Genomic DNA, 56,644 nt, shown 5'->3' with positions numbered 1-56,644 from the left:
AGGAAATCCTCGACGAGATGGCCACCGGCTGGGGCCGGGCCGCCGTTGACCTCGTCCCGCGCCTGAACCGGCTGATCTTCGAGCGGGGCTTCGACAAACTTATCGACGTCGATCCGGGTGAGTTGCGGCGACTGCGCGAGACGACCAGCACCAAGCCGGTCATCTTTTTGTGGTCGCACCGATCCAACCTCGACAGCGGCGTGTTCCTCGTGACGCTGCACGAGAACGGCTTCCCGCTGCCGCACCTTTTTGCCGGCATCAATATGTCGTTCGGACCGATGGGACTGATCCTGCGCCGGGCTGGCTTCATCTTCATCCGGCGCTCGTTCGGCGATGACCCGCTCTACAAGTACGTTCTCCGGGAGTTCATCGGCTACCTCTCCGAGAAGCGGTTCAACTTGAGCTGGTCGATCGAGGGGACGCGCTCGCGGACCGGCAAGATGTTGCCGCCGAAGCTCGGTCTGCTCAGCTACTCCGCCGATGCCTACCTTCAGGGCCGTACGGATGACGTTGCGCTGCAGCCGGTTTCGATCAGCTTCGATCAGCTTCACGAGATCACCGAGTATGCCGACTACGCCCGCGGCGGCAAGAAGGCCGCCGAGGGCATGTCCTGGCTCTACAACTTCGTCAAGGCTCAGGGCGAGCGGCACTACGGCAAGGCGTATGTCCGTTTCCCCGAGCCGGTCTCGATGCGCGAACTGCTCGGGCCGCCCGACGGGCACCTCGCCAACGACTCGGCCGAGCACCGGCTGGCCCTGCAGAAGATGGCCTTTGAAGTCGCCTGGCGGATCAACGAGGCCATGCCCGTGACCCCAACCGCCGTGGTCACCACGATCCTGCTTGCGGCGCAAGGTGTGGGCTTGACCAGCGAGCAGATTGGTCGCGGGATCCAGGACGTCCTCGACTACTGCCACCGGATGGGGGTGCCCCAGGCTGCGAGCCTGGCCAGCCTGAACAAGGTCTCGGGGGTGGAGGCGACCCTGAAGTCCCTCGCCAGCGGCGACGGTCCAGTGACCCGCGTGGATGGCGCCCGGGATGTCGTCTGGCTCATCGAAACCAAGGACCAATTGCGGGCGACCTTCTATCGCAACTCGCTCGTCCACGTCATCTTGCTGAGCGCCATCTGCGAGATCGCTCTGGTGTTGGCGGCGCAGCGCAGTCCCGCCGGGCCGGAGCGGATCGACACGTTCTGGCAGTCCGTCGATCGACTGCGTGACCTGCTGAAGTTCGAGTTCTACTTCAAGGAAAAGGCCGTCTATCGGCAGCGGATCGAGGCCGAGATGGACCGCACCGGCGCCGATTGGCGCGAGCGGCTTCAGGCCGCCGAGGTGGACATCTCGGGACTGCTGCGTGATCGGCGGCCGGTGTCCGCGCCATACGCCCTAGCTCCCTTCTTCGAGGCCTATGAGATCGTCGCCGACGTCCTGGCACACCAGGAGATCGCCGGTCCGATCGACCGGGCCGCGGTCAAGAAGGAGGCTCTCGCCCTCGGTGACCAGTGGCTGGCACAGCACCGCATCTCCTCGGCGGAACCGGTGTCGGCGCTGCTATTCGAGACCGCCCTGCAACTAGCCGACAATCAGGGCGTTCTGGCCGAGGGTGACGATCGGGCCGAGCGCGCGAAGGCCTTCCGGGCGGAATTGCACAACATCCACGGCGCCATCGACGTGATCGATGGGGTCGCGCGGCAGATCTTCATCGAGCAGGCGTGGCCGGAGCGGGCGGCGTCGCGCGCCAAGGCCGTCATCGACGGCTGATCACCCCGCCAAGTCACCCCGCCAGGCCCGCCAGCAAGTTGATCGACGCGGCGATGATGACGGTGCCGAAAAGGTAGGACAGGCCGGCCTGGCGGATGGCGATGCGGCGGATCTCGCTGGTCTTGAGGTCGGTGTCGGAGATGGCGTACGTCATCGCGACGGTGAAGGCGAGATAGACGAAGTCGCTGTAACTCGGCGGCTCGTCCTGGTGGAGGTCGACGCTGTCGGGTTGTGCGTTGAACCAGTGCCGGGCATAGCGCATCGCGAAACTCGTCGGGATGAGCAGCCAGGCCGCGCCGACGGTGGCGAGGGACAGGATGGCCTCGGCGAAGCGTTGGTCGGCGGGGGTGCTGCCGGTCAGGAGCATCATGCCGACGCCAGCCAGGCTCGCCAGCGAAGCGACGACGACGATTAGGTCGACGAAGGATCGACCGGCGTCGAGGCCGTGCACTAGGTCGCGAGTCCGGTCGGCGTCGGCGCGCATCATGACGCTGAGCAGCGGGATGGCGAACACCAGCGACGTGACACAGAAGGCAAGCAGGAGCTTGCCGATGATGCCGGCGTCGGGCGGGGTCGGCACGAGCCACGCGACGATCGCGCCGACGGCGGCACCGATCCCGAGGCGACTGATCTTGTTGGGGGCGTGGTGTTTGCGCGGTTGCGAACTCTGCGACCTCGAGGGCATGAAGCTCACCCGACCGCTGCGCGCAGGCCGGCCTGAAACGCCAGGATTCGCGGCAACGCGGCCCGGACCGCGTCCGGGCCGGCCGCCAGCGAAAGACGAATGTGCTCGTGTCCGTGCACCGGGTCGAAGTCGACGCCCGGCGTGAGCGCCACGTCCTGCTCCGCCAAAAGAGCACGGCACCACGCCACGCTGTCGGGGTAGGGGCCAAGCAAGGGGGCGATGCCAGCATACACATAGAACGCGCCGTCCGCGGGGGCGACGTCCACCCAGCCGAGGTCGGGGAGGGCGGCAAGAACGAGTTCCCGGGCCTCGGCGAAACCGTCGACGGCGGCCTCGCATTCGGCATACGCCTCGGGGGTGAAGGCGGGGATGGCGGCATGCTGGGCCGGGACGGGCGCGCAGAGGGCGAGGTTGCCGGCGAGGGCATCGATGGGGCCGGCGAGGTCGTCCGGCATGAGCATCCAGCCGAGGCGCCAGCCGGTCATACCCCAGTACTTGCTGAACGACGAGATCACGATGCTGTCGCGCGACGTGCTCCACGCGCAGGTGCCAGGGGAGCCAGTGAACGTCACCCCGTGGTAGATCTCGTCACTCACCACGCGGACGTCATGTTCGGCGGCCCAGGCGAGGATCGCGGCGAGTTCGTCGTCGCGGATCATCGTGCCGGTGGGGTTGGCGGGGCTCGCGATGACCAGACCGGCCAGGGGGGCTTCGGCGTGTGCCCTCGCGAGCAGCGGGACGGTGGGCTGGAAGCGCGTGCTCGCGCCGGTGTCCAGGGAGACCACCTCGACGCCGAGCGAAGTGAGGATATTGACGTATGCCGGGTAGCCCGGCCGCGCGACGGCGACCCGATCGCCGGGCTCGAAGGCGGCGAGGAAGGCGAGCAGGAAGGCTCCCGAACTCCCGGTGGTGACGCAGATCTGGTCCGGGTCGAGGTCGAGGTCGTACCAACGGCGGTAGTGCCCGGCGAGTTGTTCGCGGAGTGGCCGGATGCCGCGGGTTTCGCTGTAGCCCAAGGGGATTCCGTCAGTCAGGATGCGGGCGCCGGCGGCCCGGACCGCGCTGGGCGCACCTTGCCCGGGCTCGCCGGCGCACAGGCTGATCACGTCACGACCTTGTGCGCGGGCCTCGGCCACCGCCTGCAAGACCGTCATCACGGTGAATGGCGGAACGAGGGCGCGGCGCGCGGGCTGCATAGGCATAAGGACAGGCAACCACACGCCGTGATCTCGGACGGGCGTGGACCAGCGTGACGCTGGGTGGACGCGTGCTGCGGGGGTTAACCAGTCAGCGCGCGGGGGTCAACCAGTCAGGGCGGGGGTCAACCAGTCAGGGCGGGGTCAACCAGTCAGCGGTGGGGCTGGCGAGAGGTAGGTGTGGCCCGTAGGCGTTTGCAGCACTGTCACATGCGTGCTGGGGCCGGCTTGGCGTGCCAGGTGCGTGTTGGGATCGTCCTCCGGCCCGGCGGCGTAGCCCGCGACCTCCCGCCTCGACAACACCCTGGACGTGAATCCGGGGAGGTCCTTGGTGTGATTGCAGCGCGCCGACAAGCCCTGGCCGTTGGCTAGTGCCGTCGGGCCTTCTTCGCTTGCGGGCTGGACGTGATCGGCGTGGCGGATCAGTGCATCGCAGTAGGGGCGACGACACCGATCGTCGCGCAGGATCAACGCCTCCCGAAGCCAGGGTGGGAAGAGCCGCCGGACAGAGTCGACGGCTGCGAGGTCTCGACCGTCTGGCGTGGTGAAGATCCGTCTGAGCCATACCGTCGCCGGGGCGCCATCGCCGGGATCGAGACCTCGCAGCAGGTGAGCCCGGGCCAGCGGAGCGGGGAGCGGTCCGTGGCCCACGATGCGGGCGGGCACGTTGGCGGACGTGGCGAGCTCGGCTGGCGCTGCGCTCTCCGGCGACGCGCTGCTATCCCGTGGCGCACGGCCGTTCGATGGCGCGGCCCCCCTCAGTGACACGCTGCGGTTGGATGGCTCGGCTTCGTCTGGTGAGTCGTTGGCCCAGGTTGCCTCGTGCGCGTCGTTTTGCGGTGACACGTCCTCGGCGCTGTCCGCCGACGAGGGGACGTTCATGAGCGAGGTGGCCGGCATCACGAGGTTGAGGGCGACGGGCTGCGCTTCGCCCGGGCTCAGCCCCCGGAGCCACCGCAAGGCCGTGTCGGCCATGACCTGGGCGTGGGTACGGTCGGCGAGCGGGTCAGACTCCTCGTGGTGACCCGCGACAACTGCCGTCGCATGCCGATGCACGGAGGCGAGCGAGCCGACGATGTCGGTCAACGGCCCGAACACGGTCAAGTAGGCCATCCCATCCGGAGCCGGTCGAGTCCAAACGCCGCGATCCGTGAGCGCGCGGGCGTGCTTGGCGACGACGCTCTCCGGGTCCAGTTCGGCGGCAAATCGAGCCACGATCGAGCCAAGGCGTCGAGGTGTGCTCCCGACGAGCCGTGGGCCGATCATGCCGTCGACCTGGCCACGGTGTTCTTCGCTCAACACGGCTGTCTCGCGCACCACCGCCTGGGCGTGCCGCTGGTCGATCCATCCGGCGGTCAAGGCGGCGCGAGTCTGGGGCAGGCCAGGCAGCGCTCGGGCCACCGTCAGGTGATGATCGGCGGTGGCGGGGGAGCAGCGCCGGGCTAGAGCCACCTGGCCCGGGACTCCCTGACGGGCTGCCCGCAGTGACCGACCCTCGGCCAGCGCGTCACGAATTGTGTTGCGCGAGAATGCCAATGTCGCGCGGGCCTGAGCGGCGTCGATGCAGCCCTTGAGCCGTTCGAGGCCGGAAATCACATCGATGAGCTCCGCGGTCGCATGGCGCTCCGAGCCGCTGTCTGCGCCACCCACCTCGGCTGGGCCGCCGTCCCTCGCGCTGCCGTCGGGGGAGTCAGCCTCGATGCCAGCGAACCAATCCACGAGCGAACGCAGCCGCTGCGTGACTGAGGGGGCGGGCGCGGCATACGCCTCGTGCCCTGTCGCCGACATCTCGTCCGTGACCCAGGTGCCCTCATCCGGCGGGGGCCAGTCGGACGAATAGTCGACGTCCTCCTCGCTGCAGTCCTCGAGCAGGTAAGCGACGATCTCGCCGAACTCATCGACCGCCGGGACCAAGACTGGCGGCTCCCAACCCGGCGCGCCCACCGGGAGTGATGGCCGCAGCCGAGCCGCATCCTCCTCCGCCCGATTGGCCTCGCCGTCCCACCAGCGCCCGCCGAATGACCGGGACGAGGTCCCGGCCCGGTCATTCGGCAGATAGGCGATGGTCATGGGATAAATAATACACCTGTTTCGAACACAAGTGCAATACCCACCCAACATCTCAGTTTCAGCTACGCCGGTGCGACGCTGAACAGCTCCCCGACGTCGCAACCCAGCACGTCGCAGATCGCCGTCAGCGTGCTGTAGCGAATGGCCTTGGCGCGATTGTTCTTGAGCACCGACAGGTTCACGACCGTGACGCCAACGGCATCCGCCAGGGCGGCGAGCGTCATACCTCGTTCGTCGAGCAGGCGATCGAGATGACAGACGACTCGGTGGGGTTCGTCGACCGGCATGTCAGACCAAGCCCTCGACGTCGTCACTCAGGCGCGAGCCCACCTTGAACGCCTCGGCGAGTAGGGCGGCGACCAGGCCCAGAGTCATCGGCAGCCACGGCAGCGACAGGGTGAAGCCGGGTTCGAGCCCGCCGAGGTCCATCGAGCCGATCAGCGATCCGTCGATCGCCTCGCGCGCCAGGGCGGCCACCGGCAGTCCGAGCATCAGCGCGAAACCAATGGCCCGCAGGCGTGTCACCTGGGCCGGGGCAAACGGTTGCCCCGCCCCGACCGGCACCATGAAGCGCAGGAACAGAATGATGCAGCCGATCACGACCGCGGAGGTGAGCACGCCGGGGAGCAGGTCGAGCACGCGCGCCCCGATGCCGGCATCCGAAAAGTCGATCGCGTAGTCGCCGGTCCCATAGTGCACGCCGGCGCGGTCGAGTTCGGGGACTGTGATGGTGGTGCTGAGGGGCAGCGGGATCGGGTCGCCGGCGATCCAGCGCTGCACGCTGGCGCCCACGGTGCTCAGGAGTGTGCCGGCGCCGACGGCGCCGAGCAGGATGGTGAGACCGATCCGGTCGGTGCGATCGAAGGCGAGCCAGTCCCTCTTGGTCCTGCTGCCGGTGCTGTGTGCGTTCATGCGATCCCCTCCAATATCGATTGTCGATGTTATCGAGAATCATTATGCATATCGACAAACGATGTCAAGTTCTGCGGCTCCAGGCGGGTCGGGCGAGGCGTCCGAGGATGCCGATGGCGAACACGGCCACCCCCGCAAGGACGGCCTCGCGGGGGAGTGTGACCACGAGGATGAGGCAGCCCGCCAAACCAAGAAGGTTCACGCCGCGCGGAACCCGCCGATCGGAGGCGGGCTGACGCAAGGCCGACAGATTGGTGATCGCGTAATAGACCAGCACGCCCACTGACGAGAACCCGATCGCGCCGCGCAGATCGAGGAGCAGAACCAACCCCACCACGAGTATGCCGAGCCCCGCCTGCGCGCGATCCGGCACCTGATGACGCGGGTCGACGGAGGCGAGCCAGGCGGGCAGGTCACGTTCCCGCGCCATCGCCAAGGTGGTGCGTCCGACCCCCGCCATCAGCGCCAGCAGTGCGCCGAGGCTCGCGGTCGCGGCACCGATCCGAATGACGGGGCCGTACCACGGCGCGCCGACCGCTGTCGCCGCATCGGCGAGGGCGGTCGACGAGTCCGCCAGCCGCCCACCCAGGGTGGTGGACAGCGCGAGGCCCACCGCGGCATACAGGGCAATGGCGGTGGTCAAGGCAATGACGATCGCGCGGGTGAGCACCTCGGGACGCCGCACTTCCTCGGCGAGGGTGGCGATCCGGGCATACCCGGCGAAGGCGAAGAACAGCAGTCCGGCCCCTTGAAGCACGCCGGCCGCGCCGCTCGCCGGCGTCGGGAGGGGATCGGGCGGCGACATCGGCTCCCGGGTCCACGTAAGCACGAGGAAGCCGAGGAGAACGGCGCCGGTGAGCAGGAGGAGGAGGCGCGCGGCATGCGCCGTGCGGGTAACTCCGTGCAGGTTGAGGCCGGTGAGGACCACGACGGCGAGCGCTGCTGTCGTCCGCCTGAGCCAGCCCTCGGTGGGGACGGCGTAGGCGGCGAACGTCATCGCCATCGCGGCGCAGGAGGCGGTCTTGCCGATGACGAATCCCCAGCCGGCGAGGAAGCCCCACCACGGCCCGAGCACCTCGCGCCCGAAGAGGTAGGTCCCGCCGGAGCTGGGATAGCGCTGGGCGAGTTGGGCGGAGGCGAGGGCGTTGCACCAGGCGACGCCGGCCGCGACCGCCAAGGCGAGCATCAGGTGGGACCCGGCCGCGTGGGCTGCCGCCGGGAATGCGGCAAAGACGCCCGCGCCGATCATCGCGGACAGGCCGACCGTGACGGCGTCGCCCGTACCGAGCCGGCGGGCAAGTTCCCTCGAGCCGCGTTCGCTCATGACGTCGACGCTAGGGCACGTACGGCGCCGTGTGCCTGATCAGCGGGTTTGATCGAGGAGAGACTCGGGATCAGCGACCGAAGAGCCGGCTCAGTAAGCCGCCCGACTTGGGTTCGCCCTCATGTCCGGCGCACCACTGGCCGGCGGGGACATTCGCCTTCACCTGGGCGACGTGCTGGCCGCAGCCGGCCCAGGTGGTCTTGCCGCAGGTCTTGCAGGCAACGGGTCGGCACATGGTGAACTCCTTCGGGTTGTTGTCGGCATGATACCCGGTGGGGTATACCTTCGCACTGCTCAGGTCGACTCGACCGTCGTAACGACAGTGGTCACGGACGGGGCACGCGGCGTCGAGGAGAATCCGAAGCGGCACGGCGGATCGACGGGACCCAACTCCCCGAGGTCGGCGCCGTCCAGGCGGGCGGTGAGGGACGTAACCGCGCGGAGGTCGGTCGCGGCATACCACTCCCGTCGCCCGGGGCGAGCGATCCCGCGCGTCCGCACCCCTCGGAAGGCCACCCGGGCAATGGGGTCGACGGCGCTCGCCCAGGCCGGGCTCGTCGCGACGACGTGAGGTATGCCGCGCAGCGCCCACCCCAGCGGCCGTCGCCTCCCGAGCGCGAGACTCAGGCTGAGCGAGGGGGCGCTCAGATGCCACTGGGAAGCGCTGCGCTGCAACGCAATCGGCTCGATGCGAGTCTCATCGAAGGTGTAGGTCTCGGCTACGAAGTCGCGGACCTCGGGGGTCGGCGCGAGGAGGATGCGGTGGCCATCCGGGCGCTCGATCATCACATCGGCGAAGCGGCCGTATGGGGAGTGGTCCCACACGCCGATCACCAGGCGCGTTCCGCTCGTGGTTCCGACCCCGGCGATGGCTCCGTGGAAGCGGTGCCTCACCGGTGCTCCACCGTGAGGTTCGCGCTGTTGCCGCGTCGGTCGAGGCGCCATGCCTGGGTGGTGCCCAAGGCGTCCAGCATGGTCCGGTCGTGCGTCACGACGAGCATTGTGCCGTCGAAGGCGACGAGTGCGGCCTCCAACTGCTGGATTCCGTCGACGTCGAGGTGATTGGTCGGCTCGTCGAGGATCAGGGTGTTGACTGCGCGTCCTTGGAGGATCGCGAGGCCCGCGCGCGTGCGCTCACCGAGAGATAAGGAGGAGCAGGGGCGGCCGATGGCGTCCGCGCCGAGGCCGAACTTCGCCAGGAGCGTGCGGACCTCGGCCATGTCTGTCGTGCGGAGCGCGCGGGCCATGGCATCGAGCAGGTCATCGTCGCCGTTGAGAAGGTCGCGGCTCTGGTCGAGGGTGCCAATCTGCACTCGGCCGCCCCAGGAGAGTCGCCCCGCGTCGATCGGCGTCTGGCCCAGGATGGCTTGCAGCAGCGTGGATTTTCCGCTCCCGTTTGGCCCGAGTAGCGCGACGCGCTCGCCCCGCGCGAGGTGGGTGGAGACTGGGCCGAGGCGGAAGTCGCCGCGCTTCACCTCGACCTGGTCGAGGGTCAGGACGACATCCGCGGATGGTGGCGCCTGCGCGATCGTGTAGCGCAGTTCCCATTCCTTGCGCGGCTGCTCGACGGTCTCCAGTCGCTCCGCCGCCGCCCGAACCCGGGCGGCGCGCTGGTCCATGCGCTTGGCCTGGTCCTCGGCATACTTCTTGGCGATGCCGCCGTGCGGGCCGAGATCGGCCTTTTGGGCGCGCCCCTTTGCGGCCCATTCGCCCTGGCGGCGGGCGCGCGCGATGAGGGTGCCGCGTTCGGCGGTATAGGTCTCGTAGGCAGCCACCGCCTGCGACCGCGCCAGCGCCTTGGCGGCGCGATATTCCGACCAGCCGCCGGTGTAGTGATTGACGGCCTGCTGGTGCAGGTCCAGTTCAAGGACCGCGGTGGCTACGTCGTCGAGAAAGCGCCGGTCGTGGGAGGCGACGACTACGGGGCCACTCACCACTCGGAGGTATGCCGCGAGCACCCCCAACCCGGCCTGGTCCAGATTGTTGGTGGGCTCGTCCAGAAGCAGGATGTCGTGGCGGCTGAGCAGGATCGAGGCGAGGGAGGCGCGCGCGGCCTGCCCGCCCGACAACTCGCCGAGTGGTTTGTCGGGGGCGACGTCGAGGCCGACGCGGGCCAGGGTCTCGCCGAGCCGCGCGTCCAGGTCCCCGCCGCCGAGCGCGAGCCAGCGCTCGAGGGCCACGGCATACCGATCGTCCGCGCCGTACTCGCCGGCGGTGAGTGCCGCTGTGGCGCAGTCGAACTCGGCCTGGGCGGCGGCGACGCCGGTGCGGCGCGCGGCATACTCCAGGATTGTTTCGTCGCCGCGCGGCGGCGACTGAGGGAGGTAGCCGACGGTCGCGTCGGCGGGGGAGGTGCGAACCGCGCCGCTGTCGGGCACGTGCTCGCCGGCGACGATGCGCAGCAGCGTCGACTTACCGGCGCCGTTCGGGCCGACCGCCGCTATGACGTCGCCGGGACCGACGACCAGGTCGAGATCGGCGATCAGCGGGCGCGCGCCGAAGCCGGCCGCGAGGGCAGAAATGTGCAGGGAAGGGGGCATGGGAGACCTCGAAATCGCTCGACGGATGGGGGCGAGAGGTCAGTTCCACATGCCTCCAGGCTCCGCCACCGCCCCGCCGCGCGTCAAATCGATTCGGCAAGCACGCGATGGCGGACCATCGCCTCAACGAGACCTCAGGCGTATGCCGCACAATCAGCAGCACCATGGACACGCTGCTGAGCAAGATCCTGCACCAGCCCAGCTGGCTGATCTACACGATCGTCGGACTCGTCGTCTTCGTCGAGGACGCCTTCTTTGTTGGTTTCGTCGTGCCGGGAGAGACGGTGGCCGTGCTCGGCGGCGTCGCGGCGAGCCTGGGCGAGGTCAATGTGTGGCTGCTGGGGCTCATCGTTGTGCTCGCCGCAATCGTCGGGGACAGCGTCGGATACGAGATCGGGCGCATCTGGGGGAGTCGGATCATCGCGCACTCCTTCTTCGACAAGCGACGCAGGCAACTCGACAACGCGCAGGCGTTCCTGCGTCGACGCGGGGGCTGGGCCGTCTTCCTCGGTCGGTGGACAGCCTTCTTCCGGGCCGTGATGCCGGCCTTGGCCGGGACCGCGCACATGCCCTATCGCACCTTCTTGCCGTGGAACGCGATCGGCGGAATCTGTTGGGGCGCAGCGGTCGTGGCACTCGGATTCTTCGCCGGTCACTCGTATCAGCGGGTTGTGACGCGGTTCGGCCAGGGGTCGGCGCTCGTCGTCCTGGCGATCGTCATACTCGCGGTGCTCTGGCACTGGACCAAGCGCAGGCATACCCTCGCCGAGGAGGGCATCGAGTAGGAATTCGGGTTTCCTGCACGTCGATTGGCCGTCGGCTCACGTCGCCCGCTCGGCCACCCGGATGCCGATGGTGACAACATCGCCAAGGCCGACGTCCTCCGCCCACTGAACCACGACCTTCACCGGAACGAGATAGGTCCCACCGCGCGGCATCAGCGAGGTCTCGAAATCGGTCTCACCGATGCGCGCGTGCGCCGCGATGCACCCCCAGCCGTAGCTGAGTTCCGGCCGCTCCCGCAGTTCCGCTGAGACCTCTGCCGGGGTCGGAACGAAGAGGTATGGCGCGGGCCCTCGCCACTCGATTACCTCGCCGACAAACTCAAACTCCATGGATTCACGGTAGGGCATGTGCCTTCGCAGCGTGCAAAAAGGGGCAGTCACTAGCCGAAAAAACGGATAGTCACTATCCTTTAATGTATGCCGATGGCGACTGGCCAGTACCTACCCCGACACGTCGACCAGGCACTTGCTCGGGCGCTCGAGTCCTCGCCCATCGTGATCCTTGATGGGCCGCGAGCGGTGGGTAAGACCACTACCGCGTCACGCGTGGCCGCCACGTCGGTGCTGTTGCCGCGGGACCTGCCAACCCTGATGGTGGACCCGGAAGCCTTCCTCCGCGCGCTTGCCCCGCCGGTCCTGGTTGACGAGTGGCAGCTGGTGGGGACGGATCTGCTTTGGACAATCAAGGGCATCGTCGACGCAGACCCGATGCCGGGTCGCTTCCTCCTCGTGGGCAGCGTGGAACCGGCGGCGTATGGTCCGACCTACCCCTTGACCGGGCGCGCCGCACGACTGGTCATGCGGCCGATGACGAAGGCTGAGTTGGCCGGTCGCGGTGGCGAGCCAACCTTCGTGGAACGCGTTCTCGCCCAAGACCACCCGCCACTTGGCCGTTCGTCGGAAGCAGGCTTCGAACTGGAGGCGCTGGCCAGGCCGGGCTTCCCCGGCGCTCGCGACCTGCCCGATGCGCAGCTCTTTCTCGACGCCTACGCCACCATCGTTGCCCAGCGTGCGGGAGATGAAGGGCGAGACGCGTCGCGGTTGCTCCGGTCACTTCGAGTTCTGGCGACTCTCACGGGGCAAACGGTCCCCGATCAACGCATCTGGGAAGCTGCGGATATCACCAAAGTGACGTGGAAGAACTATGACGATCTGCTGTCGCGAGTGCACCTCTCGGCGGGGGTGGCGGCATACGAAAGCAATCGTCTCAAGCGACTGACGTCGTATCCCAAGCGCTTTCTGGCCGACACGGCGATGGCGCTGGTTCTGTCGAATCTGCGTATTGAGGACCTCCGGGCCGATCCCACGCTGGCCGGGCGTTTCCTGGAGAGCTACGTCGTCCAGCAACTGCGGCCCCAGGCAGACCTCGTGCACAGGGGCTTGATGCACGTCCGGACCGGGGCTGGCGAGCACGAGGTCGATGCGCTCCTCGAGACCCCCAGCGGCGTGCTTGCGTTCGAAGTCAAGCTGGGGACGCGGCCAAGCGCCGCCGAAGCCAAACAGTTGGATTGGCTTCGCGACGGCTTAGGTGGGCGCTTCGGTCACGGGTATGTGGTCTATACGGGCCGCGATTGTTACTCCCTGTCCGAGCGGGTGACCGCTCTGCCGGTGGGCCTTCTCTGACGGTCCCGATTGCCTACGCCGGCTCGTTCTCGATCGTGGGTTACGTCGTTGCTCGCCACCGGTGACTCGCCATGCCTCAGGGGTAACCATGAGGCATGGGAGGTCAAAACAGGCGCTCGCCCCTGATTGGCGCGGGGTGGGGTGTCCTTCTCGCCGCCGTCACGCTGACGGGTTGCTCGGGCGCTGTCGATGGGAAGATCGTTCGGGCACACGGGTCGAGCGACTCGGCCACCCTGTCGTTGACAGTCTCTGCGTGCGAACTGAAATACAACGTCGATGTGGCGCAGGACTCGGAGCAGGTTCGGGTCCGCGTCACAGGGCACCGATCCGGCAACGGCTCGCCCGACTGCGCTATGGGGTGCTCGTTCTACTGCGTGACCCGCTCGGCTCGCGCACGGTCATCGACGAGACGACCGGTAAGGCGGTCACGGTGGACGCGCCCGTGCCCCTGCCGTAACTCGGCGGGAAGCCGTTTGACGCAGGTGGATGGCCGGTCATGGGCCAGCGCGAATGCGCAGCGTCAACGCTCTCAGGTCGCACATTGTTCGCCGAGCCGCCCCAGCCCTTCTCTGGACAAGTGGGCAAGGGGCTGTCGGCGCCCGCGCCTATCGTGAGATGGTCTTAGCGAGGAGGTGAACGGGATGACCGAGGGCTTGAGGCTGACTGTCGGTGGTGATCACGCCGCCGTCGCGGCAAAGGCCGTCCACGAGGCTTTGGGTGCCGCGCTTGCTCTCCTCACTGATGCCGCAGCCGAACTCGATGTCGCCGGCGGGGCGTGGACCCTTGACGAATTGACCTTGGGGTCGGCCTCGATGGTTTTGTCGAACCCCGCCGCGGATGGGGCAGTGGTTCTCGTCAGTCAAGGCTTAGAAGAGTTGCGACGCGCGCCTCGCATTCCTGCGCGTTGGAGCCCACAGATGGTCCGCCAGGCCCGCGACCTTGGGCAGTTGGTCGGGCGTCGGGGTGTCACGTATGTCAGTTTGGGGCGCGCGACCGGACCGTTGCAGGCCGTTGACGGGGAGGTGACCGCACATGCCGGGGCAGCCCTGGCGCCCAAGGAAACTGCTATCGGGACTGTCGTGGGAACTGTTGACATGTGGCAATCCAGAAAGGGCCGGACCGTCGGTCTCACCCTCGATTCTGGAGAGACCGTTCGAGCCACATATCCAGCCGACCTCACCGAAAAGATCCTTCATGAAGCGGTTGGACATCGCGTCACTATCTCGGGAGAGATACAGCGGAACGGGGCTGGACAGCGAGTCTTGATCAGCATCTTGGACGTGGAGCAAGCAGCGCGACCTCTGCCTATGGACATCGCAGCTTTGGCTGGACTTTACGCGGATGTTGCAGCGGCAGGCGTCAGCGTCTCCGACGTCCTGGAGCACCGCGAGTGAAGGCGAGCGTTCCCCGGGCCTATTTCGACACGAGCGTTTTCGTCGCGGTACTCCTCGGACCTGAAGCGGAGAGTCATGAGGCCGCCCTGACCGCTGTCGCGGCGGCCCAGCAGGGTCGGATGACGGGGGTCGTTTCCGCATTGGTCGTGGCTGAGGTTGTTGGAGCGCCGGCCGGCCGGATCTGCGGGTTCATGACCTGAGGCACACGGGCGCCGTCATGGCAGCGCAGTCGGGCGCTACCCTCGCTGAGCTCATGGCGCGGATCGGGCACTCGACACCGCAAGCCGCCTTGCGGTATCAACACGCTGCCCAAGCCCGCGATGCTGTCATCGCTGCCCGAATGTCCAAGGAGGCCAAGAAGTGGGCCAAGCGCCCGCCACATGACGAAACCCCAGCGATGTGGCCAAGGCCAGGGATCGTTCCGGGGTCTTCGTCTAGGACTATAGCTGAGGGACGAGCGTGATCCAAGCCCTGTCCACTACGAGCGGCTCCGCGAACTTCTCTGCGCCGAGCGCCTTGGCTCCTACCTCGAGGCGGCCGATGGCGACCTCGACGGCGCCTTCGCCCTCTACGAATGGAACATCGAGGCGTCGGCGGCGACCCTTTCACTGGCTGCGATGGTCGAGGTCGTGGTTCGGAACTCACTTGATCGACAGATGACCGAGTGGGCGCTCAAGCGCGGGAAGGTGGACTGGCTGGTTCATGCGCCCCTTGACGTTCGCGCAAAGCTGGACGTGCAGAAGGCAAAGGAGCGCGCTGCACTCGGCCGGCGTCGAGTGACCCATGGCCACGTCGTTGCAGAGCTGAATCTTGGCTTCTGGCGCTACCTCGTAAGCAAGCGGTACTACGCGGCCCTCTGGGTGCCGAACCTCCGTCACGCATTCCCGAGGACGACGGCCCAGGCTGCCGAGCACCGCACACGCGTCGAGAGCGACTTGGAGCAGCTTCTCTACCTCAGGAACAGAGCCGCGCATCACGAGACCATTCACCGCCGCGACCTGAAGGCCGACCTCGACCGTGCGATCGCGCTCCTGAGCTGCATCGATCCGGAAGCAGCCCGCTGGTGTCGGCAGCGCGAGGCCCTGTCTGCCGTTCTTGCGCTCAAACCGATCTAGAGTCACCTCGATCGCGGGATCGTGAGCCCGCTGGGAAGTGGTGCGAGCGAATACACTTGTGTCATACCGCCCGGCCCCTCAGGGGCCGGGTTTACTCATGTAGCGTCGCAATCGCGGTGTAGCCCGCGGCGGCATCGACAGAGCGGGCGAAGCGTCATCGGGGTCAACTGGCTGTTGGTATGCGGATCATCAGCCGGTCGACGTCCTCCGGGGTCAAGACGGATAACGCGGGGTCCATTGCGGTAGGCGCTGAGGGCGCCGGCGGCGATCCTGCGTCGGAGGGTGCGGGTGCTGAGTCCAGTCCTCTCGGCGGCCTGGGCGAGTGATTCGAACTGACGACGGGGCTTCTGTGTCATGGCATGACCTCCTTCGTCTTCCCAAAGCGAGAAGATCGCCGCGGAGGGTCACGTCATGGACGTGAAACTCGAAGACGTAGGAACCATGACAATCGTCCCAACACTGTTGGGACGACTGCGCGATCTGGCCATACCTGCGCGAAGGCGGGCATCGCGTTCAGTCATTAGTCCTCGCGAAGCATCCAAACCCTCTCCATCGGGATGCGGGCTCTGACGTCCTCCGGCAGTCGGTCGTAGTTGCGTTGGACCGCGGCGATCACATCTGACGCATCCCACACCTTGACGCGGAACCGCTGGTGTTTGACCGCGTCCCTGGCCGGCTTGCTCAGGCCTGTCCAGGTCGCGAGGAGGCCATAGTCCGCGCCGTGAGTGCTCACCAGGCCATTGAGCTGTGCGACGACCTCGGAGCCGATCTGACCCGTCTTGACCTGCACGATCAGCTTGGGCGACTCGAGGCCCAAGAGGCCGCGGCCTGCGGTTATGTCGATGCCCCCGTCAGCGCCCGGTGGTGCTTCGTCGACCTCGAACCCCTCAGCTTCGAGGAGCACTGCGACGAGGTGAGCGAACGCGTGGCCTGCGAACTCTTCACCGATCCGCGCCGAGATCTGATCGGCGGCGACTTCCGCGACGTTTGGCTTGGATTCCGGGTCATCGACCGCGCTGTCCTCGGCGTGGCTCTTGCCAGGTCCATCCTTGGGGGTCACCGCCACGGATCCGGGATCCTCGCCGTGGGCCAAGAGGTGATCGAGGCGGGCGACTGCGTTGTTGCGAGACGGAGAGAAGATCGAGATGGCGCTTCCGAGGGTGTAGAGCAGGTCCTGCTTCACCACGGTTCGGGCAACTCGTCGCTGCCACTCGACGGCGACCACGTGGCGACAGTTCGGATCGTCCTCATCGGCCAGATACTGGTATCCCGACGTCACTCGTCCGATCGCCAGTTCACGGGTCGTCTTCATCGGAAGAATCATTAGGTCACCCACCTGTATTCGGTGGCGAAGGGCCCACATCTGGCCGGTGTAGGAGGCAACGAGGCCGGGTGAGTCCGTCCCGAACGTATCCGCGATGACCTGCTCGACGTCCTCGCGAGTGGTGAACGGCGTGAGGTCAGGGACTTCTTTCCATCCGCCGCCCGAGAACCCATTCGCGATGGCCCAGTCATCGCGTTCGCCGTAGCGGCCTGATCGGATGACCCATGCTGACTTCATCGGTCTCCTTCCCGCTGGGGTCCCAGCTTCACTCTGAATCTCCGGCGCGGATCTCAAGGTCCGGGAGAGCGTCGACGATCTTCATCGTCTCCAGGCTGACAGTGACGATGCGGGCCAGCAGGTCGATGATGTAGCGGGGATCGCCGACCTCGCGGGACCAGTCATTGGGGTCGTTCACGATGCCGGAGGGCTTGTCGGTCTTCACCTGGTAGCGGTCGATGATCCACTCGATCGCTGACCGCGACCCGAGCATGTAGCGGTGCGCCTCCTCGGGGATGCCGCTCACGGTGATCCGGGAGTTGTAGACGACGGCCGACCGGTCCGGTACGAGCTTTTTGGTTTCGGGGTCGCGGACCTTCGCGAACGCCATCTTGTCAACGCGGAAGTGCTCGTATGCCGCAGCGCCGGACGGTGCTGGATCGTCCAGTCTCACAAGCGGATACGGTTCGACGGCCTCGTAGCCGAGATGGAGGTCCGACAGCTGGCGGCCGGCCTCGATGTAGGGCCACGGGTCGGTCACCAGCGGGATGCGCGGCAGCAGCTTCTTGAGGTCAGCCGCGTAGGTGTCGCGGTAGTCGGGGGAATTGAGCAGGCCGTAGACATAGAAGAAGATGTCGTCCTTGGTGATCGATTCCCCGTATGCCGCGGCGAAAGTCTCGAGCGCGTGGTCGGTGATGTTGTCGATCCGTCGATAGCCACCGACCATCTCGCCGTCGCCTGCGGCGTCGAAGGCGAGCATGTCGTCGCCAGCGCCGACCTTCTCGTATCTCCATCGCGCAAAGAGTTGACCAGCATTGGAGCCGTAGAGGGCTATGTCAGGGATGCTGTCGACCATCAGTGCAGAGAAGGGCTTCTCCGCACCGGGGTTGAGCGCGTACATGCCCACGTTTGGCATGTCGCCGGCAGGGAAGACCGCCTCGAGGCGATAGACCATGTCGTTGAGGGCGCGGTCGAAGTAGACGCGTTGTCGGGTGAACGGGCGGTAGAGGCCCCGGCGGACGGCGGCGGACCCGAAGGTCCGTGCGCGCTTTCGGTCGAGATCGGCGAGGAGCGAGCGGTTCCAACTGATCTGCTTTGGGTCAGTCGTCGCGGCGGAGGACGTTCGATGGGCCCGTCTGTCTGCCTCGTATGTCTCCACGAGGCGGCGCATGTTTGCTTCGAGTTCCTCCCTGCTGGCGTTGTAGCACCAGGCGTCTCGGTTGGTCTTCAGTCCACCGGAGTAGAGGCCGAAGACCGCTGCCGACTGTTTGTCGCCGATCGGCAGCCATGCAGCGAAGTTGCCGCTGCGCTGGTTGAGCCAGTCCCCGTGGGCGTTCGGAGCGATGGTTCGGGGTTCGAGTCCCTGATGGCTCGAGGACGCAGCGACCTTGGCGAGCTTGTCCTCGCGGGTGAGGTAGTCGCCGATGTCCGTGTAGTGGATCCTGGCCGGTCCTGAGCTGGCGGGGTCCTTCACGAGAATCGTGACGGCGACCGTGGCGCGTGAACCGGTGCCGCCTTCCTTTTTGCGCTGGTCGCCTGCGAACCGAGCGTTTCCGCGGAGGTTTAAGACGTGGATGTCGCTGAACTCGTCAGCCAGCGAGAGTCGCATCCCGTCGGCGGTGTTGGAGTCGAGCCAGCCGCCGTTTGTCACGAAGGCGACCACACCACGCTCAGCGATCCGCAACGAAGCCCACTTGATCGCGCGGATGTAGGAGTCGTACAGCGAGTTCTTCAAGGTCGCGGTGGATCGCGCGGCATACGTGTCGCGAATGGCCGCATCCAGCGTCGGATAGGACTCATTGGCGTTGTCGTCGTTGGCGGAGTCCTGGCCCGAGGAGTAGGGCGGGTTACCAACGATGACCTGGATGTCGAGGGCCTTCAGGCGCTCGAGACGTTTCGTTGTTCTGGACGAAGACGGTCGTGTCGAGGGTGTCGTTGTCCTCCCAGGACTAGAAGGTGTCGGTGAGGATCAAACCGGGGAAGGCCTCGTAGTCGCCAGGGTCGCCCAGCTCGCCGCGGAGGTCCTGATAGGTCGTCTCGATGTTGACCGCAGCGATGTAGTAGGCCAGCAGCAGGATCTCGTTGGCGTGCAGCTCATGGTGGTACTTGCGCGCCAAGTCCTGAGGCTCGATGAGCCCCAGCTGGAGCAGCCGGGTGATGAAGGTGCCGGTGCCGACGAAGCCGTCGAGCACGTGCACACCCTCATCCGTCAGGCCTTGCCCGAAGTGCTGGCGCAGGACGTCATCGGCGGAGCGAAGGATGAAGTCGACGATCTCGACGGGGGTGTAGACGATGCCGAGCTTGTCGACCGTCTTCTTGAAGGCCGTGGCGAAGAAGGTGTCATAGAGCTGGACGATCAGCTTCTGACGCCCCTCGGCGGTGTCGACGCCCTGAACCCGCATCCGCACGGAGTCGTAGAACTTCTCCAACGAGTGGTTCTCGTCGTCGAGGTTGTGCTCGTCAAGGGCCGCGAGCATTCGCTCCATCGTTTGGGCGACCGGGTTGTGCGCCGCGAAGTCGTAGCCTCCGAAGAGGGCGTCGAAAACGGGGCGGGTGATGAGGTGCTGGGCAAGCATGTCGACCGCATCGGCCCGCGAGATGCTGTCGTTGAGGTTGCCGCGCAGGCCTTGGAGGAACCTGGCGAACTCTACTGTGACGGTCGGGTTACCGCCGTCGAGGAGTGCTGTAATGCGTGTGACGTGACGCTGGGCGATGTCGGCGATGTCCTTGGCCCAGTCCTCCCAGTAGCGCCGCGAACCGACCTTCGCGACGACCTTGGCGTAGATCGCCTCACGCCACTCGTCGAGGAATGCGAGCGAGAGCGCCCCCTGTGTCCCTCTCTGGTCGTCCGTCCCATCGCGCTCCGGAGCAGGCACCCCGATGACGTTGATCTTGTCGTCACGCTGCTTGACCAGCTCGATCCGGTTGACCATCGCGTTGAAACGCTCGTCGTGCGCCCGGAGCGCCTGCAAGACCTCCCACACCGCGGCATACCGCTTGTTGTCACGCAGAGCTTGCTCCGGGGTCATCCCGGCCGGGATACCGACCGGCAGGATGATGTAGCCGTACTGCTTGCCAGGTGAACGGCGCATCACGCGGCCGACGGACTGGACGATGTCGACGACCGACTTGCGCGGCGAGAGGAACATGACCGCGTCGAGCGCTGGCACGTCGACGCCCTCGGACAGGCAGCGCGCGTTGGTGAGGATGCGACACACGCCGTCAGGCACGTCGGCGCGGAGCCAGTCCAGTCGGGTGTTGCGCTCCAGGGCGTTGTAGGACCCGTCGACGTGCTGGATCTCGCAGGTCAGCAGCGGCTCACCATCGGCGTCATCGAGGTCGTGGGCGGCAGCGTACTGAGCGACGGTCTCCGCAAAGAGGGCCTCCACTCGCTTGGAATCCTTGATGGTCCCGGCGAACGCGACGGCTCGCCGCATCGGTGCCGGATCGGCATCGAAGGAGTGCTCCGCCGAACCGCGCTTGGCCAAACCGTTCCAGCAGCCGACGATCTTGGCGGCGTCGTCCAGGCGCAGCTCGTTGCCTTCATCGGCGAGCTGGAGCTGGAAGGTCCGCGACACGGCTGTCTCGTCGACCGCGAGGACCAGGACCTTGTAGTCGGCGAGCAGCCCCTGCGCCACCGCCTCCCCAAACCCGAGGCGATGGAACTCCTCCCCGAAGACGGACACGTCATCCATCGACGCGAGCACTGCACTGGCCTCGCCGGCCTTGGCCTTGGAGGAGTCGTCGTAGATCCGCGGCGTTGCCGTCATGTAGAGCCGCTTGCTGCCCTTGATGTAAGCCGCGTTGTGGATCCGCACGAACGCGGACTCGTCTTCGCCCGCCAGAGTCGTTCCGGTCGTGCGGTGCGCCTCGTCGCAGACGATGAGATCGAAGGCCGGGAGGTCGCCCTGGCTCTGCGCCTGGTGGACGACGTCGATCGACTGGTAGGTCGCGAACACTACGGTCATTGACGCGGTGTCGCGGATGGCTTGGGTCCACCGTGACTCGAGGATCGCGATGTTGGTCGTCGAGGGGAGTGCGAGGTCGACTGCGGAGATGCCAACGAGTTCCGATGAGCCGGCCCGCCGAAGAACGACCCGCGGCATTGTCGAACGTTCGCTCATGGGGCTACTGGCTACGCGGCACCCCACGAACACCAACGTCTCGTCTCGTGGACAGTCGATGAACCATTGCTTGACGTTATTCATACCATTTCAGTAGGTTATGGATCGGTCACGAGTTCCAGCGTGAAGCCCCGGCTGGCTGGACGGCAACCCTCTGCTGCAGCGGGGTGCCCCGGGAGGCGACCAGGCGCCCGCCATGACGGCGGTCTGCAAGTGCACGGGCTCAGGCCCGCCCAGCGACCTAGGAGCACCACCGATGACGAGCTGTCGACGCTGACCGAGTTCCCTCCGGCCTGAGGCGACACCGACGTCGCTCGCTGCCTGCTCGCACCACCACCCCCCTCCGGCCGCGCTCCGTCGCGTCCGTATGCCGCGACCCCGAGGACCCACGACCATGTCGACCACGTCACCCGCCCGACCCGTCGCCGCCGCCGAGGCAGCCGTCACCGGGCTCGGCGACCGCCAGCACGACGACCCCGCGGCGCCCGGCGGGGGGAGGGGCCGGAGGGGGCTGCTCCGGTCACCGTTGCTCCGCCGCGTCACCATCCGCGTGGCGTCGGCAGGAGTCGTCGTCCTCGTGTGGTGGGCCGTGTCTGCTTGGGGCACACCGGATCCCACGCTGCGCCCGTCGCCGGCGCTGGTCTGGCGGACTTTGGTCGACCTGTCGACCCTTCAGGACGGCGGGTACAACGGCCTCACCTGGTGGCAGCACCTCCAGATCAGCCTGGGGCGCGTGGCGCTCGGCACCGCGATCGGTGTCGCCGCCGGGCTCGTGCTGGGGCTCGCCATGGGTGTCATCACCCCGTTGCGGATCGGCCTCGAGCCGCTGCTGACGTTCGTGAGGAACCTGCCGCCGTTGGCCTACTTCAGCCTCGTCGTCATCTGGTTCGGCATCGACGAGACCCCGAAGATCATCCTGCTCGCCATCGCTGCCCTGCCGCCGGTCGCGGTCGTGACCGCGGGCGCCGTCCTCGGCGCGCCCGTGGCCCTGGTCGAGGCCGGCCGGTCGATCGGGCTCGGGCGTCTGGCGGTGGTGCGCCGCGTCGTCATCCCCTCGGCCCTTCCCGAGGTCCTCACCGGCATCCGGCTGTCCGTCGCGATCGCGTACTCCTCCGTCGTCGCCGCCGAGACGATCAACGGCCTGCCGGGGATCGGCGGGATGGTCCGCGACGCCCAGGCCTACAACAACACCGCCGTGGTCATCGTCGGGATCCTCGCCATCGGCACCTCCGGACTGGTCATCGACAGCCTCATCACCACCGTGGCCGCTCGGGTCACCCCGTGGCGCGGCCACACCTGACCTGCACCACCCGTCACCGACGGCACCACATCCATCGAAAGGAACTCCGTTGTCCCCCATCATCTCCCGTTCGCGCCACACCCGGCGCGCGGCGTTGCTCGCTGCCACCCTCGCCGTCGGGGTCGGGCTCAGCGCCTGCGCCTCCACCGGCGCCACGACCTCTGGAGGAACGGCAGCCGACGGCTCCAAGGTGCTGCGCATCGCGTACCAGAAGTTCCCGAGCGGCGACCTCGTCGTGAAGAACCAGAAGCTCCTCGAGAAGGCCCTGCCCGGCTGGACGATCGAGTGGAAGGCCTTCGACTCCGGCGCGAGCATCAACACCGCGTTCATCGCTAAGGCGGTCGACATCGGCGCGATCGGCTCCAGCCCGGTGGCCCGGGGCCTGTCTGCCCCCCTGAATATCCCCTACTCGGTCGTCTACGTCCTGGACGTCGCCGGCGAGAACGAGGCACTGGTGGCGCGCAAGGACTCCGGGGTCACCACGCTCGAGGGCCTGAAGGGCAAGCGGATCGCCACGCCGTTCGCGTCGACCTCGCACTACAGCCTGCTCGCCGCGCTCGACCACGTCGGGCTCAAGGAAAGTGATGTCACCCTCGTCGACCTCCAGCCCCAGGACATCCTCGCGGCCTGGCAGCGCGGGGACATCGACGCGACCTACGTGTGGCTGCCCGTCCTCGACAAGCTGCGCGAGAGCGGCACCCAGCTCGTCTCGAGCGCCGAGGTGGCCGAGTGGGGCAAGCCCACGCTCGACCTCGGCGTTGTGAGCAACGACCTCATCGCCAAGCACCCCGAGGTCGTCGAGGCATGGCGCAAGGCCGAGGCCGCCGGAACGGCGACGATCCTCAACGACCCGACCGCTGCTGCTGCCGCAGTCGCCGCAGAGCTGGAGACCACGCCCGAGGACGCCGCCTCGCAGCTGAAGCAGGGCGTCTTCCTCACCCCCGAGGAACTGACCAGCGCGACCTGGCTGGGCAGCGACGGTGCGCCGGGCGGCGTGGCCGCCAGCCTCCACGACGCGGCGGGATTCCTCGCGCAGCAGAAGAAGGTCCCCACCGCACCCGCAGCCGACGTCTTCACCAAGGCCGTCTACACGAAGGGCCTGCCCGGTGCCCTCGGCCAGTGACGCCGTGTCCGCGCCCTCCCTCGAGGAGGGCGCGGCCCCGCCCGCCATCGAGGTCCGCGGCGTCACCCACCGGTACGACCCGAAGTCCGCTGCTGCCGCGCTCGGGCCGGTCGACCTCGTGGTCACCCCGGGCGAGTTCGTCGTCGTCGTCGGCGCGTCCGGCTGCGGGAAGAGCACCCTGCTCCGCCTGGTCGCCGGCTTCGAGACCGCCTCCGAGGGTTCCGTGCTCGTCCACGGCGACGAACCCCGCCCCGGCCGGGCCGGGCTGGTCTTCCAGCAGCCACGCCTGTTCCCGTGGCGCACCGTGGGCGGAAACATCGACCTCGCCCTCGCCACCGCCAGCGTCCCCGCCGAACAGCGCACCGCACGGCGGGAGGACCTGCTCTCCCAGGTCGGGCTGCGCGAGGTCTCCCAGCGCCGCACCTGGCAGCTCTCCGGAGGCCAGCAGCAACGCGTCGCCATCGCCCGCGCCCTCGCCGTGCCCTCGGACCTGCTGCTGCTCGACGAGCCGTTCGCTGCACTCGACGCCCTGACCCGAGAACGCCTCCAGGAGGACCTGCGCGCCTCCAGCACCCGCACCGGCGGAACCTCCGTCTTCGTCACGCACAGCGTTGACGAGGCCGTTTTCCTCGGCACGCGCATCATCGTCCTCACCTCCGCACCCGGCCGGATCGCGCTCGACGTGCCGGTCCCGCTCCCGCGCGAGGGCGCGGATCCCGCCGAGGTCCGCGGTCTCCCCGAGTTCGCCGCGCTCCGCGCTGAGGTCGGCGCCCACCTGCGATCTGTGGCCGCCTGACCTCACCACCCTCTGCCCACCGCTCATCCCCGCCGAGAGGACCCTCATGACCACCGCCACGACCACCACTGCTCGCTCCGCCGAAAGGCGTGAGCTGACCCTCGAGCCCCTCGGGCCGTCGTTCGGGGCCGTGGTCCACGACCTCGACCTCACCGAGCTGACCGACGCCCAGGTGGCCGCGGTCCGCGCGGCGTTCGTCGAGCACAAGGTCCTGTTCTTCACCGGCCAGGACCTCACCGACGCCGACCAGGTCGCCTTCGCCTCACGCCTGGGCGACCTGACGGCCGGACATCCCGTCGCGCTGTCCGACGGCCCGACCGAGATCTACCGGATCGACAGCAGCGACCCCGAGTTCTCCTTCTCCGACGTATGGCACACCGACGTCACCTTCATGACCAACCCGCCAGCTGCCTCCATCCTGCGCGCAGTCACCCTGCCCGACACCGGCGGTGACACCAGCTGGGCCGACTCCCAGCTCGCCTACGACTCCCTCTCGGCGCCGGTGAGGCGCCTCGTCGACGGCCTCACCGCGGTCCACGACGGCAACCGGGAGTGGGGCGCCTACCTGCGCCGGCACGCCGACCGCGGCAACGAGTGGGACGGCGCCGTCGTCACCTCCCTGCCCCCGGTCGAGCACCCCGTCGTGCGCGTCCACCCCGAGACCGGCCGCAAGGGCCTGTTCGTCAACCCCGGCTTCACCTCCCACATCGCCGGGGTGTCCGACGCCGAGAGCCGGGGCATCCTCGACCTGCTCTACGCCCACCTCACCAAGCCCGAGCACACAATCCGCCACCGCTGGTCCCCCGGCGACGTCGGCATCTGGGACAACCGGGCCACGGCGCACTACGCCAACAACGACTACTCCGGCAAGACCCGTGCCATGGCTCGTGTCACCCTGCGCGGTGACCGGCCCTACGGCCCCGCGGACGCCGACCTCCACTCGCCCACCCGCTGAGATCCGTTCCACGACCAGGAGAACCGTTATGACCGTCACCGACGAGCTGCTCGCCAACAACGAGGCCTACGCCGCCCAGTTCACCGGACCGCTGCCCCTCCCACCCGCCAGGCAGGTCGCGGTCCTGGCCTGCATGGACGCCCGCATCGACGTCTACCGCGTCCTCGGCCTCAACGAGGGCGAGGCCCACGTCATCCGCAACGCCGGCGGCGTCGTCACCGAGGACGAGATCCGGTCCCTGGCCATCAGCCAGCGACTCCTCGGCACCAAGGAGGTCATCCTCATCCACCACACCGACTGCGGGATGCTCACCTTCACCGACGACGGCTTCAAGGAGACGATCCGCCAGGACACAGGCCTCCGACCCGCCTGGGCTGCCGAGGCCTTCGACGACCTCGAGGAGGACGTCCGCCAGTCCGTCGCCCGCATCACCGCCAGCCCGTTCATCCCCGTCAAGGACTCCGTGCGCGGCTTCATCTTCGACGTCGCAACCGGCCGCCTCGAGGAAGTAGCCGCCTAGCGACAGCGGCATGACAGAACGTTGCAGCGGTCTACACAAGCAGGACGAGAGCGTCACGCGTTGCTTGCAGAAGCTCGGCGTACGATAAGTAGGGCACGCCCTCACCGGGCCGGTAGGCCGCAAGCGTTTCCAAGAGGTCCTCGAAGCGGTCGTCGTCCGGATAGTCGTCGAGCAGCACCGCCTCAAGCGCAGCAGCGGCCACCATGGAGTCGTCGCCGTTCAGAATCGGCTGGGCCGCAGCAATGAGGCGATCGTTGAACACGGTCGAAGACTAGAGACATGGCCCCAACAAAGTGCCGGATGCGGCATGTTCCAGCGTTACGCGGGACTTCGCTCCGACTACTACGCCCGATGCCACCACTGCGGGGACCTCGTCAGCCTCTTGACACAGGTCGACGAGAGCTGCCGCTGCGGTCGGCTCCTTAAGGACTCGAGCGCCTGCAGGTTCGGCCACAGCGATGGAGACGCAAGCATCGCGATCTACAGCCAGAACTGAAAGCACGCCTGCGGCATGTGCGTTTATCCCCCAAGTTCGGCAAGCGTGCCGCCCAACGCCCTGAGCAAGCCACGCTGGCGTAATTGACCTGAAGGTCCCGGCACCCCTCCCGGGGTCTTGCTCCTTCTCGACGCAGCAAGGCCTGGTGCGGTGGGTCGCGCGACCGTTCCCTTGGTTGGGGCGGTCGGAACGCCGTCGGCTCGATGCACAGGGTCTCTTGACGTTCTCGATGGGTGGCATCACACTGCATCCACAATCTCGAAGGGGGAGTTCGATGATTCTTGGTCGGCGATCAATCCTGACTGTGGGAACAGCGGCTTTGCTGATGATGGGGACTGCTGCACGGATGGGTGACACCTGAGTTGGCTTGCCTGGACTGGCGGGCTGGAAGGATGTCGCTGTGCCCAAGCCCTACCCTGAGGAGTTCCGCGACGACGTCGTCCGTGTCGCTCGAGAGCGTGAGCCGGGGGTGACCTTGGCTCGGATCGCCAAGGATTTCGGCGTTCATGAGATGACGCTTCACAAGTGGCTTCGACGAGCTGACGTGGAAGACGGAGTCAAGCCCGGCGCGACCGCGGCCGAGAATGTCGAGACCCGGGAGTTGCGCAAACGGGTTCGGCTGCTGGAGCAGGAGAACGAGGTGCTGCGCCGGGCAGCGGCTTACCTGTCCCAGGCGAACCTGCCGGGAAAAGGCTCTACCCGCTCGCGAGCGAGCTGGCCGCCGACGGGATACCCGGCGCGGTGACGTGTCGGGTACTGAAGATCGCTCGCCAGCCGCACTACCGGTGGTTGGCCGACCCGGTCACCAGTGCCGAATGGGTTCAGGCGCACCGCGCGAACGCCTTGTTCGACGCACACACCGATGATCCGGAGTTCGGGCACCGGTTGCTGGCCGACGAGGCCCGCGACGCCGGTGAAGCCATGTCTGACCGGACCGCGTGGCGGATCTGCTCGGACAACGGCTGGTGGAGCGCGTTTGGGAAGAAGCCCGGCCGCAACGGCAAGAAGCCCTGGCCGCCCGCGCACGACGACCTCGTCCAGCGCGACTTCACCGCGCCCGGCCCGAACCTTCTGTGGCTGACGGACATCACCGAGCACCGCACCCGCGAAGGAAAGCTGTACCTGTGTGCCGTCAAGGACGTCTGGTCCGGGCGGATCGTCGGCTACTCCATCGATGACCGGATGACCTCACGGCTGGCGGTGCGAGCCCTGGAGAGCGCCGCTGCACGCCGGGGCCTGGTCACCGGATGCGTGGTTCACAGCGACCGGGGATCTCAATTTCGTTCTCGCCGGTTCCTGTCCGCTCTCCGCCGCCACGACCTGATCGGGTCAATGGGCCAGGCCGGCACCAGCGCCGACAACGCCGCCATGGAATCCTTCTTCGCACTCCTCCAGAAAAACGTCCTGGACCGGCGCACCTGGATCACCAAAGACGAACTTCGGATCGCGATCGTCACCTGGATCGAACGCACCTACCACCGCCGTCGCCGGCAAGCCCGCCTCGGCCGGTTGACCCCCATCGAGTACGAGACCATCATGACCACGACGGCCAGTCAGGCCGCGTGACCGAACGTGTCACCTAACCGTGCAGCAGTCCCAGTCGCTTTCGCGAGCAACCTTTGCAAGCCACTCGTCGAACCCCGGGTAGTCGGCACGCAACCCATCGAAGATTGGATCTTGGCGATTCAGCGCATAAGCGGGAGGTGAGGTCACGCGCGGAGGGGGTGCCAGCTCCTCGGGAGCGAACCCCCGCAGCAGGTCGCATGCGCCTGCGTGGTGAGAGCAAGTTCCCCCAGGCCCGCTTTGGCTGCACGGCGAAGAAGTCGCGCGTCGTCGTTGACTAGATGTGTAGCGGCCCCCGCGTCGAGTGCCGCAAGGATTCGCAGATCCCGCTCATCGTTGGATCCGCGCGGGCTATCGCCCGCCCGTTCGCGCAGGTCGTCAGAGACGGGGACTTCGGCCAACTGCGAGAACTTCGCGAGTTCTGCGAGGCGCTGTCGACGCCGCGTAGCGTCTTGTCCTTGAAGCAGATCGTCACGTGTCGCGGCCGCGACGCAGAGGTAGTGTCCTTGCTCATTAGCTAAACGAAGCAGAAGTGCCGCTACTTCGAGGTTCTCCTCGAGGTCGCCAGCAAACGGCTCCGCGGCAATGATCACGTTTGAATCGAGAAGCAGGCGCATCCTTGGGGCGCCCGGGTTCCCGTTCAGTTGCATGCGCCCATGGTCCCGTACCACGACACAATCAGTCGGGACCGAAGCTTGTCCTCGAGGCCGAAAATGGACACAGTTGTGGGAATCCCTCCCAAAGAGCCGACCTCGCGTTGATTCCAGCCCACGCCGTCCGGCCTGCCCTCCGCAGAGGAGCAGGCTGTCTGCAGACCCTCAGCCGGTGTGCGCACGACCGTGCTGTGGGCGACCCGCGCCGGTTCGGGGGTCTGGAGGTCAGTCACCGGGGGCGTCATTCGTTTTGGTGTCGCGGCTGAGGCCCTGTCCAGCGCCGCGTCGAGCGTCGAGGGCTACGCCATGGACCACCGCCCGTCCCACGCCTGGGCAGGACGGGACAGGTGACGGCGGGAGGGGACAGGGTCCAAGGGGAAGCCGAGCTCGACGCCCTTCACGGGCGGAGCCACCACGGCTACCATGAGAGCCACGTCAGCACTCCAACTTCTGCTGTCGTCCGACCCCCGGAGGTTGCCGCCTCGCGGGGGTCTTACCTGCTCGTGGCCGGTGCTCTTATGCCCCATTTATGCCGCAGGCGGGAGGAGCAGAAGGGCCCTGACCACGTTTCCGCAGGTCAGGGCCCAATTCTCCACTGGTCGGGGTGACAGGATTTGAACCTGCGACCTCTTCGTCCCGAACGAAGCGCGCTACCAAGCTGCGCCACACCCCGTGGCTCGCCCGGGGCTCGCGCCACGGACTGATCGCTACCTTGCGGCAGCGACGAGACAGGATAACCCAGTGGCGGCGGGCGCTGAAATCGGGCCCGTCAGGAACGCGGGACCAGGGTGATGAGGCTGGCCTCGGGGCGGCAAGCGAAGCGCACCGGAGCGTATGGCGAGGTCCCCAGCCCTGCCGACACGTGCAGGTACGCCGCGCCCCCAGGCGCCTCGGAAGAGGGCACGCCATTCGCCCCCACCCACCACCGACTCAGGCCCTTCGCGCGGCCCCGGTCGAGGTCGCAATTGGTGACCAGAGCGCCATACCCAGGAATGCAGAGCTGCCCACCGTGGGTGTGGCCGGCGATGATCGCGTCCACGCCGTCGGCGGCCATCGCGTCGAGAACTCGGACGTATGGCGCGTGCACCACCCCGAGGAAAAGATCACTGCCGCCGGCGGCCGGGCCGGCCACCGCGGCATACTCATCACGATCGAGATGGGGGTCGTCGACACCCACGAATTCGATATCGAGGCCGCCGACCGACAGCTTGCCGCGGGCGTTGTTGAGGTGGAGCCACCCCGCCTCGCGGGTGAAGGAGTCGATGAGCTCGCCCACGGGCAGGCGCCGGTCCTCGTTGAGCGTGATGCGCGAGTCCGGCAGGAGGTAACGCGTCGGGCTCTTGAGGTTGGGCGCGTAGTAGTCGTTGGAACCGAGCGCGAAGACCCCGGGTATGCCGTAGAGCGGCTCGAGCGCGCGGGCGACGGCGGGCACCGCCTCCATGTGCGCCAGGTTGTCACCCGTGTTGATGACCAGGTCGGGCTTGAAGTCGGCGAGCCGGCGCACCCACTGGATCTTGCGCTCCTGTCGCGGGACGAGGTGCAGGTCGCTCATCTGGACGACGCGGATGGGGTCGGCGCCGCGCGGCAGGATCGGCATCGTGAAGCGCCGCAGCACGAAGGCGTTGCGTTCGATCAGCGAGGCGTAGCCCAGCCCGGCGGCGCCGAGGCCGACCGTGGCGGTGAGTGCTCGCATGAGGGGATGCATCGCTCCAGTGTCCCACGCCGTGCTGCGGGGCTTTGGGCTGCGGGGCTTTGGGCGGGAATGTGCGCCGGTCAAGCAGTGCGGGCGAGAAACCGGTTGCGGGGGGTTGAGAGGATTGACGTATGGACGTGACGAAGGCGAGTCTGCAGGGTGACCTCACCGAGGCGATGCGGGCGCAGGACAAGGTGCGGGCGGGGACGCTGCGGATGGTGTTGACGGCGATCACCGTCGAGGAGAGCGCCGGGACCCACCACAAACTCGGCGCGGAGGACGTCCAGAAGGTCGTGGCCAAGGAGGCCAAGAAGCGGCGGGAGGCGGCCGCGGCATACACCGAGGCGGGGCGCCCGGAGCTGGCCGCCCAGGAGGAGGCCGAACTGGCGATCCTGGAGGGTTACCTCCCGACGCAGCTCACCGAGGCCGAGGTCGTCGACCTCATCGAGGCGGCCGTCGCCGAGACCGGAGCAACAGGTATGCCGCAGATGGGCTTGGTCATGAAGACCGTCACCCCACGGATCGCCGGTCGCTACGACGGCGGCAAGGTCGCCGGGATGGTCCGGGCTCGCCTCGGGCGCTGACCCCTGGCGCTGATCCGGCTAGCCGAGATCGGAACCTCAGCCGGTCGAGGTTCCCGTGGGCGTCGTCGGCCCGTTCGAGGGCGGCGGTGAAGTGATGCCGCCACCGCCGGACGTGCTCGGGCTGGTGGGTGACCCGGGCGTACTCGGGCTGGTGGGTGACCCCGGCGTACTCGGGCTGCTCGGACTTGTCGGCGGCCTCGGCGGCGCGGGGACGAATCCGGTCGAGGTGTAGAGCCCGACCGCGGTGCCCTTCGCCGCCCGCCCGGATGGAGCGGTCGCCACGACCGTGCCGGCGGGGGCGGTGGAGTTCTGGGTGCCGAGATAGAAGCCCTGGAATCCGTTGGCCTGCAAGGTCGAGATCGCGTTGGCCAGCGACATCCCGATCACACCGGGCAACGGCGACAGGTTGCCATAGAGCACGGCGGCGGATGGCGCCTTGAAGTCGACCCACGGCGAGTCCGCGGAGACCTCGGCCATGATCTGGCCCCACAGCGGGGCGGCGATGTCGCCACCGAAGACGCGTGGGTAATACCTGCCGCCGATCGAGATGCCGTCCATCGAGTGGGCGCTGATGGGGGTGCCGACATAAACGGCGGTTGCGAACTGGGGGGTGTAACCGACGAACCACGACTGCTGGTGGCCCTCGTGCGTCCCGGTCTTGCCGGCAGCCGGCCGGTTGAAGTAAGCCCGCGCCTTTGTGCCCGTGCCATTGGTCAGGACGCCCTTGAGCAGCTCGGTCGTGCCCCGCGCGACATCCTGGCTGATGACCTGCTTGCACTTCGTGGCCGGCAATTTGATCTTCTTGCCATTGGCGGTCTCGATCGACTCGATCGGGTTGATGTCGCAGTACTTGCCGTCCGCCGCGAGCGTCGCATACGAGTTGGCCAGCGTCAGCGGCGGCACCGAACCGGATCCGAGGACGAGGCTCGACGGAGCGGGCTCGGTCACCTTGCCGGCACCGTCGAGCAAGCCCATCTTCGTCATCGTCTTCTGCACTTCACAGCCCCCGAGGGCGATCATCGACGCGGCGAAGGCGGTGTTGACCGAGTTGGCGGTGGCCGTCCGGAAATCCATCACCGGCGCAGTGGTGGTGTAGTCGTTGCGCACGTACCAGGTGTCCCCGGAGCCACAGGCGTCGTGATACGAGTTTGGCGGGAAGGCGTGGGCCGCCGCCTGCGTGGGACCGGCCGGCGGCGCCGGCACCTGACCGTTGACGGGCCAGCCCTTCTCCAGCGCCGTGACGATGGTGTATATCTTCGCGGTCGAGCCGATCGGGAAGCCCAGGGTTCCCTTGTACTTCTGCGGGACAACCCAGCTCTGCGACGTCTTGGCGACGGACGACTCCTTGGCCGTCCAGTCGAACTCCGACGTCTGCACCATGGCGAGCAGCTTCCCCGTGCCGGGCTCAACGACGGCCGCGGCCGCGCCCACTCCGGACGGGTCGCCGGTGGGGACCTGCGCGGTCAGAGTGCGGAAGATCTCCGTCTGCCAGTCGGAGTGCAGAGTCGTATGAATGCGCAGCCCGCCCCGGTTGATGTTCAGCAGGCGCTCGGCCCGGTTCGCGCCGAGGGCCTTCAGTCCGAGCATGTACTCCATCGCGTACTGGCAGAAGAACGGCTCCGGCGAGCGCGCGCACGTCCCGCCCTCGGAGTTGCGGATACGCAACATTGACTTCACGGTCGGCTTCTTGGCCGCCGCGGACTCGGCGGCAGAGATCAGGCCCAGCTCCTGCATACGATCAAGAACGGTGTTGCGGCGGCGCTCGGCGATCTCGGGGTAGTTGTGCGGATCGGAGGTCCCCGGGCTCTGCACGACACCGGCGAGGGTGGCGGCCTGGCTCAGGTTGAGATCCGAGGCGTGCACATTGAAGTAGTGGACCGCGGCCGCCTCGATGCCATAGGCCAAGTCGCCGTAGTAGGCGAGGTTCATATAGCCCTCGAGGATCTGACGCTTGGTCATCGTCTCCTCGACGTGCATGGCCAAGCGCATCTCGCGCAGCTTGCGGGCGTAGTTGACGCTGACCGCCTCGGCGGCGGCGGCCTCGTCGCCCTTCTGCAGCGCCTCCTCTTGGAGGGTCAGCTTGACGTACTGCTGCGTGATCGAGGAGCCACCCTGGGTGGCATTGCCGGAGGCATTGTTGAAGAAGGCCCGGAAGGTGCCGCGGATGTCGATGGGGCCGTGGTCGAAGAAGCGGTCGTCCTCGATGGCCACCTGCGCCTGCTGCATGATCGGGGCGACCTTGGACAGCTTGACGATGATGCGGTTCTGGTCATACGGCGTGGCGATGACCTTGTTGTCTGCGTCGTAGATGCGTGACTGCTGCGCCAACGCCTGCGGCTCGAAGTCGTCCGGGATGGACTCGAATGCCTTGACCGACTTGGAGGCGACCGACCCGAGGGCGCCCACACCGGGGATGAACACGCCGGCGGCGAGCACGCCAAGGCCGACGCTGACCGCGACGAAGGCGGCGAGCAGCGACATCAGGTGCGGCATCGAGGCACGATCGGGTCGCACGGGCATGGCGGCAGACTAACCCGCCTTGCTGAGCCAGCGTTGTATCACCGAGCCCACACGCTCCTCTCCTACGCATGCATGCCTACGCGACGATGATCAGGGGATCCGCCGTGGACGCGGACAGCGCCAATTGGGCGGCGCAAGGAGCCTGCGTACAGCAGGACCCGGACATGCTGTTCGTGCGGGGGCGCGCGCAGCGAGAGGTCCGGATCCTCTGCCGCGAATGCCCGGTGCGGCTCGACTGCCTCGCCGATGCCCTCGACTCACGCACGGAGTTCGGCGTATGGGGAGGGATGACCGAGCGGGAGCGCCGCGCCTTGCTCTTGACTCACCCCGACATCGTCTCGTGGCGCGAGGAGATCAAGCGCCAACTCCAGCAGCAGCAGAATGAGGGCGGCCACTGAGGGCCGCACCGACCGCGCGAAGGCCGTCGAGATCGTGGATGTCGGTCGCTGCCGCCGGCACTTCGATCAGCGGAATCCCGGGATGGCCGGTGGTGAAGCGCGCGATATGCCCGCGGTGGGCGTCGGCGATCGTCGCCAAGTCGGCGTGCAGCCGCAGGAGCGCCGCGGTGGTGGCCCGCTCGGGCTCATCCGCGAGAGCTGCCGCGGCGTCCTCGGCGCGCCCGCGAGTCAGGCCCCCCTCGACTCCTTGAACCCGGTTGATGACCACGCCGGCGAGCGGCATCGACTCCACGGCCAGCCGTTCGACGAAGAAGGCGGCCTCGCGCAGGGCGTCGCGTTGCGGGGCGGCGACGACCAGGAAGGCCGTCTCCGGGTTCTGCAGCAGCGCATAGGTCTGATCGGCCCGCTGGCGGAAGCCGCCGAACATCGTGTCGAGCGCCGCGACGAAGGTCTGGGCGTCGCGCAGCAGATCTCCGCCCAGCAGCTTGGTCATGACCCCGACCGTCAGGGACATGCCGGCGGTCAATGCCTTCATATACGCCTTGCCGCCCGCCTTGGCTGGCGCCATCAGCAACCGGATGAACCGGCCGTCGAGGAAGGAGCCGAGCCGCTTGGGCGCGTCGAGGAAGTCCAGCGCGGAGCGGGACGGCGGGGTGTCGACCACGATGAGGTCCCACCGGTCGTCGGCGTCGCTCTGCTGGCGCAACTGGCCGAGCTTCTCCATCGCCATGTATTCCTGCGTCCCGGCGAACGAACTCGACACCGCCACATAGAACGGATTCGCCAGGATCTGCTCGGCCTTCTCCGGGGTTGCGTGCTGCTCGACGACCTCGTCGAACGTCCGCTTCATGTCGAGCATCATCGCGTCGAGCGAGCCACCGGCCGCCGGGTCGAAACCGACGACGGGGCGCGGGATGTTGTCGAGTTCGGTCAGGCCGAGCGACTGCGCGAGCCGCCGGGCCGGGTCGATGGTCAGCACCACGGCCCGCCGCCCGCTCTCGGCCGCGCGCAACGCAATCGCCGCCGCCGTCGTCGTCTTGCCGACGCCGCCGGCTCCACAACAGACGAGGATGCGTATGCCGCGATCCGCCAGCAGCGCGTCCACGTCGAGTTCGCGGGTGGTGCCGGCATCGCGGGTGGTCCCGCGGGTCTTTTGGGGTGCCATCACACCATCTCCTGCGTCGTGAGTTCGTCGGCGAGAACGCCGATGCCGCCGGCCTCGATGCCGCCGGAGAGGGCGGGCAGGTAAAACACCGCGCGGCCTTGGGCCTGGATGCGTTGATCCTGCTCAGCCTGGAGGTCGAGCCGGTCCACGTGATCGGAGGCCTCGCGCAGCAGGATCGCGGAGACCTTGTCCGGGTTCTTGATCCCGACGCTCTCCAGGTCGCCGGCGACGCGGTCCGCGAGTTCCGGGGCGGCGCCGCTAGCGATCGCGTCGAGATCGTCATCGCTCAGCACCGGATCGCGGACCTCGTTGACGACGATGCCGCCGACGTGCAGCCCACCGGCGGCGAGTTCCGCCATGGCGTCCAGGCACTCCTGGACCGGCATCTCTTCCAACAACGTCACCAGGTGCACCACCGTCGCTCGGCTCTGCAGCAGCGCGGTGATCGAGTCGGCCTGGTTGCGGATCGGCCCCATCCGGGCGAGTTGGGCGAGTTCGTCGTTGACGCCGAGGAAGCGCACGACGCGACCGGTGGGCGGGGCGTCGAGGACGACCGCGTCATACACCCGCTCCTTCGCGCGGCCCTGGGTGCGCCCGACGGCCTCGTAGACCTTCCCGATGAGCAGGACGTCCCGCAGGCCGGGCGCGATGGTCGTGGCGAAGTCGACGGCCCCGGCCTTTTGCAGCAGCGCGCCCGCGCGACCGAGTTTGTAGAACTTCTGGAGGTACTCCATCAGCGCGGCCTTCGGCTCGACCGACAAACCCCACAGGCTGCCGCCGGAGGGGTCGGCGAGGATCTGGACCTCCTCGTGACCGAGGGGGCTGATATCGAAGAGCTGGCTGATCCCTTGCCGGTCTTCGACTTCCACGAGCAGGACGCGGCGGCCTTGGCGGGCGAGGGCGAGGGCGAGGGCGGCGGCGACGGTCGTCTTGCCGGTCCCGCCTTTGCCGGTCACCACGTGCAGGCGGACGCCGTGGGAGGGAGAGGTCGATGGCACGGGATCACCCTACGAAGAAGGGTTGTCGGAACTCAGCGATAGGGTCCATGACCATGACCACATGGGAGTACCTCACCGCGCCGCTGATCGTGCACAACACTAAGGCGATCCTCGACAACTTCGGTGCCGATGGGTGGGAGCTCGTGCAGGTCGTCCAGGGGCCCGGTGGCGGCCTCGTGGCTTATTTCAAGCGTCCCAAGGAGTGAGCGCATGTCCGCTGTCGAAGATCGTCTGGCCGAGCTCGGTCTGAGCGTCCCGGAGGTCGCCAAGCCGGTCGCGGCCTATGTGCCCGCCCTTCAGCAGGGCAATCTCGTTTACACCTCCGGGCAGTTGCCGATGCGTGCCGGTTCCCTGGCGGCGACCGGCAAGGTCGGCACCGGCGAGGGGCAGGTCGACCCCGACACTGCCAAGGAGCTGGCCCAGACCTGTGCGCTCAACGCCATTGCCGCGGTCAAGGGCGTGGTCGGCGACCTCGACCGCGTCACCCAGGTCGTCAAGGTGGTCGGGTTCGTCGCAAGCGACCCCGCCTTCACGGGGCAGCCCGGGGTTATCAACGGTGCGAGCGAGCTGCTCGGCAAGGCCTTCGGCGACGCCGGCGTGCACGCTCGGTCCGCCGTGGGGGTGGCCGTCCTTCCCCTCGACGCGCCCGTCGAGGTTGAGATCGTCGTCGCGATCGACTGAGGCGTATGCCGCGGCGAGACTTCCCCATCCCGGTCACCGAGCAGGTGGGCGAGCGGTTCGCGCAGTGGTGCGCGGCCCCCGCGCCCGGTCCCGCGGCCCGGCTTGCCGCGACCGTGATGCTGGTTCGTGACGGCGACCGCGGGGTCGAGGTGTTTATGCAGCGCCGGGTGGCGTCGATGGCATTCGCGCCGCGGCGGCACGTCTTCCCCGGCGGCGGGGTGGATGCCGGCGATCGCGACCCCCTGCCGGCCACGGGTCCGAGCGCGGCGGAGTGGGCCGAGCGCCTGGGCCTGCCGGTGGCGGACGCGGGCGCGGTGGTGGCCGCGGCCATACGAGAAGTGTTCGAGGAGGCGGGGGTCCTGCTGGCGCAGCCGACGGCTGACCACCTCGGGCCGGAGTGGCGGCAGACCGCTCGACGGCGGCTGCTGGCGCGAGAGGTGAGCCTGGGGTCCCTGCTGACGGAAGCCGGAATGGTGGCCGACGCCGGCGCCCTGACCTTCGCGGCGCACTGGATCACGCCCGAGATCGAGCCGCGCCGCTACGACACGTTCTTCTTTGCGGCGCTGGTCCCGCCCGGTCAGGCGGCGGACGCGGAGACCAGCGAGGCCGATCACGCCGAGTGGGTCGTCCCCGCGGAGGTCTTGGCTGGCGAGCCCGCCGGCCTCATGCCGCCGACGATCGCGTGCCTGGAGGAGCTGGCCCAACTCGCCACAGCCGCCGAGGCGGCGAGCTATTGGGGGCACGTGCCGATCATCCAGCCGGTTCCTGTCCGGCACGGCTCCGGCTGGGCCATGCGCGCGGAGTGGTCGTGACCTCACCAGGTCAAACCCGAGCCCCGGAGCCGTCGGCCGCGGTCGGTGCGTGGCGCGGCGGGGCGATCAGTCCCCGTGCCGCCTGCGTCCTGGCGCCCAACCCGGGTCCGATGACGCTCGACGGCACCAATACCTGGGTCCTAGCCGAACCCGGCGGGGGCGAAGCAATCGTCATCGACCCCGGCCCCGACGACCCCGGGCATCTCGCCGCGATTCGTGCGCAGGCGCAGGCGATGGATGCGGCGATCACCCGCATAGTCCTGACACACGGACACGCCGACCACGCCGAAGGCGCGCCCGCGCTCGCCACCCTGGTCGGGGCACCGATCCTCGCCGTCGGGCGGGGGCACGACGATCTCGGCGCCGGCGCGGTGGTGTCGGTCCGGGGCCTGGAGGTCCGGGTGGAGGCGACACCCGGGCATACGGCCGACTCGATCAGTCTCATCCTTGCCGCCGACAATGCCCTGCTGACCGGAGACACCGTGCTCGGCCGCGGCACGACGGTGGTGGCGCACCCCGATGGGGAGCTCTCGGCATACCTGGAGACGCTGGACCGCCTGCGGGCGTTGACCGGCAGCGGCGAGGTCGTGCGCATTTGGCCTGGTCACGGCCCGGTGATCCCCGATGCCGCGGCGATGGTGGCCTTCTATCGCGTCCACCGGCGCGAGCGGCTCGACCAGGTCCGAGCGGCGCTGGCTGACGGCGCCGTCGATGTCGAGGGGGTTCTCGAACGCGTCTACGCCGATGTGCCGACAGCCGTCTGGCCGGCGGCGCGGCTGAGCATCGCCGCCCAGTTGGTTTATCTGGGCGTGCCGGTCTGACTCAGCGGGCGCGGCGGCGCAGGCGCTCGAGGTCGATCAACAGGACCGCGCGGGCTTCCAGCCGGATCCAGCCGCGGGACGCGAAGTCGGCCAGGGCCTTGTTGACGGTCTCTCGGGAGGCGCCGACGAGCTGGGCCAGCTCCTCCTGAGTGAGGTCGTGGGCGACGAGGATGCCCTCCTCGACGGGCCGGCCGAAGCGGCCGGAGAGTTCGAGCAGTGCCTTGGCGACGCGGCCGGGCACGTCGGTGAACACCAGGTCGGCCAGGGACTCGTTGGTGCGCCGCAGCCGGCGGGCCAGCGCCGCGAGTAGGGTCAACGCGACGCGCGGGTTGCGCGCGAGATAGGTATGCATGGCCTCATTGGTCAGCCCGACGAGCTGCGTCTCGGCCACCGCCGTCGCCGTCGCCGTGCGCGGGCCCGGGTCGAACAGGCTGAGTTCACCGAACATTTCACCCGGGCCGAGGATGGCCAGGAGGTTCTCGCGGCCGTCGGAGCTGGTGCGGCCAAGCTTGACCTTGCCCTCGGTGATCACATAGAGGCGCTCGCCGGCCTCGCCTTCGTGGAAAAGGATGTCGCCGCGTTCGAGGCGCATCGGGGTCATGACCGCCAACAGATCATGGCTGGCCTGGTCGTCGAGCCCGGCAAAAAGGGGCGAGCGGCGAAGCACGTCGAGATCCACGGCCGTAGTCTGCCAGATGCGCTTACAGTGTCGAACGTGTCGACGGATTCCCCGCTTGCCCTGACTCGGCGCGCCCGCCGGATGTATCGCGTCCTCGCGGACTTCTACCCCTACGCCCACTGTGAGCTGGACTTCGACACCCCGCTGCAGCTTCTGGTCGCCACGATCCTGTCCGCGCAGACGACGGACGTGGGCGTCAACCAGGTCACCCCGGAGTTGTTCGCGCGCTATCCCGATGCGGCGTCGTATGCCGCGGCCGACCGCGCCGAGTTGGAGAACCTCATCCGGCCCACGGGCTTCTTCCGGGCCAAGACCGACTCCCTGATCAAGCTCGGTGCCGCCTTGGAGGAGCGCTACGGGGGCGAAGTGCCGCGGCGGCTCACCGATCTGGTTACTCTGCCTGGGGTCGGCCGGAAGACGGCGAATGTCGTGTTGGGCAACGCTTTCGGCGTGCCGGGCATCACCGTGGACACGCACTTCGGTCGGCTCGTGCGCCGGTTCGGGTGGACGCAGGAATCCGACCCGGTCGCCGTCGAGCACGCGATCGGGGCGCTCTTCCCCAAGCGCGACTGGACGATGTTGTCGCACGTCCTGATCTTCCACGGCCGACGGATCTGCCACGCCCGCAAGCCCGCGTGCGGCGCCTGCCCGGTCGCGGGACTGTGCCCCTCGGTCGGCATCGGTGAACTCGACCCGGAGCGGGCGAAGCGGTTGCTTCGCTTCGAATTGGCACCGCTGCCGCCCGCGCCCGCGGCCGGCCCCGCTCGCCGCGTCGGTGGAGGCACCGTGACGCCGGACGAATCGGCGCCCGACTGGGTGCGCGGCCTGCCAGCGCGCGTGGCGGAAATCTCACCGGACTACTTCACCCGGTTCGCCCCACCCCCCGGTGTCACGAAGCGCGCGGCGGTCCTCATGCTCTTCGGCCCCGGGCCGGACGGCCCCGACCTGCTATTGACCGAGCGGGGCCCACACCTGCGGGCGCATGCCGGTCAGGTCTCCTTCCCGGGCGGCCGGATCGACCCCGAGGACACCGGCCCGGTCGCGGCCGCGCTGCGCGAGACCCACGAGGAGGTGGGCATCGACCCGTCCTGGGTCGAGGTGCTCGGCGAGTTCCCGCCGCTCTATCTGGGGCCGAGCTCCAACGCGGTGACACCGGTCCTCGGGTGGTGGAGTGGGCGGCATACGCCCGAGGTCACCAGCGACTTCGAGGTCGCCCGGGTGGTGCGGGTGCCAGTGACGGACCTGGTCGACCCGGCCAACCGCTTCACAGTCACGACCCCGGTGGGTTACACCGGGCCAGGTTTCGACGTGGCGGACCTGTTCGTTTGGGGATTCACGGCCGGGCTGATCGAGTCCATGCTCGACCTGGGCGGCGTCGCGCGGGCGTGGGACCGGGGCGTCCAGCGCCCCCTGCCGGACGACATGTTGACGGTTGCCCTGCGGTCTCGCCGCTGAGGTCCCCCCGAAGCTGGCGCTGGGCTCAGCGCAACCAGTCGACGAGCGCCCCGGCGAGTTCGGGCCCCGCCTCCTCCGGGACGAAGTGCCCCGCCTCGGGCAGGATCTCGACCCGCAGCGGGCCCTGGGCTTCGCGGGTGACCCGGAGCGCGTCGTCGATCCCGACGATCGGGTCGCGGGCGCCGTGGGCGACGAAAACCCGGCACGTCAGCGCCCGCCGGTGGGCGATCTGCCGGAGCTCACGGCTGCTCGGTCGGAGCCGCTCGAAGGCTTCGTCGGTCGCGTGCGCGACAAAGGGCTGCGCCAAGGCATCCGTATGCCGCGCCACCACCTCCTCGGTCAGCCACCCTCTATCTCCTCCCGAGCCCGCGCGGAGGACCGCCGCGACGTCGGCGGCGTCCACCGACCCCGTCGCGGTGGCCGAGGCCACCGTGAGCGCGCGTCGGTAGCGGCGCCCGGCGGGGCGGGGGAGGAGCGCACCATACGCACTGATGGTCGGGGGCGCGGGCACCGAGACGAGACCGACGGCGCGCACGACAGCCGGGGCAAAGACCGGCAGGTGCCGCACGGTCCAGGCACCGAGGCCGTGGCCGATCACGGTGGCTTGGTCCTCACCGAGGCTACGGATCAGGCCGGCGAGGTCGGCGGCGGCGGAGGTGAGGTCGTAGCCCGTGGGCGGCTTGTCGGAGGCGCCGAAGCCGCGCACGTCAACGGCGATCGCCCGAAAGCCGGCGCCGGCGAGGGCCGGGATCACCCCGCGCCAACTCCACCAGAAACCGGGAAAACCGTGGACGAGCAGGACCGCCGGCCCGTCCCCCGCCTCGACGAGGTGGAAGCGCGCCCCATTGGCCGCGACGAAGCGGTGCTCCCACGGTCCGGGGAGGAGGAGGGCATCGCCCGGGGTCATTGCCGATCCCCGATCGGGCCGCGCTCAATCCGGCCGGGCTCAGGCGGCGGACTTGACCGCGGCGACGGTCTTCTGGGCCTCGGTGATGGCCTTCTCCGGCTTGGGCTTCGCGGCGGAGATGGCCTTCTTGCCCAGCAGCGCAAGGACGCCCGCGACCAGGAAAAGCAGCAGGGTCACAATGCCGAACGACAGCGAGCGCGGCAGCCAGATATCGAGCACGAGCCCGAGCGTCAGGAACAGGAAGATCAGCCCGAGGAGGCCGACGAAGGCCGCACCGGCGAACATGCCGGCACCCTTCCCGGCGACCTTGACGCCACTGGTGACCTCGGCCTTGGCCAAAGCGATGTGGTCGTTGACGAGCGCGGTGATGTCGCGCGACGCGTCGGCGACGAGCTGGCCGACCGTGCGCTCATCCTGGACAGGGGAGCTAGCCACGGGCACACCTTAGCCGGTCAGGGGGATGGGACGATCTGGTAGGCGTCGGGAACACCATCGTTATCGCTGTCGTCGTGCTCCCGCGCATGGATGCGCCGATAGTGGGCGTTGCGGACGCGCAGGATGGCCGCGGCGAGGGCCGCCGCCAGCACCGAGGCGACCAAGACCGCCGCCTTGACGTGGTCGTCGCGGTCGCTGCCGGACCCGAAGGCCAACTCCCCGACCAGCAGGGACACGGTGAACCCGATGCCGGTCAGGGCGGCCAGCCCGATGATGTCCAGCCACGTGAGGTCGTCGTCGAGTTCGGCGCGGGTGAAGCGAGCCAACAGCCAGGTGCCCCCGGCGACACCGAGCAGCTTGCCCAACACGAGCGCGACGATGATGCCGATGGCGACGGGATCGCGCATCGCCTCCCCGAAACCGCCGCCCACGACGGTGACACCGGCGGCGAAGAAGGCGAAAACGGGCACGGCAACACCGGCCGACAGCGGCCGCAGCCGATGCTCCAGCCGATGCGCCACATCGGTGTCGGGGGAGTGCTTGCTCAGCGCGGGCACCGACTCGCGCGGCTTGACCGGGACCACGAGACCGAGGGCCACGCCGGCGACGGTGGCGTGGACTCCGGAGGCGTGGACCAACGCCCAGGTGAGGGCGGCGAGGGGAAGGAGCAGCGCGGCATACGTCATCCGGCGTTGGGTCAATGCCGCGAACGCCGCGAGCGGGAGGAGCGCCCACAGGAGCGGGGCGACCTGGAGATCGCGCGTATAGAACAGCGCGATGATTGTGATGGCGATGACGTCGTCAACGACGGCCAGCGTGAGCAGGAAGGAGCGCAGCGCGTCCGGGAGGAAGGAGCCGAGAACCGCGAGCACGGCGAGCGCGAAGGCGATATCCGTCGCCGTCGGGATGGCCCAACCGTGCATGGCGCTCGCGTCGCCGCCTGCCAACTTCACCGCGCCGAGGAAGACCAGGGCGGGCACGACAACGCCGCAGACCGCGGCGACCACGGGCACGGCCGCCTTCGCGGGATCGCGGAGGTCGCCGACGAGGAGTTCGCGTTTCAGCTCCAAGCCCGCGACGAAGAAGAAGATCGCGAGGAGGCCGTCGGCCGCCCAGTGGCCGAGGCTGAGCTTCAAGTGGCCCCAGTCGACGCCGACTTTGACGTCGCGCAGGGTGGCATAGCCATCGCTCCACGGGCTGTTGGCCCAGAGCAGCGCCAAGAGGGCGGCGCCGAGCAGAAGCGCCCCGCCGACGGTCTCGGTGCGCAGGGCGGCCCGGACGGTGGACGCCTCGGGCCAGGAGGGGCGGGAGAGCAGGATCTTGCGCAGGATTGGGGTGTTCATCGCGCCTTCGCGAGGGTCGGGAGGGGGACAACGCCGACCAGACTTCCCGGCACACCAGGAACGATTTTACCGGAACTATCCCGTATGGGCGTGCGCGCCCAGCAGGCGGTGGGCGGCCTCGTCGTCGACGGAGTCGAAGAACTCGCCCACGACATCCTCAAGCTGATCGAGATTGTCGGCGGCGAAGAGCACCGACTGATAGGTGGTGATGTCGTAGGGGATCGTCGCCATCTGCTCCAGGTCGAGCGGGCGAATCTCCATGTGCGAGAAGGCGTCCATCTCGCCATACGAGGAAAGGATGCCGGCGCCGTAGGCCTTGAGGATGCCGGCCTCCCACATCACGCCGAACTCCATGCTGAACCAGAACACGTCCGCGACCACCTTGACCGCGGCATCGGACTCCAGCCGCTGGGTTGCCTTCCCGGCCGCCTCAGTCAGTCGGGCGAAGCGGGGCGAGGCCAGTTGGTTCGCGTGGCCGATGACCTCGTGGATGATGTCGGGCTCGGGGGTGTAGAGCGGCTGGCTGGGGTGGCGCAGGTACTGGGTCGAGTGGAAGATCCGGTCACCCAGCGAGCCGTAGAAGTCGCGCAGCCCGACCAGGCCGGGAGCGCAGACATACGACCACCCGGTGAGGGCGTGTAGCGACTCGGTGACCTCGCCCAGTTGGGGAACGCGATCGGTGGGCAGACCCAGGGCCGCCTTGCCGCGGAGGTACTCGCTGTGGGCGTAGCGCTGGTGCTTGGGCGCAAGTTCGTCGCTCGCGACCGCCCACACCTCGTCCTCGGCGGGCGTGTAAGTGATCAGTGGCACGGGGGTGCCCGGCTCCCATGCGAGCGCGGCGGCGGCGATCTCGCCGCGGCGGGCTCGGTAGGCGGGGTCGTTCAGCCCGGGGTGTCCGGCGCCAAGGTGGACCTCGACGCGCCCATCGGCATCGGTCGTCACCGGGGAATAGAGCTGAGCTTCCTCGAACATGGTCCACCTCCTGCGGCGGCACGCCAGTGTGCGCCCCTTTTGATCAGGAAAACACGATTCCGTCGCGGCTGGCTAGGGTGCCCGATGTCGATGGGCAGAGCGACGAAAATACGCCGGTGTATGCCGAGGGGACTGGACACTTTGTCCAGTCCCCTCAGATCCGTGCTGGGTGTCGCGTGGACCGGGGTCAGTCGCCGAGGCCCTGCTTGATGGCATTCATGACCGTGGTGTCGGCCAGCGTCGTCACATCGCCGACCTCGCGGCCCTCGGCCACGTCTTTGAGCAGGCGGCGCATGATCTTGCCGGAGCGGGTCTTCGGCAATTCCGAGACGATCATGATCGTGCGTGGCTTGGCGATCGGGCCGATCTCCTTGGCGACGTGGTTGCGCAACTCCTTGACGAGGTCGACACCCTCGCCGACCTCGTCGGCCTCCTCGATGTGCTCCTGGCGGAGGATGACGAACGCGACGACCGCCTGGCCGGTGGTCTCGTCGCTGGCCCCGACGACCGCCGCTTCGGCGACCTTGGGGTGGCTGACCAGGGCCGACTCGATCTCGGCGGTGGAGAGGCGGTGGCCGGAGACGTTCATGACGTCATCGACCCGGCCGAGCAGCCAGATGTTGCCGTCGGCGTCGTACTTCGCGCCGTCGCCGGCGAAGTAGTACTTCTCGCCGAACCGACTCCAGTAGGTCTGCTTGTAGCGCTCCGGGTCGCCCCAGATGCCGCGCAGCATCGCCGGCCACGGCTTAGTGAGGACGAGGTAACCGACCTTCTCGGCCTCGGTGAACGGCATACCCTCGTCGTCGAGAATCTCGGCGCTGATGCCGGGGATGGGTCGCTGGGCCGAGCCGGGCTCCAGCGTGGTCACCCCGGGCAGCGGCGAGATCATGATCGCCCCGGTCTCGGTCTGCCACCAGGTGTCGACGATCGGGCAGCGGTCGCCGCCGATGTACTTGCGGTACCACAGCCACGCCTCGGGGTTGATCGGCTCGCCGACCGAGCCGAGCAGGCGCAGCGACGAGATGTCGAACTTCGCCGGGATGTCGTGGCCCCACTTCATGAACGTGCGCACAGCCGTCGGTGCGGTGTAGAGGATCGTCACCTTGTACTTCTCGATGATTTCCCACCACCGGCCCTGGTGCGGGGTGTCCGGGGTGCCCTCATACATGACCTGGGTCGCGCCCAGGGCCAGCGGGCCGTAGACGATATAGGAGTGGCCGGTGACCCAGCCGATGTCGGCGGTGCACCAGTAGACGTCGGTCTCCGGATGCACATCGTGCACAACGGAATTCGTGTAGGCACATTGCGTCAGGTAGCCGCCGGTCGTGTGGAAGATGCCCTTCGGCTTCCCGGTCGTCCCGGAGGTGTAGAGGATGAACAGCGGGTGCTCGCTGTCGTGCGGCTGGGCCTCGTGCGTCTCGCTCGCCGCGTTCATCAGGTCCGACCACCACAGGTCGCGGCCCTCGGTCCAGGGGGTGTCCTGGCCGGTCCGCTTGATGACCACGACCTTCTTGACCGTCGTCTCGGCGTGGTCGAGGGCGGCATCCACGGCGGGCTTGAGGGCGCTGGGGGCGCCGCGGCGATAGCCGCCGTCGGCGGTGATGACGACCTTGCAGGAGGCGTCGTTAATGCGGGTGTTGAGCGCCTCGGCAGAGAAGCCGCCGAAGACGACAGAGTGCGGGGCGCCGAGGCGCGCACAGGCGAGCATCGCGACGGCTGCCTCGGGAATCATCGGCAGATAGATGGCGACCGTGTCGCCCTTGCCGACCCCGAGAGACTCCAGCGCATTGGCGGCCTTGGACACCTCGCGCTGCAGATCGGCATACGTGATGGTGCGGGTATCACCGGGCTCGCCCTCGAAATGGATGGCGACCCGGTCGCCATTGCCGGCCTCGACGTGCCGGTCGACGCAGTTGTAGGCCGCGTTGAGCTCGCCTCCGACGAACCACTTGGCGAAGGGCGCCTCCGACCAGTCGAGGGTCTGCGTGAAGTCGGTGGACCAGGTCACATAGCGCCGAGCCTGCTCGGCCCAGAAGCCCTCGTGATCGGCGGCCGCCGCGTCATACATCTGCGCAGTGCCATTGGCCTGCGCGCTGAACGCAGGATCCGCAGGGAAGGTCGGGTGGCTGGCCGACAGGCTTTCTTCGGACACGGTGGCTCCTCCTCGAGACGGTGTGTTCCTCCCACCTTGGCAGGCCGGTATGGCGCGCTACAACCGGGGCCGCTTATCGCTCGGCGGGCGGGGGGCTCTCGGCGCCCAACGGTTCTTGACGGGCCAGTCGACAATGGAGGATGGCCATCACGCACACCGACCCACGCCCGCCGCGGGCTGCCATCGCCGTCGCCGGACCCGGCCACGAGATCGATCGCGTCGCCCGGGAGGCCGATGCGCTCGGGATCGGGCGCGTGGTGGTGGCCGAAACGGCATACGACCCGTTCGTGCAACTGGCCCACGCCGCCGCGACGGCGCCGCGGATCGAGTTGGCGACGGGGGTCGCCATCGCCTTCGCCCGGACCCCCATGACCTTGGCGTATGCCGCGTGGTCGCTCCAGGAGGCCAGCGGCGGCCGCGCGGTGGTCGGGTTGGGATCGCAGATCCAGCCGCACATCGAGCGGCGCTTTGGGATGCCGTGGGGTCGCCCTGCCGCCCGCATGCGCGACTTCATCCTGGCAACGCGGGCGATCTTCGCGGCGTGGCAAGAGGGTGGCCGGTTGGCGTATCGGGGTGAGTTCTACGAGCACCGGCTGATGACGCCGATGTTTGCGCCCGCCCCGCTGACCGGCGGCCCGCCGCCGCTGCTTCTCGCGGGTGTCGGGCCGCGGATGTGCGCCGTCGCGGGGGAGGTGGCCGACGGGCTCGTCGCGCACCCGTTCGGGACACCGGAGTTCCTGCGGGAGCAGGTGCTGCCGGGGGTGCGGGCGGCGCGGGCGACGTCGGAGGCCGCCGGGGAGGCGTGGACGCAGCGGCCGTTCGAGGTGGACGCGGGGGTGCTCATCGCGACCGGTGAGACGCCCGCCGAGATCGCGGCGGCGACGACGGCGCTACGGGAGCGGATCGCCTTTTATGCCTCCACCCCCGCCTACGTGGGAGTGCTCGCCCGGCACGGCCACACGGCCATACAGCCGGAATTGCACTCCCTGTCGATGCGGGGGAAGTGGGCCGAGATGGGGCGGCTCATCGATGACGACCTGCTGCACGCCGTCGGGGTCGTCGGCGATCCGAGCAGCGTGGCCGCCGAGGTGATGCGGCGGTATGGCTCCATCGCCGACCGCGTCACGCTTTTCGACTCGGCACCCGTCGTGAGTTCTGCGGCGCTGCGGGCGGTCGCGGAAATTGGGGGCGGCGGCGCGGCGTGACCTACCCTTAGTCGGTGCAAGAACGTGATAGTCGGCTGTTTCTGGCCCAGATGGCCGGCGCCGATCCTGAGCGCCTGCGCACCACGCCCGAGGACATCAAGGTTTATACCCTGCTCGGGTCGACGGTTTTCATCTCCTCGGGGATGGCCGTGGTCGGCATGTTCGTCACGCTCTATTTCGCCTTTGCCTATGGAACCGAGGCGTCCTTCTTCAAGCTCGTCCTGATCGGCCTGCTGGCGCTCGCCTACGGCATGGTGATCCTGGTCATCGACCGGATGCTGGTGTCGCTGCCGCTGCGCTCGATCGAGTTCGTGCCCGGCCCGGACGGGCAGCCCACGCGCGTCAAGAACGGGTCGCTGCTGCGGATGGGCTTCGCGCTCTTCCCCCGGTTCCTGCTGGCGCTGACCATCGGCTTGTTGGTGGCCGAGCCGCTGCTGCTCTTGGCGTTCCGCGAGGAGGTCGACGCGCGGGTGGGGCGCATCGCGACCGCCGCGGCGCGCGAGGCGCAGGCCGCCGACGCCGTCCGCTATCAAGACCTCATCGACGGCGCCAGCGTCAAGACGCCCGAGCAGCAGCAGTTGGAGAGCCTGATCGCGCAGCGGACCGCCAATCTGGCGCAGATCGGGTCCCTGAACGAGAAGGCCAGCAGCGAGGAAGCCCTCGCTCGCGCCGAGGCCTCGGGCAGCAATGGTGACACCTTCGGCGAAGACCTGTCCGGCCTGCAGGGCTGCGGCCCGCGTTGTGAGGGTCACAAGTTCCAGGCGGAAAAGGCCCGGGCGGAAGCCAAGACCCTGGAGACCACCAACACCCAGCTCAGTGAGCAGATCACCCTGCTGACCACGCAGGTGGGGACGGCCGAGGGGGACCGGGTCACGGCATACAACAAGGCTTTGGAGGACCTGAAGAAGGCCCAGAACGAGTCCGGGAATCTCAACTCCTATGGTCAGGGCATCCTGATCCGCATCCAGGCGCTGGAGCAGTTGGCGAGCAGCGACTATCCGTTCGGCGGCGACCCGGCCAAACCGGCCGGTGGTGCAGCCGGCGCCGAGCGCGACGCCCGATGCCACGCCGAGTGCGAGTTCGACGGCCAGCCCGAGCGGGACGGCGACGTCCACCGGCACGGGCAGCCCCAGCGACGCAGCCAGCCCCAGTGACTCAGCGAGCCCGAGCGAGAGCGCGAGCGGTGGGTCGACGGCGGCGCCGGTGGTGCCGACGACGCCCGCGGCGACGGCGGTGGACTCCGCGGTCGAGGCGGACGCGCTCAAGGCGCACCGCTGGCTGGGCTTGACCCCGTTGGCGGCGGCGATCATGATCACCCGCCTCTTCCTGATCGCGCTGGACTGTATGCCGATCCTCGGCAAGGCCCTCGTCTCCCTCCGCAAGCGGCGTCCGTATGAGACGGCCGTGGCGCGCGCTGAGCACAACCGCGTGCTGGAGCAACTCGTCTCGGTGGACCAGGCCGAAGCCGAATCCGACCTCCTGCGCTCCTCGATGCGCGAGTCGCGGCGAGCGGCCTTCGACTCCGCCGGTGGGGCGTGGGTGGCCGGGCCGTGGGGCGACAGTTTCGTCGGTCCCGACGGATCGCTGACGCTGCCGGACGGCGCGCGCGCCGGCGTGAACGGCCTCTCGGTCCAGCGGGCCACGGACGGCTCGTGGGCGGTTGGCTCGCGCGATGACGGATCGACCCCGCGTCCGCCGGTTCGCCGCCCGGCCCGCACCGCGCCCGACCACGCCACATCGGCGTCGATGTCGACGTCGGAGGAAAGTGCGCCGCGCCCGGCCCGCCCCGAGCACGGGTCGGACGAGGTGTATGACGTCGACGCGCCGCTGGGCCCTAGCGACCCGACGCGCCCGATCCGCACGTCATGAGGCCGACGCCGCCGCCCGCGGACGACTTGAGCTCGGGCCCGGTGCACCTCGACGGCGCCCAGCCGGCGCTGGAAATTCCCACCCCGGACGGCCCGGCGACGATCTGGGTACGCGCCCCGCGGGCCACCTTCGGAGCCGAGGCGGACCCGGACTTCGGCCGCCTGGAGAACCTGCTCGGCGTCCCGCGGCCGTGGATCGGTGATCTCAAGAATGACCCGGTCAGTGGCCTTGCACTCAGCCGTGCTCAGCGCCGACGGGAGCCGCGCGCCCTGCCGGCGATCCAGGAGGTCCCGGTCCAAGTCCGCGGGCTGACGGTGACCACCCCCGGCGGTCGGCCGCTCGTCGAGGATGTGTCGTTCGACGTCGCCCCCGGCGCGATCCTCGCCATCGCCGGCCCCGCCCAACGCCCGACGGGTGCGCTGGTCAGCGCCCTCGCCGGAGTCGCGCCCTTCTCCGGCCGGATCTCGTATGGCGCGACCCACCTCACCGAGGACTCCGCGCCCCTGATTCGGGGCGCCCTGGGCATCGTCCCGCGCGACAACCTGCTCACCGGACCGTTGCCGCTGCGGCGGGCACTCGCCCATACGGCTGCCTTGCGCCAGCCGGCGGCGCCGCGCGCGGATCGCCGGGCGGCGGTGGACGAGGTCGCGCAGGGTCTCGGGCTCACCGCCCACCTGGACACGCCGCTGGCGGACCTCGGGCCGGCCGCCGCGAAACGCGCGGCGATCGCGATGGAGGTGCTGGCCCGGGCCAGCGTGCTCATCCTCGACGAGCCCACCGCTGGGCTGGACCCGGAGGACGAGGCGGAACTGCTGCGGATGCTGCAGGCTCTCGCCCAGGTCGGTCGGCGCACCATCATCCTGACGACGCACTCGCCAATGGCGATGAGCGTCGCCGACGCGGTGCTGCTGCTTGACGTCACGCGGGCGGGCAGCGGGCGGTTGGCCTATCTCGGTCCCGCGGCCGAGGCCGCCCATCACTTCGGGGCGGATCGGGAGTGGGACTTCGCCCAGGTGTATGCGGAGTTGGCCGATCCGGCCGCCGATTGGTCGACGCAGGTGCGCCCGGCGCTGGCGCCCTTCGATCCGGACGCGGGCGCGGCGATCACGGCCTCCCGGCGTAGCTGGCCCGCGCTGGTCCCCGCCGTGCGGCGGTTGGCGCTGCGACGACTGGAGGAGTTCTGGTGGCGCGGCGAGGCCTATCTCGCCCTGCTCGCGCCGGGGGCGGTACTGGTCATGTTGGCGTTGTTGGTATTGGGCTGGGGCAACCTCGACCCGACCTATGTGGGTGCCAATACGCAGACCCCGCGCCTGTTGCTCGGCTTTATGACGCTGGCCATCGTCCTGCCGCCGCTGGTTACGGCGGCGCGAGACATCGTCCGGGAACGGCGAGCCGTGGTCCGGGACGTGACCGTGGGACTGTCGCCCGCGGCATACATCCTGGGGCGGTATGCCGCGCTCCTCGCCGCCGGGTTCGTGCCCGCCCTGCTGCCGCTGGTCCTGCTGATCGGGCAGGGGAGCATCGGGTCCGTCACCGTCGCGGGCCTGGTGGCGCTGGGTGGGGCGGCGGCGGCCACGGCCATCGGGCTGACGATCAGCGCGCTCGGGCGGCGGGAACCCCGGGTCTTGTGGGGCGTCGCCGCGGTCCTCGTCGCGCAGATCTTGTTGTGTGGCGCTTTCGTTGCGATCGAGGACTCGGCGATCCAGCCGTTCGCGGCGATGACGCCGGGCTACTGGGTGTTCCGCGGCCTGGCCAGCAGCCAGGACCTGGCCGGTGTGGACGCCGCCTGCCGGGCGGGGGAGGAGTTCTGCTCCCCGCACTGGGCGGCGGCGGCCGGGGTCGGCGGGCCGGTCCTCGCGTTGGCAGTGATGGCGCTGGTTGCGCTTGTCGCTGCGACGTTATGGGTCCGGCAGGCCGCCCGCGAAGAGCGCCGCTGAGGCGTCAGCGCCAGCTGTGCGCGACGTCGACGACGACCTTCGAGTTCGTGCCGTCATAGAGCGTGTGCACGGTGAAGGGCAGGCGCGCCCGGACACCGACTCCCATCTCGCTGTAGCCCTCCCACGAACCGAGCCAGCGCACCTGGCGGAAAGTGGTGAAGCCGGTGACATTGACCGCTTCGGCCCTGTTCGGCGGCAGGTAGACGATGTCGCCGTTCTGGTCGTAGGACGGCGCGTGCAAGGTGATCTTGATCTTGGCGCCGCCGCGCAGGGGATAGACCGTGCCGGAGCCGTCCTGGATCAGCTTGTCGACATACTCGACCCGGTATCCGGGGGCCTTGCCGCGGACGTCGAACACGAGGCGGTCGTAGCACGCGTGGCGGCCGGCCCGAACATTCGTGAGCGGGCCGACAACCATCGTGGAGTTGGTCTTGGGCAGCGACCCCCACGTCTTGGTGCAGGTGGCGGCGGCTGCGGCCGACGCAGCCGCGGGGCCGGCGCTGGCCGAACTGGTCGGGGCGGCGGCGAATCCGGCTCCGGCGACGAGGGCGGTTGCGCCCAGGGCGGCGAGGCGACGGGTGATGCTCATGACTTCCTCCTGGCAGTTGTGCCTGCTGACATCTACTAGACGCGCGGGCGCAGCCTGGGGTTGACGTGAGCCGCCCGCCCCTCGCCGATCACCGCGTCATTTCGAAGGGCAAACAGAGGGCTTCGTGTCCGGGTTCGGCCAGATCAGGGTCCAGCACTCCAGTTGCGTCCCTGGATTCACTGCGTGCGCCGAGGGGGCTGCGACGGCCGTGAAGCTGGCGGCGACGACGACGGACAGAAGGATGCGGCGCATGGTTGGAACCTTTCGATGGCACTGTCGGGGGCGGTGCCTGGAGTGACGTCGATAACCTTCACAAGCGGGCGGCACGTCTGCCAAGAGCATTGCTGTGGCACATTGGTGCCGTGACCGAGTTGGGCCAGGAAGGCACCGAATCCCCACGCGTACTTGAGGAGTTCGGCATCGCGCCCGAGCACGAGCGGGTCTACCGGGAGGCGTTGCGCCGAGGTCCGATTGCGGTGTCGGCGCTTGCGTCCGGCACCGGGCTGCCCCGCACCGAGGTCGACATCGCCCTCGCCGAACTGCACATCCTCGGCATTGTCGGTCGTCGCGACGCCGGCCTCGGCATACACAAATGTCTGTCGGGACACCACGGGCATCGACTGCATCCGATCCACCGGCTACCTGGGGGCGTCCACCTGGGGCCACCCGGTAGACGCGAGTGGCAACAACTGCACCAACTACGCCGCGCTCCGGGCGGCGGAGAATGGTGCCTCGAATCCCGGCAACCTCGGCAATGCGCGCGATTGGGACAACAAGGCCGCGGGCTACGGCATCCGGGTCGACACGACCCCCGTCGTGGGCGCCATTGCCCAGTGGGAGGCCAACAGTGGCTACGCGGGCTCCTACGGTCACGTCGCCTACGTCGAGTCGTGACCAGCACGTCCATCCGAGTCTCGGAGTCGAATTGGCAGGGTGGATCGGCCATTCGCGAAATCCCGCGCTCAGACTCCGCCTTCCCGGACCACTTCATCCACCTCCGCGACGTCGCGCCGTCGAGATGCGGCGATTTCACTCTGGGACACCGTCGTTAGGCTTCGGATATGACCGATCACGCAGTGCCGAATCTGCCGTCTCGCGATTTCGACGACACGGTCGCGTTCTATGGGGAGTTCGGTTTCGAGCGGGAGTATCGCGATGAGGGTTGGCTGATTCTTCGCCGTGGCGAGCTTCGGTTGGAGTTCTTCCTCTTCCCAGGCCTCGTGCCGGAGGAGAGCTCTTTCATGTGCAGCGTCCGAGTCGATGACCTCGATGGGCTGTATCGGCAGATCAACGAGGCAGGCGTCCTCGAAAAGACTACCGGGCGCCCGCGGCTGCACCCTGTGCAGTTGCAGCCCTGGGGTCAACGCGCGGGATTCCTCGTCGATCCTGATGGGACGCAGCTGAACCTGATCGAGAACGCCGCTTAGTTCAGGTCGTCGGTAGGGGCGGACCACCCGATGGGAGGTCACACGAACCGACCTTTGGTATGGGTGGATTCGAGCCTCGGGGCGGATGTGTCAGCAGCCGGCTGCAGCCACGCTGGTAGGACCAACGATCTCCTGACCGGAAGGAACGACCCTCGATGATCACCCCAGGACGGGACGGCACCACGTTGCACCCCGCGCAGGTTCCGGTCCAGACCAAGCTCGCCGCAGCCTGGACGAGCTTCATGTTCTTCTACGTCTACGTCGACCTCCTCGGCCTGTACAAGCCGGGCGTCGTCGAGGACATCCTCAAGGGCAAGGTCTTCACCTTCGACATCAGCCAGACCTTCGCGGTCACGGCGCTCGCGCTCACTGCAGTCCCGGTGCTGATGATCCTGCTCTCGACGGCACTGCCGATTCGAGCCAACCGCGTCACGAACCTCGTCGTCGCCATCCTGCTCGTCCCCTACATGGCCTTCAACGTCTTCGGCGGGGAGTGGCTGGTCTACTACGGTCTCGGTCTCGCGCTCGAGATGGTCATCCTCGGGTTCATCCTGCGCACCGCTTGGACCTGGTCGGCGACTACCCCGGCAGCGTCGGTGAACAGCTACTCACAGCTACAGCACAGTTGACCAGCATCGATGCCGATCGCTCGGCAGGTGTGCGCCCTGCCGAGCCCGCCCCTACGATGAAGCCGTGATCGCCGCCTGGCGCGAGCCACGACCCGCAGGCTCCCCGCCGGTGGGTCGTCACGACTGGCTTCTCGTCGGCGGACTCGAGGCCGTCGCCCTGGTCGAGGGCCTTGCCCGGCCGGATCTGCCCGGCCAGCCGTACGTCACCGCGCTCGCGATGACATACATGCCTGTTCTGCTCTGGCGTCGGCGCCACCCCCTGATCACCTGCCTCGTTGGCTTCGGGATCGCCGGGGCGCTCGCCGTCCTCCAGATCGTCACCCGAAGCGAGGCCCTCGGCCTTGCCTCGATGATGGCGATCCTCATCCCGCTCTACGCATTGGCCCGCTGGGGCTCTGGACGGGAGGTCGTCGCCGGGGTCACCTGCGTCCTCGCGGTCGCGGGGCTGGGTCTCTATGCCTCCGCCGCAACGCTCGCCACCGTCATGGGCTCCATAGTCTTCCTGCTGCTCTTCGTCACCGTGGGGACGGTCGTCCGCTATCGCGCCGACCTGTGGCAGCGACAAGAGCGCGAGATCCGCAACGCGGAGCGTCTGACCCTGGCGCGCGAGCTGCACGATACTGTCGCCCACCACGTCTCGGCGATCGCTGTGCAGGCGCAGGCCGCCCGTGTCGTCGCACAGACCCAACCGCACCGGGCGGCGGAGATCCTCGGCGCGATCGAGGCTGAAGCCTCCAATACCCTCACCCAAATGCGGAACATGGTGCGGATCCTTCGCGAGGACGAAGAGGGCGCAGACACAGCGAAGCTAGGCGTTGCCGACCTGTCGGCTCTATCCCGCCCGGACGCCAACCCGGCTGTCGAAGTCTCCGTCGCGGTAGAGCTGACCCACCTGCCGCGCTCCGTCGACACCGCCGTCTACCGGCTCGCGCAGGAGGCATTGACCAATGCCGTCAGGCACGCCTCGGGCGCCACTCACGTTGCGATCGAGGTATCCCGGGTCGGCAGCGACGTCAGGCTGCGAGTCGTTGACGACGGGCTGTGCCCGCCCGGGATGCGGGCACGGCCCGGGTTTGGGCTGATCGGCATGACCGAGCGCGCCCAGCTTCTCGGCGGATCGCTGACCGCGTGCCCCGGCCCTGACGGCGGATGGGTCGTCGAGGCCGTCATCCCGGCAGGGAGCCGCGGATGAGCATCCGCGTGATCGTCGCCGACGACCAGGACCTCGTCCGGGCCGGGCTGGTCATGATCCTGGGCGCGCATCCCGGGATCGAATGCGTCGGGGAGGCCGCCGACGGCCCCACGACACTCGAGCTTGCAACCCGGCTGCGCCCCGACGTCCTCCTCGTTGACATCCGGATGCCCGGAATCGACGGTGTCGAGGTGACCCGACGCCTGGCCGGACCGGACGTCGCTGACCCGATGGCGGTCGTCGTCATCACGACCTTCGACCTTGACGAGTACGTCCTTGGGGCGCTGCGCGCCGGGGCGCGCGGATTCCTCCTCAAAGACGCCGGACCGGACCTGCTCGCCCAAGCCATCCACGCCGCAGCCAAAGGCGACGCGCTCATTGCCCCGAACGTCACCCGCAGGCTCCTGGAGCAGTTCGTCGCGAACGCGCCCGCGACCGTCGACCAACCGGTCCATCCGCTCACCGATCGAGAGGAGGAGGTACTCGTGCTCGTCGCTCGCGGTCGAACCAACACCGAGATCGCCGCCGAGCTGTTCATCGGCCTGAGCACAGTCAAGAGCCACGTCGCCTCTCTCATGGCCAAGCTCAACGTTCGCAACCGGGTTGAGATCGCCATGTGGGCGCATCACACCAAACGCGTGTGAGGATGGCTCCCTCCCGCCCCTATGTGCGTAGTGGTGTCCAGCCGACTGGCAGCGCGCCGCTGATCTGCGCGCGCTCCTCATCCGCCTGCCTCGACCACCCCTGAGCGGCCGGGGTTGAGCCGTCTCCGACCGCGCCCGAGACGATACGGAATCCGACGTCGTCCAGTCGCGCGCTCGGCATGCTGCCGCGCCTCACCGAGGCGCGGACGCTCCAATGCTTGTCGGCCCACCCACCTCCGCGGAGCACGCGGTAGTCGGCATAGCGGGCCGGATCGGCGTAATCCCAGCACCACTCCCACACATTCCCCAGCATGTCGAAGAGGCCGAACGCATTCGGCTGCTTCGTCCCCACGGCCTGCGCACCCCGCTGTCGACCCGGGTGCTGCGCAACTCGCTGCCAGCGAGCAATGGCTGGGACCGGGAAAAGTCCGCCCCGATTGCCGGTGATTTCAATGGGGATGGTCGCGCCGACCTAGCCATCCTCCACGGTGCCGGCGGCACGGACGTCAACGTCTGGATGCTCAACGGCTCGATCACGTCTCCGTTGAGCGGGACGCCTCGGCTCGCTCAGGTCCTGCCCAGCGGTGCTGGCTGGAATCTCGTTTCCGAGAAGGTCAGCGCCGGGGACTACAACGGTGACGGGGCGGCTGACCTCGCGATCTTGCACGCCGCCGGCGCGACCGGGATGTACCTCTGGAAGATCAATGGCGCCAAGACGACGACGAGCTTGTCGGCCGCGCCGGTGAAGGGGGCTACGTCGGCGGGCACCGCCGGTTGGGTGTTCGGCTCGACACAGCCGGTCTCGGGCGATGTCAACGGGGACGGCGCGGCTGACCTCACGCTGCTGCATGCCGCACCGGACGCCGGCGTCAACCTCTGGGGCGTATGGGGAGCCAAGAGCAGCGCGGCCCTCACCGGCTCGCCCGGCCTGATCAAGTCCCTTCCCGCCACCAGCGGCTGGCGCTACGCCTACGCCAAGGGCGTGTGACCGGCGGCCAACGAACGGCGGTGGCGGGGGCTGCATGGATCCCCCGCCACCGCTTCACTGCCGTCCCCGCCCCACCCC

The 56,644-nt window shown here is 68.4% G+C and carries 53 protein-coding genes, 1 tRNA gene, 2 pseudogenes and 1 riboswitch; of the genes and pseudogenes, 29 read left to right on the top strand and 27 right to left on the bottom strand.

The genetic code is table 11. The annotated features are described in order from the left end of the window. Nucleotides 1-1,757: glycerol-3-phosphate 1-O-acyltransferase (locus BN13_RS07660; protein WP_048545761.1), on the top strand; the 1,757-nt coding region annotated here is incomplete at its 5' end. Between the two features lie 13 nt (nt 1,758-1,770). Here the strand turns inward: BN13_RS07660 and BN13_RS18315 are convergent. From BN13_RS18315 to BN13_RS07620, 9 genes are all read right to left on the bottom strand, one after another. Further along, nucleotides 1,771-2,442 (bottom strand): DUF1345 domain-containing protein, encoded by a 672-nt coding sequence (locus BN13_RS18315; RefSeq protein WP_157038498.1) that lies wholly within the window; start codon nt 2,440-2,442, stop codon nt 1,771-1,773. 5 nt (nt 2,443-2,447) lie between these two features. Continuing rightward, the gene (locus BN13_RS07650) at nt 2,448-3,644 is read right to left on the bottom strand and encodes a pyridoxal phosphate-dependent aminotransferase (protein ID WP_048545758.1); all 1,197 of its coding nucleotides are present in this window, start codon (nt 3,642-3,644) and stop codon (nt 2,448-2,450) included. Nucleotides 3,645-3,782: 138 nt separating this feature from the next. Further along, on the bottom strand, nt 3,783-5,708 hold the full coding sequence (locus tag BN13_RS07645; protein WP_048545757.1) for an HNH endonuclease: 1,926 nt from the start codon (nt 5,706-5,708) through the stop codon (nt 3,783-3,785). A 62-nt stretch (nt 5,709-5,770) separates the two neighbouring features. Further along, a complete protein-coding gene (locus BN13_RS07640) occupies nt 5,771-5,995 on the bottom strand; it encodes a helix-turn-helix domain-containing protein (protein ID WP_048545756.1) in 225 nt (74 codons plus the stop codon). A gap of 1 nt (nt 5,996) precedes the next feature. Beyond that, entirely contained in the window at nt 5,997-6,620 is a 624-nt protein-coding gene (locus tag BN13_RS07635) for a DUF2975 domain-containing protein (RefSeq protein WP_048545754.1), read from the bottom strand. 64 nt (nt 6,621-6,684) lie between these two features. Further along, entirely contained in the window at nt 6,685-7,944 is a 1,260-nt protein-coding gene (locus BN13_RS07630) for an APC family permease (protein WP_048545752.1), read from the bottom strand. 70 nt (nt 7,945-8,014) lie between these two features. Next, complete coding sequence (locus tag BN13_RS19960) at nt 8,015-8,179, bottom strand: hypothetical protein (RefSeq protein WP_201329063.1); 165 nt, start codon at nt 8,177-8,179, stop codon at nt 8,015-8,017. Nucleotides 8,180-8,238: 59 nt separating this feature from the next. Next, nucleotides 8,239-8,838 (bottom strand): hypothetical protein, encoded by a 600-nt coding sequence (locus tag BN13_RS07625; protein ID WP_235433972.1) that lies wholly within the window; start codon nt 8,836-8,838, stop codon nt 8,239-8,241. After that, nucleotides 8,835-10,484: an ABC-F family ATP-binding cassette domain-containing protein gene (locus BN13_RS07620; RefSeq protein WP_048545747.1), complete on the bottom strand. Its 1,650-nt coding sequence runs from the start codon at nt 10,482-10,484 to the stop codon at nt 8,835-8,837. Before BN13_RS07620 ends, BN13_RS07625 begins: the two co-directional genes overlap by 4 nt. 164 nt (nt 10,485-10,648) lie before the next feature. On the opposite strand from BN13_RS07620, the gene BN13_RS07615 reads away from it, so the two are divergent. Beyond that, nucleotides 10,649-11,269 carry a DedA family protein gene (locus BN13_RS07615; RefSeq protein ID WP_048545745.1) on the top strand — a complete coding sequence of 207 codons (621 nt, stop codon included), beginning with the start codon at nt 10,649-10,651 and terminating at the stop codon, nt 11,267-11,269. 36 nt (nt 11,270-11,305) lie between these two features. Here the strand turns inward: BN13_RS07615 and BN13_RS07610 are convergent, their stop codons facing one another. After that, nucleotides 11,306-11,599, bottom strand: coding sequence for a DUF1905 domain-containing protein (locus BN13_RS07610; RefSeq protein ID WP_048545743.1), 294 nt, complete (start codon nt 11,597-11,599; stop codon nt 11,306-11,308). An 87-nt stretch (nt 11,600-11,686) separates the two neighbouring features. On the opposite strand from BN13_RS07610, the gene BN13_RS07605 reads away from it, so the two are divergent. From BN13_RS07605 to BN13_RS07590, 3 genes are all read left to right on the top strand, one after another. After that, the gene (locus tag BN13_RS07605) at nt 11,687-12,892 is read left to right on the top strand and encodes an ATP-binding protein (protein ID WP_048545741.1); all 1,206 of its coding nucleotides are present in this window, start codon (nt 11,687-11,689) and stop codon (nt 12,890-12,892) included. Nucleotides 12,893-13,533: 641 nt separating this feature from the next. Next, entirely contained in the window at nt 13,534-14,286 is a 753-nt protein-coding gene (locus BN13_RS07600) for an LSm family protein (RefSeq protein WP_048545739.1), read from the top strand. Between the two features lie 617 nt (nt 14,287-14,903). After that, nucleotides 14,904-15,401, top strand: coding sequence for a hypothetical protein (locus BN13_RS07590; RefSeq protein ID WP_053079752.1), 498 nt, complete (start codon nt 14,904-14,906; stop codon nt 15,399-15,401). 520 nt (nt 15,402-15,921) lie between these two features. Here BN13_RS07590 and BN13_RS07585 read toward each other — a convergent pair. The 3 genes from BN13_RS07585 to BN13_RS20210 all read right to left on the bottom strand — a co-directional run bounded on the left by BN13_RS07585 (nt 15,922) and on the right by BN13_RS20210 (nt 21,065). After that, entirely contained in the window at nt 15,922-16,962 is a 1,041-nt protein-coding gene (locus tag BN13_RS07585; protein WP_048545733.1) for a restriction endonuclease, read from the bottom strand. Between the two features lie 28 nt (nt 16,963-16,990). Continuing rightward, nucleotides 16,991-18,676: a type ISP restriction/modification enzyme gene (locus BN13_RS20215; RefSeq protein ID WP_053079751.1), complete on the bottom strand. Its 1,686-nt coding sequence runs from the start codon at nt 18,674-18,676 to the stop codon at nt 16,991-16,993. Between the two features lie 214 nt (nt 18,677-18,890). Continuing rightward, a complete protein-coding gene (locus BN13_RS20210; protein ID WP_235433971.1) occupies nt 18,891-21,065 on the bottom strand; it encodes a DEAD/DEAH box helicase family protein in 2,175 nt (724 codons plus the stop codon). 107 nt (nt 21,066-21,172) lie between these two features. Continuing rightward, a riboswitch (SAM riboswitch) is annotated at nt 21,173-21,287 on the top strand. A 172-nt stretch (nt 21,288-21,459) separates the two neighbouring features. Between BN13_RS20210 and BN13_RS07575 the strand changes: the two genes are divergently transcribed. Genes BN13_RS07575 through BN13_RS07555 form a run of 5 tightly spaced genes read left to right on the top strand, consistent with a single transcriptional unit; the run spans nt 21,460 to nt 25,759 of the window. Further along, nucleotides 21,460-22,365, top strand: coding sequence for an ABC transporter permease (locus BN13_RS07575; protein WP_048545731.1), 906 nt, complete (start codon nt 21,460-21,462; stop codon nt 22,363-22,365). A 49-nt stretch (nt 22,366-22,414) separates the two neighbouring features. After that, nucleotides 22,415-23,488 (top strand): taurine ABC transporter substrate-binding protein, encoded by a 1,074-nt coding sequence (locus tag BN13_RS07570; protein ID WP_235433970.1) that lies wholly within the window; start codon nt 22,415-22,417, stop codon nt 23,486-23,488. Between the two features lie 4 nt (nt 23,489-23,492). Then, the gene (locus BN13_RS07565) at nt 23,493-24,284 is read left to right on the top strand and encodes an ABC transporter ATP-binding protein (RefSeq protein ID WP_201329062.1); all 792 of its coding nucleotides are present in this window, start codon (nt 23,493-23,495) and stop codon (nt 24,282-24,284) included. Between the two features lie 46 nt (nt 24,285-24,330). Next, complete coding sequence (locus BN13_RS07560; protein ID WP_048545725.1) at nt 24,331-25,239, top strand: TauD/TfdA dioxygenase family protein; 909 nt, start codon at nt 24,331-24,333, stop codon at nt 25,237-25,239. 28 nt (nt 25,240-25,267) lie between these two features. Further along, entirely contained in the window at nt 25,268-25,759 is a 492-nt protein-coding gene (locus tag BN13_RS07555; protein WP_048545724.1) for a beta-class carbonic anhydrase, read from the top strand. Between the two features lie 31 nt (nt 25,760-25,790). Here BN13_RS07555 and BN13_RS07550 read toward each other — a convergent pair whose 3' ends face one another. Further along, on the bottom strand, nt 25,791-26,021 hold the full coding sequence (locus BN13_RS07550) for a hypothetical protein (RefSeq protein WP_048545723.1): 231 nt from the start codon (nt 26,019-26,021) through the stop codon (nt 25,791-25,793). A gap of 634 nt (nt 26,022-26,655) precedes the next feature. Between BN13_RS07550 and BN13_RS07535 the strand changes: the two genes are divergently transcribed. Then, nucleotides 26,656-27,821 (top strand): IS3 family transposase gene (locus BN13_RS07535; protein ID WP_157038497.1). Its coding sequence is split into 2 segments (ribosomal slippage): nt 26,656-26,940 and nt 26,943-27,821, totalling 1,164 coding nucleotides; the frame shifts between segments, so codons are not numbered across the junction. 1,246 nt (nt 27,822-29,067) lie between these two features. Here the strand turns inward: BN13_RS07535 and BN13_RS07520 are convergent. Further along, nucleotides 29,068-29,144, bottom strand: a tRNA-Pro gene (locus BN13_RS07520). Nucleotides 29,145-29,240: 96 nt separating this feature from the next. Further along, nucleotides 29,241-30,176: a metallophosphoesterase gene (locus tag BN13_RS07515; protein ID WP_048545714.1), complete on the bottom strand. Its 936-nt coding sequence runs from the start codon at nt 30,174-30,176 to the stop codon at nt 29,241-29,243. A 119-nt stretch (nt 30,177-30,295) separates the two neighbouring features. Between BN13_RS07515 and BN13_RS07510 the strand changes: the two genes are divergently transcribed. Next, nucleotides 30,296-30,748: a GatB/YqeY domain-containing protein gene (locus BN13_RS07510; RefSeq protein ID WP_048545712.1), complete on the top strand. Its 453-nt coding sequence runs from the start codon at nt 30,296-30,298 to the stop codon at nt 30,746-30,748. 36 nt (nt 30,749-30,784) lie between these two features. On the opposite strand, the gene BN13_RS07505 is transcribed toward BN13_RS07510, so the two are convergent. Then, nucleotides 30,785-33,268 (bottom strand): penicillin-binding protein, encoded by a 2,484-nt coding sequence (locus BN13_RS07505; protein WP_084733629.1) that lies wholly within the window; start codon nt 33,266-33,268, stop codon nt 30,785-30,787. Between the two features lie 68 nt (nt 33,269-33,336). Between BN13_RS07505 and BN13_RS07500 the strand changes: the two genes are divergently transcribed. Further along, on the top strand, nt 33,337-33,666 hold the full coding sequence (locus tag BN13_RS07500; protein WP_048545706.1) for a WhiB family transcriptional regulator: 330 nt from the start codon (nt 33,337-33,339) through the stop codon (nt 33,664-33,666). Here the strand turns inward: BN13_RS07500 and BN13_RS07495 are convergent. Next, the gene (locus tag BN13_RS07495; protein ID WP_048545703.1) at nt 33,623-34,831 is read right to left on the bottom strand and encodes an ArsA family ATPase; all 1,209 of its coding nucleotides are present in this window, start codon (nt 34,829-34,831) and stop codon (nt 33,623-33,625) included. The genes BN13_RS07500 and BN13_RS07495 overlap by 44 nt on opposite strands. Continuing rightward, nucleotides 34,831-35,829, bottom strand: a complete 999-nt coding sequence (locus BN13_RS07490) for an ArsA-related P-loop ATPase (protein WP_048545700.1) — start codon at nt 35,827-35,829, stop codon at nt 34,831-34,833. Before BN13_RS07490 ends, BN13_RS07495 begins: the two co-directional genes overlap by 1 nt. Before the next feature lie 53 nt (nt 35,830-35,882). Between BN13_RS07490 and BN13_RS19955 the strand changes: the two genes are divergently transcribed. The 4 genes from BN13_RS19955 to BN13_RS07475 are packed head-to-tail and all read left to right on the top strand — an operon-like array spanning nt 35,883 to nt 38,143. Further along, a complete protein-coding gene (locus tag BN13_RS19955) occupies nt 35,883-36,035 on the top strand; it encodes a hypothetical protein (protein WP_201329061.1) in 153 nt (50 codons plus the stop codon). Nucleotides 36,036-36,039: 4 nt separating this feature from the next. Further along, entirely contained in the window at nt 36,040-36,510 is a 471-nt protein-coding gene (locus tag BN13_RS07485; protein ID WP_048545699.1) for a RidA family protein, read from the top strand. A gap of 5 nt (nt 36,511-36,515) precedes the next feature. Beyond that, nucleotides 36,516-37,322, top strand: a complete 807-nt coding sequence (locus BN13_RS07480) for an NUDIX hydrolase (protein ID WP_053079749.1) — start codon at nt 36,516-36,518, stop codon at nt 37,320-37,322. Continuing rightward, complete coding sequence (locus BN13_RS07475) at nt 37,319-38,143, top strand: MBL fold metallo-hydrolase (protein ID WP_235433969.1); 825 nt, start codon at nt 37,319-37,321, stop codon at nt 38,141-38,143. The genes BN13_RS07480 and BN13_RS07475 overlap by 4 nt, the downstream gene beginning before the upstream one ends. Before the next feature lies 1 nt (nt 38,144). On the opposite strand, the gene BN13_RS07470 is transcribed toward BN13_RS07475, so the two are convergent. Further along, nucleotides 38,145-38,822, bottom strand: coding sequence for a Crp/Fnr family transcriptional regulator (locus BN13_RS07470; protein WP_048545697.1), 678 nt, complete (start codon nt 38,820-38,822; stop codon nt 38,145-38,147). 81 nt (nt 38,823-38,903) lie between these two features. Between BN13_RS07470 and nth the strand changes: the two are divergent. Both nth and BN13_RS20200 read left to right on the top strand, forming a co-directional pair. Then, nucleotides 38,904-39,557 (top strand): annotated as a pseudogene (gene nth, locus BN13_RS20205) (endonuclease III); the annotation flags it as partial. A gap of 177 nt (nt 39,558-39,734) precedes the next feature. After that, complete coding sequence (locus BN13_RS20200; protein ID WP_235434138.1) at nt 39,735-40,277, top strand: NUDIX hydrolase; 543 nt, start codon at nt 39,735-39,737, stop codon at nt 40,275-40,277. Between the two features lie 25 nt (nt 40,278-40,302). Here BN13_RS20200 and BN13_RS18300 read toward each other — a convergent pair whose 3' ends face one another. The 5 genes from BN13_RS18300 to acs all read right to left on the bottom strand — a co-directional run bounded on the left by BN13_RS18300 (nt 40,303) and on the right by acs (nt 46,086). After that, nucleotides 40,303-41,184 (bottom strand): alpha/beta fold hydrolase, encoded by an 882-nt coding sequence (locus BN13_RS18300; protein ID WP_053079748.1) that lies wholly within the window; start codon nt 41,182-41,184, stop codon nt 40,303-40,305. A 39-nt stretch (nt 41,185-41,223) separates the two neighbouring features. Next, nucleotides 41,224-41,619, bottom strand: a complete 396-nt coding sequence (locus BN13_RS07455) for a phage holin family protein (RefSeq protein ID WP_235433968.1) — start codon at nt 41,617-41,619, stop codon at nt 41,224-41,226. 17 nt (nt 41,620-41,636) lie between these two features. Beyond that, a complete protein-coding gene (gene nhaA / locus BN13_RS07450) occupies nt 41,637-42,962 on the bottom strand; it encodes a Na+/H+ antiporter NhaA (protein WP_048545693.1) in 1,326 nt (441 codons plus the stop codon). Nucleotides 42,963-43,037: 75 nt separating this feature from the next. Beyond that, the gene (locus BN13_RS07445; RefSeq protein ID WP_048545692.1) at nt 43,038-43,934 is read right to left on the bottom strand and encodes a phenylalanine 4-monooxygenase; all 897 of its coding nucleotides are present in this window, start codon (nt 43,932-43,934) and stop codon (nt 43,038-43,040) included. Nucleotides 43,935-44,121: 187 nt separating this feature from the next. Further along, entirely contained in the window at nt 44,122-46,086 is a 1,965-nt protein-coding gene (acs, locus tag BN13_RS07440; RefSeq protein WP_048545691.1) for an acetate--CoA ligase, read from the bottom strand. A 140-nt stretch (nt 46,087-46,226) separates the two neighbouring features. On the opposite strand from acs, the gene BN13_RS07435 reads away from it, so the two are divergent. Genes BN13_RS07435 through BN13_RS07420 form a run of 4 tightly spaced genes read left to right on the top strand, consistent with a single transcriptional unit; the run spans nt 46,227 to nt 51,097 of the window. Further along, a complete protein-coding gene (locus tag BN13_RS07435; protein ID WP_084733627.1) occupies nt 46,227-47,291 on the top strand; it encodes a TIGR03617 family F420-dependent LLM class oxidoreductase in 1,065 nt (354 codons plus the stop codon). Between the two features lie 14 nt (nt 47,292-47,305). Beyond that, a complete protein-coding gene (locus tag BN13_RS07430; RefSeq protein ID WP_157038495.1) occupies nt 47,306-48,445 on the top strand; it encodes a DUF4407 domain-containing protein in 1,140 nt (379 codons plus the stop codon). Between the two features lie 52 nt (nt 48,446-48,497). Beyond that, entirely contained in the window at nt 48,498-49,160 is a 663-nt protein-coding gene (locus BN13_RS07425) for a hypothetical protein (RefSeq protein WP_157038494.1), read from the top strand. Then, nucleotides 49,157-51,097, top strand: coding sequence for an ABC transporter permease (locus tag BN13_RS07420; protein WP_084733626.1), 1,941 nt, complete (start codon nt 49,157-49,159; stop codon nt 51,095-51,097). Before BN13_RS07425 ends, BN13_RS07420 begins: the two co-directional genes overlap by 4 nt. 4 nt (nt 51,098-51,101) lie before the next feature. Here BN13_RS07420 and BN13_RS07415 read toward each other — a convergent pair whose 3' ends face one another. Further along, nucleotides 51,102-51,686 carry an AMIN-like domain-containing (lipo)protein gene (locus BN13_RS07415; RefSeq protein WP_084733625.1) on the bottom strand — a complete coding sequence of 195 codons (585 nt, stop codon included), beginning with the start codon at nt 51,684-51,686 and terminating at the stop codon, nt 51,102-51,104. Between the two features lie 555 nt (nt 51,687-52,241). On the opposite strand from BN13_RS07415, the gene BN13_RS07405 reads away from it, so the two are divergent. The 5 genes from BN13_RS07405 to BN13_RS07385 all read left to right on the top strand — a co-directional run bounded on the left by BN13_RS07405 (nt 52,242) and on the right by BN13_RS07385 (nt 55,578). Beyond that, nucleotides 52,242-52,580: a CHAP domain-containing protein gene (locus tag BN13_RS07405; protein ID WP_048545676.1), complete on the top strand. Its 339-nt coding sequence runs from the start codon at nt 52,242-52,244 to the stop codon at nt 52,578-52,580. A gap of 167 nt (nt 52,581-52,747) precedes the next feature. Then, the gene (locus tag BN13_RS07400) at nt 52,748-53,113 is read left to right on the top strand and encodes a bleomycin resistance protein (protein WP_048545674.1); all 366 of its coding nucleotides are present in this window, start codon (nt 52,748-52,750) and stop codon (nt 53,111-53,113) included. 155 nt (nt 53,114-53,268) lie between these two features. Continuing rightward, nucleotides 53,269-53,742, top strand: a complete 474-nt coding sequence (locus BN13_RS07395) for a DUF6326 family protein (RefSeq protein WP_048545672.1) — start codon at nt 53,269-53,271, stop codon at nt 53,740-53,742. Nucleotides 53,743-53,806: 64 nt separating this feature from the next. Then, a complete protein-coding gene (locus BN13_RS07390) occupies nt 53,807-54,934 on the top strand; it encodes a sensor histidine kinase (protein ID WP_048545670.1) in 1,128 nt (375 codons plus the stop codon). After that, complete coding sequence (locus BN13_RS07385) at nt 54,931-55,578, top strand: response regulator (protein WP_048545669.1); 648 nt, start codon at nt 54,931-54,933, stop codon at nt 55,576-55,578. The genes BN13_RS07390 and BN13_RS07385 overlap by 4 nt, the downstream gene beginning before the upstream one ends. Nucleotides 55,579-55,597: 19 nt before the next feature. Here BN13_RS07385 and BN13_RS07380 read toward each other — a convergent pair. Next, a pseudogene (locus BN13_RS07380) lies at nt 55,598-55,945 on the bottom strand (formylglycine-generating enzyme family protein); the annotation flags it as partial. A gap of 12 nt (nt 55,946-55,957) precedes the next feature. On the opposite strand from BN13_RS07380, the gene BN13_RS07375 reads away from it, so the two are divergent. After that, the gene (locus BN13_RS07375) at nt 55,958-56,566 is read left to right on the top strand and encodes an FG-GAP repeat domain-containing protein (protein WP_048545667.1); all 609 of its coding nucleotides are present in this window, start codon (nt 55,958-55,960) and stop codon (nt 56,564-56,566) included. The last annotated feature ends 78 nt before the right edge of the window (nt 56,567-56,644 follow it).

The organism is Nostocoides jenkinsii Ben 74, assembly GCF_001046875.1.
Classification (GTDB): Bacteria; Actinomycetota; Actinomycetes; order Actinomycetales; family Dermatophilaceae; genus Nostocoides_A; species Nostocoides_A jenkinsii.
Note: the sequence above shows the minus strand (reverse complement) of the source record. Positions and strands in the feature narration are given on the sequence as shown.

Excerpts from the sequence above, each read along its gene's own strand:
- BN13_RS18315 (WP_157038498.1), bottom strand. The coding sequence starts at position 2,442 with ATGCCCTCGAGGTCGCAGAGTTCGCAACCGCGCAAACACCACGCCCCC.
- BN13_RS07650 (WP_048545758.1), bottom strand. The coding sequence starts at position 3,644 with ATGCCTATGCAGCCCGCGCGCCGCGCCCTCGTTCCGCCATTCACCGTG.
- BN13_RS07645 (WP_048545757.1), bottom strand. The coding sequence starts at position 5,708 with ATGACCATCGCCTATCTGCCGAATGACCGGGCCGGGACCTCGTCCCGG.
- BN13_RS07640 (WP_048545756.1), bottom strand. The coding sequence starts at position 5,995 with ATGCCGGTCGACGAACCCCACCGAGTCGTCTGTCATCTCGATCGCCTG.
- BN13_RS07635 (WP_048545754.1), bottom strand. The coding sequence starts at position 6,620 with ATGAACGCACACAGCACCGGCAGCAGGACCAAGAGGGACTGGCTCGCC.
- BN13_RS07630 (WP_048545752.1), bottom strand. The coding sequence starts at position 7,944 with ATGAGCGAACGCGGCTCGAGGGAACTTGCCCGCCGGCTCGGTACGGGC.
- BN13_RS19960 (WP_201329063.1), bottom strand. The coding sequence starts at position 8,179 with ATGTGCCGACCCGTTGCCTGCAAGACCTGCGGCAAGACCACCTGGGCC.
- BN13_RS07620 (WP_048545747.1), bottom strand. The coding sequence starts at position 10,484 with ATGCCCCCTTCCCTGCACATTTCTGCCCTCGCGGCCGGCTTCGGCGCG.
- BN13_RS07615 (WP_048545745.1), top strand. The coding sequence starts at position 10,649 with ATGGACACGCTGCTGAGCAAGATCCTGCACCAGCCCAGCTGGCTGATC.
- BN13_RS07610 (WP_048545743.1), bottom strand. The coding sequence starts at position 11,599 with ATGGAGTTTGAGTTTGTCGGCGAGGTAATCGAGTGGCGAGGGCCCGCG.
- BN13_RS07605 (WP_048545741.1), top strand. The coding sequence starts at position 11,687 with ATGCCGATGGCGACTGGCCAGTACCTACCCCGACACGTCGACCAGGCA.
- BN13_RS07600 (WP_048545739.1), top strand. The coding sequence starts at position 13,534 with ATGACCGAGGGCTTGAGGCTGACTGTCGGTGGTGATCACGCCGCCGTC.
- BN13_RS07590 (WP_053079752.1), top strand. The coding sequence starts at position 14,904 with ATGGTCGAGGTCGTGGTTCGGAACTCACTTGATCGACAGATGACCGAG.
- BN13_RS07585 (WP_048545733.1), bottom strand. The coding sequence starts at position 16,962 with ATGAAGTCAGCATGGGTCATCCGATCAGGCCGCTACGGCGAACGCGAT.
- BN13_RS20210 (WP_235433971.1), bottom strand. The coding sequence starts at position 21,065 with ATGAGCGAACGTTCGACAATGCCGCGGGTCGTTCTTCGGCGGGCCGGC.
- BN13_RS07575 (WP_048545731.1), top strand. The coding sequence starts at position 21,460 with ATGTCGACCACGTCACCCGCCCGACCCGTCGCCGCCGCCGAGGCAGCC.
- BN13_RS07560 (WP_048545725.1), top strand. The coding sequence starts at position 24,331 with ATGACCACCGCCACGACCACCACTGCTCGCTCCGCCGAAAGGCGTGAG.
- BN13_RS07555 (WP_048545724.1), top strand. The coding sequence starts at position 25,268 with ATGACCGTCACCGACGAGCTGCTCGCCAACAACGAGGCCTACGCCGCC.
- BN13_RS07515 (WP_048545714.1), bottom strand. The coding sequence starts at position 30,176 with ATGCATCCCCTCATGCGAGCACTCACCGCCACGGTCGGCCTCGGCGCC.
- BN13_RS07510 (WP_048545712.1), top strand. The coding sequence starts at position 30,296 with ATGGACGTGACGAAGGCGAGTCTGCAGGGTGACCTCACCGAGGCGATG.
- BN13_RS07505 (WP_084733629.1), bottom strand. The coding sequence starts at position 33,268 with ATGCCCGTGCGACCCGATCGTGCCTCGATGCCGCACCTGATGTCGCTG.
- BN13_RS07500 (WP_048545706.1), top strand. The coding sequence starts at position 33,337 with ATGCATGCCTACGCGACGATGATCAGGGGATCCGCCGTGGACGCGGAC.
- BN13_RS07495 (WP_048545703.1), bottom strand. The coding sequence starts at position 34,831 with ATGGCACCCCAAAAGACCCGCGGGACCACCCGCGATGCCGGCACCACC.
- BN13_RS19955 (WP_201329061.1), top strand. The coding sequence starts at position 35,883 with ATGACCACATGGGAGTACCTCACCGCGCCGCTGATCGTGCACAACACT.
- BN13_RS07485 (WP_048545699.1), top strand. The coding sequence starts at position 36,040 with ATGTCCGCTGTCGAAGATCGTCTGGCCGAGCTCGGTCTGAGCGTCCCG.
- BN13_RS07480 (WP_053079749.1), top strand. The coding sequence starts at position 36,516 with ATGCCGCGGCGAGACTTCCCCATCCCGGTCACCGAGCAGGTGGGCGAG.
- BN13_RS20200 (WP_235434138.1), top strand. The coding sequence starts at position 39,735 with ATGCTCTTCGGCCCCGGGCCGGACGGCCCCGACCTGCTATTGACCGAG.
- BN13_RS18300 (WP_053079748.1), bottom strand. The coding sequence starts at position 41,184 with ATGACCCCGGGCGATGCCCTCCTCCTCCCCGGACCGTGGGAGCACCGC.
- nhaA (WP_048545693.1), bottom strand. The coding sequence starts at position 42,962 with ATGAACACCCCAATCCTGCGCAAGATCCTGCTCTCCCGCCCCTCCTGG.
- BN13_RS07445 (WP_048545692.1), bottom strand. The coding sequence starts at position 43,934 with ATGTTCGAGGAAGCTCAGCTCTATTCCCCGGTGACGACCGATGCCGAT.
- BN13_RS07435 (WP_084733627.1), top strand. The coding sequence starts at position 46,227 with ATGGCCATCACGCACACCGACCCACGCCCGCCGCGGGCTGCCATCGCC.
- BN13_RS07420 (WP_084733626.1), top strand. The coding sequence starts at position 49,157 with ATGAGGCCGACGCCGCCGCCCGCGGACGACTTGAGCTCGGGCCCGGTG.
- BN13_RS07415 (WP_084733625.1), bottom strand. The coding sequence starts at position 51,686 with ATGAGCATCACCCGTCGCCTCGCCGCCCTGGGCGCAACCGCCCTCGTC.
- BN13_RS07400 (WP_048545674.1), top strand. The coding sequence starts at position 52,748 with ATGACCGATCACGCAGTGCCGAATCTGCCGTCTCGCGATTTCGACGAC.
- BN13_RS07395 (WP_048545672.1), top strand. The coding sequence starts at position 53,269 with ATGATCACCCCAGGACGGGACGGCACCACGTTGCACCCCGCGCAGGTT.
- BN13_RS07385 (WP_048545669.1), top strand. The coding sequence starts at position 54,931 with ATGAGCATCCGCGTGATCGTCGCCGACGACCAGGACCTCGTCCGGGCC.